The organism is Acidilobus sp. 7A, from assembly GCF_003431325.1.
Taxonomy (GTDB): Archaea; Thermoproteota; Thermoprotei_A; order Sulfolobales; family Acidilobaceae; genus Acidilobus.
On sequence record NZ_CP010515.1, the window covers coordinates 1,151,019 to 1,208,689 of the forward strand.

Below are 57,671 nucleotides of genomic sequence, written 5' to 3' on the forward strand. Positions count from 1 at the left end.
GAGGGACTAAGGCCTGAAGTAATAAAGTGCGTTAATAACAGTACCAGGACGACGGCCGAGGACACTGTAAGGTGCGCAGAACTCATCTCTAGAGATGTTGACATCATTGTGTTTGTCGGGGGTGACGGCACGGCCAGGGACGTTGCGAGCTCTGTCGACCTTAGCCTGCCGATCCTCGGCGTTCCCTCCGGCGTTAAGATGTACAGCGGCGTCTTTGCTGAGACCCCCTCGGCTGCGGCTGCTGCCCTCCTCAGGTTCATTAACGGCGAGGCCCAGCTAGTTAAGGCCGAAGTCCTTGACATTGACGAGGAGGCCTTTAGGAGGGGCGAGCTCAGGGTGAGGCTCTACGGCTACGCCCTCGTGCCAGGGGCGCCGGAGGTTGTGACCAGCGGCAAGGAAGCTGGCGCCCACGACGAGGAGGAGCTGAAGTCTATAGCCAAGTACGTGAGGGAGAACATGGAGCCTGACACACTTTACCTTCTCGGCCCTGGGACTTCTGTCGCGGCAGTGGCCGAGGAGCTTGGCGTCCAGAAGACCATCCTTGGGGTGGACGCCGTGTATAACGGTAAGCTTATAGGCTCTGACCTTAATGAGCGGCAGATCCTTGAGCTACTTAGGGTTTACAGAAGAGCCAAAATAATAGTGTCCCCCCTTGGCGGCCAGGGCTTTCTATTTGGGAGGGGCAACCAGCAGCTGAGCCCTGACGTGCTAAGGGCTGTTGGACACAATAATGTTATCATAATCTCGACTAAGGACAAGCTCGTGAGGCTAAGGACGCTCAGGGTGGACACCGGAGACGAGGAGCTGAACTCCATGTTTAGGGGCTACAGAAGAGTGATAGTGGGCTATGGTGAGGAGGCAGTGGTCCTAGTGTCGTAAGCCATAGGAGGTGGCGAAGGGGGAGGGCCATCGAAGGCCCTGCGGCGCGTGCCGCGGGGTCTCCAGAGGGTCACGTCTGAGGTCCTGGGGGCTTGGGGCCCTCAGAGCCTTTTGCGTGACCCTTTAGTGGCCCTCTCCTTCGCCACCGGTTTGCCTACTACTGTCCCAAGGATATATAAGGGGTTAAGCTAGTTACACAAACTTACCCATGCTTTAAAACGCCCTACGTAGCTGTTTCAGCTTTCATGTAGGTTTATAAGTTGTCACCACAATCAGCATATACAGGAGGTACGTGTCTGCGCACTCAAGATGTGGGGCCCCTGGGGTGGCCCTGAACGCCCCCAAGCCCGATGAAACCCCGAGCGGGGTGCGGGGGAACAGGGATGAGGCGGTGACCGTAAGGCAACACGAACCTATATGAGAGTTGAACCCCTCCCGCTGCTGAGGGCTTTAGTCCGCGCCGCACACTCAATTTAAAACTATGCCTAGCGTCAAGTTTAGCCTAAAAGCATCATCCCTGCTTTCCAGCTGTTCAGATAGCGCAGCTTAAAAGAAAGAGGCCTATCACGACAGTTACGTCTTAGGGTTAATCAGGAGGCAGGAGGCGTAGTGACCCTCAGAGACCCTCCTCATGGGCGGCTCCATGTAGTTTGCTAGCTTAACTAAGACGCCGCCGCCCTCCTCCTTCAGAGAATCTATTGACTTCAGGGCCCTTGCGGTGTCAGACTCGGCGTCCACCATTGACTTTAGCTCTGAGGAGGTCACGCCTGTAACCACGAGCGTCGCCTCGTCAAGGACCTTGATTGATAGCCTGTCGCTCAGCTCAACATACCTAGCCTCAGCCAGCCTGCGAAGGGCCTCGGCAACCTCGTCGGCCGTCCAGCCGCACTGGGCCACCGACACGGGGCACCTAGGGTGGAACCTGCAGCCCCTGGGCGGGTTCACAAGGCTAGGGACGTCACCCTTGAGCACGACCCTCCTCATCAGCTTGCCTACCTGCGGCACAGACGATATGAGGGCCTGGGTGTATGGGTGCGCTGGAGACCTTATCACAGCGGCCTTGGGCCCCCTCTCCATCAGCTTCCCTGCGTACATAACGTATATCCTGTCAGCCATGTATGAGACCACAGATATGTTGTGAGTTATGAGGAGCATAGCCATATTATACTTCTCCCTGAGCCCCTTCAGAAGCTCGAGTATCTCAGCCTGCACCGACACGTCAAGTGCGCTTGTGGGCTCGTCGAGGACTACGAACCTGGGGTTTGTGGCTATGCCCCTGGCTATGGCTACCCTCTGCCTCTGGCCGCCGCTGAGCTCGTGCGGGTACCTCTCAGCAAACTCCCTTGGCAGCTGGACCTCCTCTAGCAGGTCGTAGACCCTTGAGAGCGCCTTATCCTTGTCAGCAAAGCCCGTCTCTATCATGGGCTCTGCTATTATGTCGGCTATCGTAAGCCTGGGGTCGAGCGAGGAGTAGGGGTCCTGGAAGACTATGCCTACCTCTCTCCTGAACCCCTTAAGCGCTCTGCCCTTCAGCTTTAGGACCGAGTACTTGGAGGCTATCTTACTGGCCGCCTCTGGGTCGTTCCTTTCAAGCGCCGCGTCGTAGTTCTCAAGCTCCCCGTCAGGTATTTTGAAGAGCACCTCCCCAGCCGTCGGCTCGAGCAGCCTTATGAGCATCCTCCCCAGCGTCGTCTTGCCACTGCCGCTCTCACCAACAAGGCCTACTATCTCGCCCTCGGCGACCTCTATGTTAACGTCGTCCACAGCCCTTACATATGCCCTCCTGACCCCTTTGACCGGGAAGTACATCTTAAGGTGTCTGCCGGCGATTATCATTGTCTTCACCTCGCCCCCTCTGCGTAGAGCCAACATGCTACCTTGTGGCCGCCCCCTAGGTCAACCGTGGGCGGCTCCTTGGTCCTACATACAGGCATGGCGAATGGGCACCTGGGGTGAAACATGCAGCCGCTCGGCGGGTTCCTTAGGTCTGGCACCTCGCCCTTTATGCCCTTGAGTTCGTGGGGCTCTATCGTAGGCACTGCCTCCAGCAGCATCTGGGTGTAGGGGTGCTTTGGCTCCTTGAAGACGGCATCCTTTGGCCCCACCTCAACTACCTTCCCAGCGTACATTATCGCTACCCTGTCTGAGACCTGGTAGAGGATGCTCAGGTCGTGGGAGATGAACATGTACGCCGCCCCTATGTCCTCCTTCAGCTCATTCAGGAGCTCAAGTATCTGGGCCTGCACCGTCACATCAAGTGCGCTTGTGGGCTCGTCGAGAATCACGAGCTCAGGGTTGTTTACCATTGCGGCAGCTATTGCAACCCTTTGCCTCATGCCGCCGCTGAGCTCATGCGGGTACATTCTGACCACTTTCTCGGGCTCGGGCATGCCGAGGAGGCCGAGGAACTCCGCTGCCTTGACGTAGCCCTCCTTAAGCAGCTCCCTCCTTACCAGGCGCGACGCCAGCGGGTTCCTTGGAACTCTGTTAGCTTTAGCTACGGACTCCAGCGGCCCCTTCACGAGCGGGTTAAGCTTCTCGCAACAGAGGCTTAGTACCCTGAGCTCTTTTACAGCATCATGGACGTCCCTCCTCCTCCAAATCGATATTGCCTGGTCGTCAAGGCCTTCAAGCCCCTTGGCCTTCGCGTACTCCCTGAGGCCGCTATAGTCATTAGACTTCAAGTAGCCCAAGACGCTCTTTACGTCATCCTTGGTAGCCTTGGCTCTTGCGAGCCTGCGCTTGGCCAACAGGGCTGGGTTGTGCTGAAGCAGAACCTCCGCTATCTGGAAGCCCACGGGCAGGACTGGGTTCAAGGAAGTCATGGGCTCCTGGAACACCATGGACATTTTGACGCCCCTTACGTTCATCATCTTCTTGTGAAGCTTCTTCAATACGTCCTCGTTCTTGTCAGGCCTGAACTTCTTAGCCCTCTTGAAGTAGTTCCTGAGCGGCTCTACCACGTCAAAGCTGTCGACCAGCACCTGGCCATCAGTGACGGCGGCGTTCCTAGGTATGAGGCCCATTATGGTGAGCCCCAGCGTGCTCTTGCCGCAGCCGCTCTCGCCGGCAACCCCCAGGACCTCGCCCCTGTATATCTCTAGGTCAACGCCGTTAAGCGCCCTATAGACGCCCCTCCTCGTGTAGTAGGCGAGCCTGAGGCCCTTTACAACAACTATGGGTTCCTTGCCCTGGCTCATAGCGAGCTCCTCCTCCTCGGGTTAATCACGTCCATGAGGCCCATTCCCAACAGGTATACGCCGACCGCAAATATCACTATAAAGGAGCCGGGGATTATCACAGTCCATGGCGCTGTAGTCAGGTACTGGAGCCCGAGCGTCGTGAGGTAGCCCAGCTCTGGGAAGTTGGCGACCGGCAGGAAGCCTATAAAGGCCAACGTTGCAATCGCTAGCATTATTGTGCCCAGGTCCATCGACATCTGCACTAGCACGGGCGGGAGCGCGTTGGGCAGTATATGCCTGAACATTATCTTTGCGTTGCCCGCGCCAGCTGCCCTTGCAGCCTCTATGAAGGTCATCTCCTTCACCTGGAGCGTGACGCTCCTCGTGTACCTGGCGTAGAGAGGCCACCAGACCACTATGAGCGCTATGATGAGGCTTGTCAAGTCCCTGCCAAGAACGTAGCCCACGGCTATGGCAAGGACCAGGTACGGGACGCTGAAGAATATGTCAGTTATCCTCATGAGCACGTCATCAACCCACCCGCCAAGGTAAGTGGCTATGATACCTATTACAATGCCTATGCCAGCGCCAGGTAGCACTACTGCCACTGAGAGACCAAGGTCAACGCGTATGGCCTTTATTATGGCATTCAGTAGGTCTATGCCTGGGTATGTCGTGCCCAGTGGGTGCTCCCTTGAGGGCGGCAGGGGGATGGGGTTCGCGTAGTTGGGCACAAGAACGTACGGATGCCTCAGGCCTATCAGCCACGGCGCGAACTGGACTATGAGCGCGTCAGCGGCGTAAAGCAGCACTATTATTAGGCCCGCGACCGCAGGCTTATTGGACATGAACACGCTCAGCGAAAGCTTTCTCTCGGGCGTCAGAAGCTTGAGGGACCTCCTGCCCCTAAGTCCTGAAACCAGTATAGCGGGCACCGCTATTATTATGGCGGCGGCTACCGCCTCCTTTATCATCCCAGCCTCACCCTGGGGTCCTTAAGGGCAAAGACTATGTCAAGGACAAGGCTAACAGTTATGAAGATAAGCCCGAAGAGCAGCGTCCCCGCCATTATGCCGCCCATGTCGTTATCTATCATTGCCTGAGTCAGCCAGTACCCTATGCCTGGGTAGTTGAATATGTACTCTATAACTACGACTCCGCTCAGCATGCCGGCCACTGTATATGCAAAGTTGGTGTAAACTGGGAACATGGCCGTTGGCCTGGCGTGCCTCCTTATTACGATGCCCTCCGGGAGGCCCTTGGACCTGGCGAACCTAACGTAGTCCTGGTCCAGGACCTCAAGCATGGAGGCCCTCAATATGTTTATGACGCCGGCCATAACCCCAAGCGCCAGGGTGAACGAGGGAAGCAGTAGGTGTAGGAATGCGCTCAGGGCCACGCTCCAGTCCCCATGTATAAGCGCGTCTATGAGGAGCACGTGCGTTGGATACGTTATGCCGTTCCTGTACCAACTGAGACCAGCCAGAATGGTTGAGCTGACAGTACCTGATATGGGTAGCACTTTAAGGTAGACGGCGAATATTAGTATCAGCGCAAGTGCTAAGAGGTAGGGGGGCATTCCGTAGAGACCATATGATATAACCCTTATTGCCACGTCGTCAGGCTTGTCCCTCCTCACAGCTGACCACGTGCCCAACGGTATGCCAATTATCCACGTCAGTATGCCGGCGAAGACTGCCAGAAGTGCCGTGTTCGGGAAGAATATCTCTATGGCCTCTGTCACTGTGCCGCTGAACGCCGAGGTCGTGGTGTAGCCCAAGTTGCCCCTTAACACTGCCGCGAGCCAGTAGAAGTACTGAACATAAATGGGCTGGTTCAGGTGGAACTCCTCCTCAAGCTCCTTTATCTGCTGCAACTTCGCTGGGCCTGTTAGCCTGGGATTTATATACATTGCGAGAAGCTTCGTGGGTCCACCTACGTGGATAAGTGCAAACACCATGACCGTGAGCCCTATAAGTGTAGGTATATAGTAAATTAACCTCTTCACAATATACTGCCAAAGGTTTATCTTAGCTCCCCCCGGACGCTTAGGGACTCAGAATGGGGCCTTAAAAGTTTGACCCCACGAACTATTACGGAAAATATAAAAAACTTAACATCAGCTTTTATTTAATTGCTGCGTAAGGTTAACCTTTGACCCACCAGAAGTACCAGCTGTCGCCAGCACCGCCAACCATCGGGTTCTCCTCCCACGATATCATGCCCATGTAGCCGTGCATGTAGGGCTTGACGACCCAGTAGTAGTTCTGCTGTATCGTGTAGACGTACATGTACAGGTTGATCGCCGTGTCCTCTGCCTCCTTGTAGTAGGTAGTCGCTGCCGTCACGTTGTTGGCGAGCTCTGCGGCGTCGGCCTGTGCTATCATGTTGTTGAGCTGCTGGTACTCCATGGCCTCCTGCCACAGCCACTTGCCTATCTCGGGCTCCATGCTTGTGTTGAGCCCTGGCCAGCTCACCTTTGACGCGTTGAAGTAGGAGCTGAGGTCCTCGAGGTAGGTCACGTTCCAGCCGTCAGGTGCTGGGTAGGTGCCTCCCTGCTCATACATAGCGTTTATGAAGTCTGAGGCCAGCGGGTAGTCGGCTATCCAGCCCAAGTAGTATATGGCCATTGGGTTCTGACCTGGAAGCTCGTCGGATATTATTGTTGAGAACGGCAGGTATATCGGCACGGCAACTATGTTGGGGTCTATGTTATGCAGTGCGGAGGCCCACATCTCTGCTGCAGTGTAGTCGGTGGTGTCGCCGCTTGAGACTACTATTGGGAAGTACACCTTTATGTTGTAGAAGCCGCTCTCCTCGAGCAGCTGCTTTGCGTAGGTGAGGTTGAACGTCGGGCAGCCGGTGAGCTCAGACGGCGGGAAGTAGTAGTTAAGCCCTGGTATCAGGACGCCGCAGTACGGGCTGCCGAAGTTGAAGTGGTACTTTACGTTGCCAACTATGTCGTTTATGTACTCGGTGTAGTTGAAGGCGTAGGCGAACGCCTCCCTCACGAGCGGGTTGGCGAAGTACCAGCTGGGTATCGTGTACGACGGATTCATTGAGTGCAGGGCGCTCTGGCTGACGTTAATAGTGAATACAAAGAAGAACTCGCTCAGCGTTGGGAACTCGTAGAGGTTCGCCTGGCCCTGTGACTCGAGGCTCTCGAGGCTCGGTATGAAGCTGCTGGGCAGGCCCGTGACTATGTCAGCCTGGCCTGAGGCGAATATCTCGTAGGCCGTCGTCGGGTCCTTGACCCACTCTATTTCAACTGTGGTGTTCGGCCTCGGGAAGTACGTTATGTTGTTTGGCCAGTAGGGGTTGGGCTTGAGGACCACGCTCTGGCCAGGCGTGTAGACGGCCACATAGTAGGGACCGGTGAAGCCAGCTGACTGACCAGAGGGCCACTGGACCTGGGTGTTATAGTTGCCCTCGTTGCACGTCTGCTCGTAGCTGTAGAAGGCCTCGGCCAGCTGGGTCATGTTGTGGTCATACAGTCCGGTGAAGTTTATGCCGTCGCCAACCTGCTCAAGCCACTTGGCGTCAAGCACGCCGCCGCCCAGCGGGTCAGCTACTGCTGTGAAGAACGCCTCTGGCGACGTTGGTGCCGCCAGGTGGAACGTGACTGTGTTAGTGGCGTTGTTGTAGCTTACTGCGTTGATTATCTCCTCCGCGCCCTGGGTGTCGTTAGGGGCAGTGACAACGAAGGTGAAGGGCACGTAGTTGGGTATCAGGTACTGTGTCAGTATCCACCCTGGGGTGCCTGGCGTGCCTCCTGCGCACAGTATGTCCCTTATGACGCTGTACCAGACGTCATAAGCTGTTATCGGGTCGCCGTTTGACGCCCTGAGACCAGGCCTCAGCTGGAACGTGTACTCAGTGTAGTTGGAGTTTATGCCATGGCCTACGGTTGGTACGTACTCAGCCAGCTCCGGTATGAACTTGGTGGTGTTGGCGCCGTAGTACTGTATGAGAGTGCCGTAAATGTTAGATATGACCTCAAAGCCCACGCTCTCATAGTCTATGTCAGGGTCGAAGCTATATGGACCTCCTGGCACGTTCTCGGCCACCACTATCGTGCCTGGGTTAGGCACTGAGATGAGGGGCCTGAAGAGCGAGAAGGGCATCGTTGGCGAGCTGACGGCTATTGTGTAATATGCTGTGTAGCTGTACGTTGCCCCCGTTGTTATGTTCTCTGTCACTACAGTCAGCGACACGGCGTATAGCCCTGGGGAGCTGTATGAAACGCTCACGAACCTCTCCTTCGGCTCCAGGTAGGTCGTGTTGCCAGAGCCCGTGAGCCAGACCTGGACAGCGTAGCCCGTGCCATTGACAGACGGTATTGTCAGTGTAGTGCCGTTGCCGAAGTCCCAGACGTACTCCTCAATTGTCATGTTGACCCCAGAGGGGGGCTGCAGGAAGCCAGCGCTGAGGTTTATGGCCTGGCCCACGGACACCACGGGCGTCGTAGGGCTCACCAGGGTTATCACTGGAACTGTCACCAGCTGGGCGTAGCTCTCGTTGAACTGCGGAGGCGTCACGAGCACCTCAATCAGGTTGCCCTGCGAGCTGCCGACGAGCTGGCCGTTGCTGTAGACCGCATAGTACACCAGGTAGTGGCCAGGGTACTTATAGTAGAGGTTTGCATAGCCTTGGGTGGTGTTAATTATTGACCCGTTGCCTGTGTAGATTAACAGGTAGCTGCCTGGGGATGGCTTAAAAGCTGACACTGTCAGTGATATAGGTGCCCCTGCCGTCGTCGTGTAAGAGCTCACGGCCGCGGGCGACATGCTTGGCGTAGAAGTTGTGGTCGTTGTGGTTGTAGTGGTTGTCGTGGTTGTAGTTGGAGTGATTGTTGGTGTAGAAGTTGTGGTCGTTGTGGTTGTAGTGGTTGTCGTCACGACGTGGTGCCTGCTGCTCACGTATGCGAGGTAGCCCCCTACCGCCGCCACGACAACTATCACGACGATTATTGCCGCGAGGGCCGTCGTTGAGATAGAACTCCTGGAGCTTGTACCCCTTATATGCCTACCGCTCATAAAACCACCCGCGAAGCTCAGGGCTACCCTTTTATTCGAGAGTATTTAAAGTTTAACCGCATAAAAAGGCTCCCACTTACAGTACTCCAGCCTTCAGCAAAGTAAACTGAAAAACTTTTCGATAAGCTGTGCGATCAAGGCATGCCAAGCACCAGCGACCTGCCCCTGTCAGCCACGCCCCATGGCATTGCGTTTGTATTGGCGCTCCCCCACGCGTTTCCCTGGTAGTCAATGCCTATGAGGCCGGCCGTCCCAGCGCCAAACGCCTCTGTGATAAGTCTTACCTGGGACTCCACAGCGCTCACTATGTCCCTCGTCATCGAGTAAACTATGGAGGCCCTGAGGCTTAGGCCAAGGGAGATTATGTACTCCCCGACGCCCGTGGCCACGAAGGCTGAGAGCTTGTCAGCGTAGAGGCCGGCCCCGACTACCGGCGAGTCCCCCACTCTGCCCGGGAACTTCATTATGACGCCGCCAGTGCTGACGGCGGCCGCCAGCGTGCCCTGCGAGTCAAGGGCCGCGGCGCCCACCGTGTCAAGGCCCAGCTGCCTCGCGAGCTCGATCCACCTCTTAGCTAACTCGTCGCCATCGCCTCCGCTCTCCTTGAGCTGCCTCCACCTCTCGACCGACCTGCTGCTTGGGCCTGGGAAAGGCTCAAGCCCGACCTTCCTGGCAAGCTCGTCAGCCCAGCCCCCAACTATCATGACGTGAGGAGTCCTCTCAAGCACGACCTTTGCAAGCCTGACGGGGTTCTTAGCGTAGGTCACTGCTGCCACCGCTCCAGCCCTCAGGTCGCTGCCCCTCATGACAGCTGCGTCCATGGTGACGCGGCCGCTGAGGTCAAGCACGGAGCCCACTCCCGCGTCGAAGACTCCTGAGTCCTCCATTGACGCGACGGCCTCGACAACCATCTCAACGCTGCTGCCCGTCCTGGAGGCCTCAAGGCCCCTGCTGAGGGCCTCCTCTATAGCCCTCTTCACGGCATTTACGTCGGCGTTCCTCCAGGCGCCAGCGCCCCCGTGAATTATTATGGCAGGGCTTGTCAGCCTTACTGGCATCTCCATTGAATTCACCTACGTTGTCGTTGATAGCTTACACGAAGCCGCTTTTAAGTTTTGGCGGACGGTGGATACAGAAGGTCCTTCATTAACAATTTAAGGTTGCCCAGGCACTCCCTTGAGCATAAAAGCGGACGCTGTACATTGATTATCAAAAAAGTTTATGGCTACTCCTTCCTCTGAAGCAGTTCCCACCTAAGCGATAAGATAACGACTACAAAAGGCGCATTAGATGCAACGTCCAACGATGTGCGGGTTGGCGAGAACCCAATACAAGCGCAGGTCTTCGTTGGCCAGTAGCGTCGTTACTGTTAGCCTGCTTTACTTGCCCACTTATGCTGACCCTACGGCTGCGTCCTATACTATCTTTTTCCTTATTATATTTATTTTTATACAGCGTTAAGTAGTGCCCTGGCCACGTCGATTAGCTCCAAGTCCTGCCCAGGCTTCCCAATAACCTGTAGACCGACGGGCAGGCCGCCGACTCTCATAAGTGGCAGCGAGATCGCTGGCGCCCCCACCAGTGGGGCAAGCCACGAGTTGCCTGTGAGCAGGTCCCTTATAGGCCCATCCTCACGCCCAAGCACCTCGTCTATGCGCGGCGCCGGCACCGCAGTTGACGGCAGCAGGAGGGCTTCCAGGTCCCTCATCACCTTCATGAACTCCTCCCTGGCCCTCCTCATAACCTCTAGGGCGCCCACGTAGTCAACAGCTCTATAGGTTAGCCCCCTCTCAATGAGCCTCCTGACGTCAGGGAAGTACTCCCCCCACACGTCCTTAAATGGTAGGTGCACCGCCGAGGCCTCAGACAGCCTTATCACGGTGAAGGCCTCCCTTCCCCTGCCCTCTGTGAGGGGCATCTTAACAGAGCTCGCGTTAAGCCTTGTGACTATATCATAAAAGGCCCTCTCAACGTCCCTCTCAGCCATTATGAGCCCTTCAGGGACCCCCAGCCTCAGCTGGCGGCGCGCCTCAGCCCTCCTCCCCTTCCTGCCAGCTATCACTTTGAAAACCTCCTCGACGGCATCAATGCTCGACGCAAGTATGCCAACCTCGTCGAAGGTGGGCGAGAGCGGGAACACGCCCCTCTTCGGCGTTGAGCCGCTGGACGGCCTGAATCCGATGACCCCGCAGAGGGACGCGGGTATCCTTACAGAGCCGGCGGTGTCGGTGCCTATGGCCACGTCAACTATGCCGGCAGCCACAGCCGCCGCGCTTCCCCCGCTGCTGCCGCCTGCTATCCTTTCTTTGTCAAGTGGGTTCCTAGTGGGTCCAAAGACAGAAGAAGTCGTAGTCGCACCTGAGGCGAACTCATGCGTATTGGTCTTGCCTATTATAATGAGGCCTGCCCTCTTCAGCCTAGCTACCACGCTGGCGTCGTAGGTCGGCACGTAGTCCTTGAAGAGCCTGGAGCCCATGGTGGTCCTGAGGCCCTTGGTGTATATGATGTCCTTCACGGCTATGGGGACAGGCCTTAGCCCCCTCCTCTCGGCGGCCCTAGCCTCGACCTCCGCCTTGTCGTTTAGCGTCACGACAGCGTTCAGGTCGGCAAGCCTCCTCGCCCTTTCTAAGGCGTCCCCTACCTCCAAGCTCGCACCGGGCGCCTCGTTGCAAGCATAGCATTTATCCCTCCAAGCGGCCGCTAATTCAAGGGGACATGATGGCCTCAGACATACGCTACCTGCTGGGCACGTCAAGGCTGTTGCTAGTCTCCAATAGGCTGCCCTTCACTGTCAGGGTGGACTCCAAGGGGCAGGTAGCCCTAAGCCCCAGCACCGGCGGCCTGGCCACTGGGATGAGGTCGCTCCTGGAGGAGGGGGTAGCTACATGGGCCGGGTGGCCAGGCCTTAGCGAGGAGGCCGCGGGCGATCTGAAGGGCTCAATAACCAAGGCGCTACAGCAAAGAAACGTAATACCCGTGTGGCTGACATCTAAAGAGATCGAGGGCTACTATGAGGGCTTCTGCAACAGCACCATATGGCCACTCTTTCATTACTTCATAGAAAGGGCCTCATTTGACAAGGATTACTGGACCTGGTACAGGGAGGTCAATGAGAAGTTCGCAGACGTGGTGGCCCGCTCCTACAGGAGAGGCGACATAGTATGGGTGCACGACTACCACCTCATGCTGCTCCCCTCAATGCTGAGGGAGAGACTCGGGGACGACGTTCCTATGGGCTTCTTCCTTCACATACCCTTCCCCTCATTCGAGGTCTTCCGTCAGCTGCCGTGGAGGGAGGAAGTGCTGCGGGGCCTCCTGGGCGCTGACCTGATAGGGTTCCACACCTACGACTACATGAACTACTTCCTCGAAAGCGTCAGGAGGATACTTGGGATTGAGCACTACCTGGGTGAGCTAAAGTACGGCGAGAGGAGCATCAAGGTGGACGTCTTTCCAATGGGGGTTGACTTCAACAGGCTCAGGGCGGCCTCCATGAGCGAGGCCGTGACGAAGAAGTTCAACGAGCTGACGCAGAGGCTCGGAAGCGTCAAGGTGATATTCTCCATAGATAGACTTGACTACACCAAGGGCCTGCCGGAGAGGCTGAGGGCCTTCAAGAGGTTCCTCGAGAAGTACCCAGAGTACAGGGGCAAGGTTTCCTACATCTTCGTCGTCTCACCGTCTCGCGAGCGCGTCGAGGAGTACGCCAGGCTCAAGAGGGAGATAAACGAGCTCGTCAGTGAAATAAACGGGCAGTTCTCGACGCTCGAGTGGACTCCAGTAATATATATGCGCAGGTTCGTCCCCGACGACGAGCTGTTGGCCCTCTACAGGCTGGCCGACGTGGCCCTGATAACGCCCCTCAGGGACGGCATGAATCTGGTCGCAAAGGAGTACGTGGCTGCTAACGTGAACCGCAACGGAGTTCTAATAGTAAGCGAGGGGGCCGGCGCCGCAAGCGAGCTCGTGGAGGCTATAGTTGTCAACCCCAACGACTATGAAGGTGTTGCAGATGCCATAAAGAGGGCCCTTGAGATGAGCGACTACGAGCGCACCAACAGGATGGCGTCGCTCGAGGGCAGGGTCTCGAGCTATGACGTTAGCGCGTGGTCCTACGACTTCCTCGCGTCACTGCTTAACTTCAAGAAGGTCCAGGCCGCTGAGATGGAGGAGGCCATCACAAGGAGGCTCACGGGGGTCCAGCTCTCCATGGTCATAAGCTCCTTCATCGCGTCAAGGGGCAGGATACTGTTCCTAGACTATGACGGTACCCTTGTGCCGATGGCACCTTTCTTCTGGATGGCGAGGCCTGACGACGAGCTGCTCTCACTGCTCTCGGCGCTTGCGAGCAAGCCCAACACTAAGGTGGTGGTTGTAACCAGCAGGTCAAGGACCTCCATAGAGTCCATGCTTGGGGGCGTTAAAAACATTGACATGGCGGCAGAGAACGGCGGCTGGATCTACATGGACGGCAGGTGGGTTCAGGGCGTCTCAAACGTCGACACGAGCTGGAAGCAGGAGGTCATTAAGGTGCTGACGGCGTTTACCAAGAGGACGCCGGGCTCCTATGTTGAGGAGAAGGACTTCTCGGTGACGTGGCACTACCGCAACGTGCCTGGGGAGCTTGGAAGCGCGAGGGCCAACGAGCTGATGGACCTCCTGTCTAGGTTTATAGCGGTGCACCCTAACCTGGCCGTCGTGAAGGCGCCTATGGCAATAGAGGTGAGGCTCGCCGGCCTCTCCAAGTCAAGGGCCGCCATGAACTGGCTGTCGCGCGGCAACTATGACTTCATATTTGCCGCTGGCGACTCAGGCGACGACGAGGACCTCTTTGCCTCGCTGCCCCAGGGCTCTGTTACAGTCAAGGTTGGCTATGGCCCGAGCAAGGCCAAGTACTACGTGCCCAGCCCTAACGAGCTCAGGCAGGTCCTGGAGAAGCTGGCTGAGGCCTGATGTCGCCCAGGTTAGCGGCTCTGGCGCTTGATTGGCTTATATCGCTCGCTGCCATCGCAATCTACGTCTATGGCACAATTAAGGCGAGGAAGAGCGTCAGAGCTCTCAGACCCCTTGATAAGCTCGAGCTCCAAAGGCCTGTCACCGTCATAGTGCCCGCCAGGAACGAGGAGAGCAGGATCAGGTGGCTCGCGGAGTCGCTCTCAAGGGTTCCTGTCAGTGATGTCATATTAGTTGACGATCAGAGCAACGACAGGACAGTTGAAGTCGCCATGAGCTACCTCAGGGGCACGCGCCTAAGGGTGATAAGGGTTGATGGGACTCCTTGGGGATGGCTGCCGAAGCCCTACGCCGTGGAGCTGGGCGCCAGCAGGGCGGGCATCAGCTCATCCCTGCTGTTCCTTGACGCCGACGTGAGCGGTGACCTGGGCCCCGTGCTTGCGGCTGCCTCCTCTGTGCGCCCTGGGGAGCTGGTGGCCTTTGAGCCGAGGTTTACCTGCACTTCCGGCCTCTGCAGGCTGACGCAGCCGTTCCTCACCTCAATAGTTCACGGCTTCTTTGGCTTCGACAGGGCGCTCAACCCAAGGGACAGGCACTCAATGATGTTCGGCTGCTGCTGGTCCATAGACCCCTACTCGTTCTGGGAGTCAGGCGGCATGGCGCAGGTCAGGCAGTCCGTCGTTGAGGACAGGACCCTTGCGGTTAAGCTGAAGGAGAGGGGCTTCAGGCTCACGGCCTACGATGCCAGGGAGCACCTCAGAGTTATGTCATGGGATGACGCGGGCCAGTTCGTGAACCTCGTGAGGAGGGTCTCGTACTCAGCCGCGGCAGGCATGAGCATGCCATCATACCTGGCCTTCTCAGCGGGGGTCGCCCTTCTAATGTTATGGCCCTTCGCCGCCATTCCCATGGCACTCCTAGGCCCCTTTGCAGCGCTGGGACCCCTCTTAACCTACGCCGCCCAGGCGGCCTTTGCAGCCGTGGGGCAGAGGGTGGAAGGCATAAGCGGGGCCTGGTTCCTGGCCTCCCCGCTGGCTGGCGCACTCGTGACGTGGGGCTTCATAAGTTCAAGGCTGAGGCCTATATCATGGAAGGGGAGGCTGCTAGGTCAAGTGCAGGGAAACTCACAGGCACTTGAACGTAACCCCGTCACTGTCAATCAGTATTGAGCCGGCCCTGCCGCCGTGGTACCTACTTGAGAACACAGTTATGACGCTCCCCTCAACCTCGCGGAGGCTTGTCCAGGAGTCGCACTTGATGCCCTCTACCAGCCTTCCATCGCCCTTTGATATTCTAAGCCCATCGACGACCTCGTGACCTCTCACTATTAGGTTGAGACCGTTGGCCCTAAGGAAGGAGCTCCACGCAGGCCTTCCATAATAGTATATCCCAGGCCCCCTGATGTTAGGCTCAAAGTGGTATGGCTCCAAGCTCGGGTCATTCCAAACCATCTGGAATATTATGCCGTCCGAGAGCTCCAGGTAGCGCCTAGTGCCCTTCACCTGGGCGTAGTAGCGCTCTATGTCACTGAGAAGGGCCGGCCTGTCAGGCCTCTCACAGCTGACACATGGGATGCCTCCGTGAACCATGAGGGACCCCAGGCCCACCGCCGCTAACGGCATGTTCATATAGGCTTCGACTACATGGGAGTAGAGGTCCGTTGCGCCCGCGTAGAGCACCTCCTCATAGAAGCCGTAGCCCTCGTTCATCCTTGGGTCCTCGTGGTCGCCTCTCAGCGGTATGAACTTCCTCGGCTCCGCTGAGACCAGCTCTAGCACCTTTAAAATTGTTTGAATGCTGTTGGGGCCCCTGTCAACATAGTCCCCAAGCATTATGGCCTTGTCTGCCGAGAACTCATCAACAAGCTGTTCAAACCTGTCCACCACGTCGGCATAGCCATGTACGTCCCCTAGGACTGCTATTCTGCCGACGTTATCTACTCTGACTATAAGGGGGAGCTGTCTAAGCGCATTAACGGCGCTATCTATGGCCTCTATCTCCCTCTCCCACAAAAGTCTGCACTCCCTTATGCTCGCTGTTTCCAGTCGCTTTAAGGCGATGAGACGCTTCGCTCTAGCTCAGCCAAGTAGCGCTCCAGGTACTTAATGCCGTGGTCTGGCACTACCACTATGTAATCCCCCTCTTCGACGCCACTAATCTTAAGGAGGCCGGCCAGCGCCGCCCCTCCGCTCACGCCGAAGAGCAGCCCGTTGGACCTGGCGACGCTTATAGCGGTCTCCATGGCCTCCTCCTCGGTGACATCAACTATGACGTCAGGCCTCTCCGGGAACGGCCACCACTTTGAAATGTCCTGCCTCCTTATGCCCGGTATATGACTCCCCTCGGCCGGCTGTACCCCAATTACCCTGACATCAGGCCTCCTGTTCTTGAAGTAGAACGATATGCCGGCTGCGTGCCCCCCTGTGCCCATTGAGGCCGCTACCCCTCTCAGCTTGAGCCCAAGGAAGTTGGCCTGCGCCTCTATCTCCTTAGCAGTCGCGGCCACGTGCACCAGCGGGTTAGCGATGTTGGTGAACTGGTTGGGCATTATTGCGCCATCCACCTCAGCCTCCTTCATAGCCGACGGGAGGGCCTCGACGGTCGAGGAGCCCCTCGTTACCACTTCGGCGCCGAGAATTTTCAGCATGGCCGGCCCAAAGCCCTCGGCTGTGGTCGGCACGTAAATCCTGGCCCTCAGCCCCATGGCTGCTGACAGCGCCGCCAGGGCCACGCCCGTGTTGGAGGAGGAGACCTCATAGACAGCCTTGGCCCCCTGGCCCCCGGCAAGGGCCTCGCTCAGTATGCTGAAGGCTGTCCTGTCCTTTATGCTCAGGCTGAGGGGGTTGTACCACTCGAGCTTCGCCCAGACCCTCACGCCCTTGCCCCAGTCCCCCTTGATCATGACTAGGGGCGTCGGCCTGTCAGCAGTGAGCAGCTCAACTACGTCCCTGTAGACCCTGAGCTCCGGCGCCTTCACGTTGTCATAGAAGCCCAGCGCATCAAGGGGCACAGGCCCTTCCTCCCTAGCGCCCTCGCTCACTGGCGCCAGGCTGCAGCCGAGCCTCCTGAGGGCCCAGTAGTCATCATGGCCTTCAACAACCCTGGACCCGGCCACGGCTATTGACTTCTCCATTGAGCCCTGTCTAAGCAGCCTCCTCATGGAGTTCAGCAGAGCCTCCAAGCTTACGCCTTCAGCTGACAGCTCCGTGATCCGCCTGAGCCTCACCCGAAGCCTCCCCTAGGGCAGGCACAGGCCCCCGCCTTTAATGGCGTTTCCATTCTCTTAATAGACAAACGCTTATATTCTCTATTAGAGAAAGTTAACGCGAAGAGCCATGGTAAGGGACGACGTTAGGGAGAAGCTACGCATGGTCAAACGGATGGCCGCGTACTACAGGTCCCTTGGGGCAGACCCTATGTCGCTCGCTGCTGGCTGCTCGGTCAAGGTAGATCTCATCAGGGTCGTCTACCCAGCCATGAAGGCCCTCAGGCCAAGGCTAGGCTCGTCGCTTGAAATAGCTGAGAGGGAGGACTCTGACGTGTTCATGGGTGATCACAGGGACGTCGAAGTCGAAAGGCTTGTGATGCCGCTCGGCGTCGAGGCTGAGCACAACTTAAAGCTCTCGCGCGAGGCCAGAGCAGCTGTGCTCATACAGGTCTACCAGCTTGACGCCGAGGACCCGGAGAAGTTCGCCTTGAAAGTTGAGCCTGCGTACAGGTCGCTTTCACGGTGCGCCCCTCGCATAAGGATTGGCAAGGGCCACTCCATAGTGACCCCGTTCAAGGAGGACGAGTTCATGCTGGCAGACCTGGTGACCTCGACCGGAGGCGATGATGCGATAGCTATTAATAATGACACTATGCACATAATAGATCCAACGCTTGACCCCCTTGACCTGAGGCAGGTCTCGGGAGCCCTGTCAAACGCCCTTAACGACCTCTTCGTGCTAGGAATTCGCAGGGGCCTCAAGATAGCCCCTGTCCTGAACGCGCCTACCGAGGAGCTGAGGGAGAGGCTGGCAAAGAACGCCGAGGCCTTCGCGAGGTCCATTAACGCTGAGCTCGTGAACGTGCCGGGGCCCGGCAGGGGAAGGCTCCTGATGGGGGCTACCGTGATAGGCTACAGCGACAGACAGCCGCCCCAGTTCCACCACATGGTGAGGCCTGGCATGAAAGTCATAGCCACTAGGTCCTTCGGCGAACTAGCCCCGATAACCACTTACCTGACAGCTGCCATAGATGAGAGCGTAGTTGATGAACTTGAGAGCGAGGGCATAAGCTTTGAGGAGCTGGAGAGGCTGAAGGAGCAGGCCGTCAACATAATATCAACGCCTAACGCAGGGGCCGCTGAGGTTATAGAGAAGTACCTGCCCCGCATTGGCGAGAGCTATGACCCTGACGAGCATATAGCCGCGACCACAGACGTGACGGGACCCGGCATCTACGTCATAAAGGAGCTGGCGCAGCTCTCAGGTGTAACTATAAAGGTAGACAGCGTCCCCCTGCTGTTCCCGCAAGTCTCAAAGTTCGCGACAGAGCACTTCATAATGCCCAACGCCACGGCGGGCACCAACGGCGGCTTCATAATAATAGCGCCTGAGCAGGTCGCAGACGACATAGTGAGGGACCTGAGCTCAAGGGGGTACTCGCCCTCAATAATAGGCGAAGTCGTCAGTAAAGGCTCGCCAGCCGTGATCGCGCCGAAGAGCGTGTCCAACTATATATACGATGAGGCCGTCCTCGCTGAGCTGGGGGTGCAGGGTGCCTGAGGTCTGCAAGAGGATAAGGGTGACCGGCATCGTGCAGGGCGTTGGCTTCAGGGCCTACGTGAGGAGGCACGCGCTCATGCTGGGTCTCAGGGGCTACGCCAAGAATATGCCTGACGGGAGCGTCGAGGTGGTCGCCCAGGGCCAGGAGAGGTCCATCGAGGAGCTGATAAGGCAGCTGAGGGAGAGCCACTTTGATATAGATAACATAGAGGTCGAGGATCTGACGGGCTGCAACTACGCGCACTTCACAATTATTTGAGGTGGTATGCTATAAAGGACAAGGCGTCCAAAATTCTTGACCTCAGGGGGTTGGACTGCCCTGAGCCCGCCATACTCCTCTACAGGGAGTTCGGCAAGCTGAGCGCCGGGGAGTGGGTTGAGGCTGAGATGGACATAAAGGAGTGCGCTATGACAGCGGCGGAGCTCATTAACAGAAGCGGCTTCGGCGTTGCGACGCTTGAGGAGGTCGGGGACAGGAAGTATATAGTGAGGGCCCTGAGGCTCAGGTGACCGTCCAGCTCGCCAGACGTAAATTTTGGCCTGAAAACCCACTCTCAGGGGACCGCCTTGAGGGAGCTCAGGTACAACCCGCTCACGGGCCAATGGATAATGGTCTCAAGTGTCAGGGCCCAGAGGAGGTGGAGGCCGCAGGGCTACTGCCCCTTCTGCCCCGGAGCCGAGGAGACAGGCTACGGGTGGGACGTCCTGGTTCTCCCTAACAGGTACGCCGTCCTCTCCAAGGACTCCGAGAATGTCATGGGAGGGGAGCCCCCGCTGAGGAGAGCCCAGGCGTATGGAGAATGCGGGGTTATCATAGAGACCCCTGAACACAACATAAAGGACCTTGATGAGCTCAGCACAGAGCAGGTCTCCAACGTAATCAGGCTCTGGAGGGATGTAACGGAGAGGGAGATGGCCGACAGGAGGATAATCTACATTATGATCTTCAGGAACAAGGGCGAGGAGATGGGCGTCTCGCTCACTCACCCCCACGGCCAGTACTATGCTATGCCCTTCCTCCCGCTGAGGCCAAGGCTCATAGCTGATAACGCCAGGAAGTACTACAGGAGGTTTAATAGGTGCGTCTTCTGCGACATATTAGAGGACGAACTTAAAATCAAGGAGAGGGTGGTCTACTCAAACAGGGGATTCGTGGCCTTCCTGCCATACTACGCCTCCTGGCCCTTCGAGCTGCACATCTACCCCAGAAGGCATGTCCAGTACATAACGGAGCTTAACGATGATGAGATTGTGCTCTTCGCTGATGCGGTTAGGGCCTCGACGGGCTCCCTTAACGCCCTCTTCTCAAGGCAGATGCCCTACACGTTCAACCTGTTCCAGGCGCCCCTGAGGGGCTCGTGGCCGTTCCTTCACATGCACCTGGAGATCTACCCCATACTGAGGGACAGGGACAAGCTGAAGTACGCGGCAGGCATAGAGATGTCGACGTGGGACTTCACCTACGACAGCGTGCCGGAGGAAAACGCCTCCCTCCTGCGTGAGGCGTGTAATAAGGTGGCCTCGAAGCTGGGCCTGGCCGGGACCTGCGGGCCGTAGCAGATTAAGGCGGTCCGGCCCAGTTAGGGCCTGGCTGCAGGGTTATGATAACCGTCAGGTCGCCTGGGAGGGTTAATGTAATAGGGGAGCACACGGACTACGCGCTCGGCTACGTGATGCCAATAGCCATACAGCTTGGTACTACGTTTACAGCGGAGCCCTCGCTTGATGGAAAGACCTGCATATTCTCTGAGGTCATGAACGAGGAGCTGTGCTTTGGAGACGAGCTAGTGAAGGAAGGGAAGTGGATTGACTACGTCAAGGGCGTCTACCGCGCAATCAGGCTGAGGGGGCTCAGGTACATACACCTTACGGGCAGGCTCAGCGGTGACCTACCGATAAACTCAGGCCTCAGCTCCTCAGCCAGCCTCGAGATGGCCATAGCTGTGGCTCAGAACGAGGTCGCTAGGCTCGGCCTTGACAGGCTGGGGATGGCCAAGCTTGGCATGGATGCCGAGAACAACTTCCTAGGCATCCCCAGCGGCATACTGGACCAGTTTGCGATAGTTATGGGGAGGGAGGGCAAGGCGGTATTCACGGACACGGAAACCCTCAGCTATGAGTACGTCCCAGTCCCTGGTGACGTTGAGTTCTTAGTTTTTCACACTGGCATCAGGAGAGCCGTGGCCGGCACAGAGTACTCAGAGAGGGTAAGCGTGGTCAGGTCAGCCCTTAAGGCGCTGGGGATCAGCTCCTCAAAGTACGCCCGCGAGGACCAGCTGTCTAAGCTGACTGAGCTCCAGAGGAAGAGGCTCGGCTACGTCATAAGGGAGAACTCAAGGGTGGTAGCCGTCAGGGACGCGCTCAAGGCCGGTGAGGTGAGCGCCGCGGGAAGGCTGCTGACGGAGGCCCATTGGGACCTAGCTAAAAACTACGAGGTCAGCGTACCTGAGCTTGACTTCTTCGTGGAGTTTGCCACCTCACATGGGGCCTACGGCGCGAGGCTCACGGGAGCGGGCTTTGGAGGGGCCGCCATAGCCCTAGTTGACAAGGGCAAGGGGGAGCAGCTAGGCAGGGCCGCTGAGCAGGAGTACGTTAAGAGGTTCCCCCACAGACCTCAGCACTGGGTCGTGGTGCCGTCAGAGGGGGCAAGGGTTGTCAGCGTTCAACATTAATTTAAACTATTGAAGTCCCCTTAAAATCTACCCTGGCAGCACTGGCCTGGGTGCTCGCGCTTGGACAGGGCCGCCGTTGTGGAGGGCGTGGCCCTTGTAGTTGTAGGCGTTATAGCGTTGGGCCTCTACCTTGGGCTCGCCCTGACCCAGCTGACCATCTACTACCCCCTCCCTGGGTCCTTCCTTGAGGAGAACCCGACCTACGAGGCCCTCTTTTATAATGTGACCTCGCACCTCTACCAGAGCAACTCATCGGGCTGGGCTCTCATAATGGTCAGGTTCAACGAGACCTCCCCTCCACTGATTGTCATGGGTGTATTCGTCCTACGCACGGGCGGGTCCCCTGACGTGGCTTCAATCCTTCAGGGCCTCTCAGTGTCACCAGCGCCGTTTGAGGAGTCGTCCCAGCCGTTCGTGGTTAACAGCACAGACCTCTGGCAGCTGCCCCACAAGGTCATTTACCTTAACGGGAAGCTGTACGCGGCTGCGGTGCTCAACATAACCAACATAACAGCCTGCCCCTCGCCCGGTGTTGCCTGTCTTACGCCTCTCAGGGGCTCCCTGACGTCCTACTATGACCTGAGCAGCGGCAACCTCCTCCTCGCTAACCTGAGCTTCAGTTATGTCAACGGGACCCCCTACTCAGTGACCGTCTATAAGCTTTACAACGTCACTGTGCTGTATTACCACAGGGAGGCGCTCTCAATAGAGAGCCTGCCACTCCTCTACTTCAGCTACGGCGTCCTTGCCGTTGTCGCTGGCATAGGCATAGCCGTGGGCGCCGCCAGGATTATGAGCGCTGTTTAATTGCGGCCTCCGACTTCGCCTCGTTGAATATCTCCAGGGCTTTCTTAACCTCCTCATCGTTTAGAGGCCTGAGGGGCTCCCTCACGTACCTCTTCACTGGAGCTCCTATGGCCTCGAGCACAGCCTTAATTGTGGCAGGCGACTCGACGCCCTGGCCAGTCAGCCAGTAGAGCCTGCTGAGCTGGAGGACGGCTCTGTTCAGTCTGACGACGCCGTCCCAGTCCCTCGAGTTAAAAGCCCTGTAGAGGCCCACGTAGAGCTCCGGCGCTATGTTGCCAAGGCCTGGCACAACGCCGTCCCCGCCCACAAGGAGGGTTGGGAGGAACATGTAGTCAAGCCCTGTGAGTACTGTGAAGTCCTTCCTCACGGCCTTCACATCCCTTATGAGCTCCACTAAGTAGGAGAAGTCTGCATATGTGACCTTTGCAGCCATGACGTTGCTGAACTCCGAGGCAAGTCTAACGTAGGTGCTGACGGGCACCACTACGCCCGTGTTCAACGGGTTGTTATAAATTATCACTGGGACGTCAACGCTCTTAGCTACAGCTGAGAAGTGCCTGTAGGCTATCTCCTCAGAGGACCTGAAGAAGAACGGGGGCAACACCACAACCCCGTCAGCTCCGACGTTCACGAACTCCCTTGCCATCCTGACGGAGTCCTCAGTCCTAAGGGAGCTGACGCCCGGGAGGACCATAATGCTCGACGGCGTCGCGGCCACAGCGGCCTTCACTAGCCTAAGGGCCTCGTCGAACGTCACGTGCACGAACTCCCCTGTTGTCGAGTTCGGGAAGAGGCCGCTGACACCACCATCAACGAGCCTCTTCACGTGCCACTCAAACGCGTCATAGTCCACCTTTCCATCTGACGTGAATGGAGTTATCAGCGGTACTACGACGCCCTCAACCCTAGGCAAGCTCGCACCACATGCATAGACGTAGCCTGTCATTTTAAGGCTAAATAGGCACACGAGAGCTCAAGAACGCGCTTCTCAGGTGCCCAGGACGTAGCTCCTGTGGGGAGCGGCACGAGTGATCCATGTAACAAGAAAAGGCTCCTCAACCACCCAGGACCTTTCGTTCATCAGATGGCAGCATTTAAAACATAGCGGTTACACGAAGCGCGAAATGGCGCCTCCATGTTACCATGTCAGCTCTAAGGACCGCCTTAAAGGTCTTAAAGCTTCTAACCTCTTTTAACTGAGCACCGGTCAAGGCTCATGCAGCGAAGTGACTTGAAAGCACAATCCAATAACGACTTCAAGAGCCGCGGAGTGAGAAGGATATCGCTATACAACTTGATAAATGGAATGGCAAGCAGCGCCTACTCGCCTTATATATCGTTCATAGGGGCCCTGCTGGGACTTTCAGGTTACACGCTTGGCATAGTCTCAACCGCGGGCACCTTCTTTACAAACATGGCGCAGTACTTCTCGTCAGCCACTAAGAGCGACGCCAGGCGCCTCGTGCTTGAGGGCAACATCATTAAGGGCCTCGGCCTGGTGCTCATGGCCTTCTTCATGAACTACCACCTGTTATACACGGCACTCGTTGCCACGGTGATGGCAGGCTCAGGCATAAGCTCCATGGGGCTCTCGCTCCTCAGCGAGTACTACAGCAGGGGAAGCAGGAGCTTCCTGCTCTCACGCATGGCCTTCTACTCGTCCCTGGGGTCCCTCCCAGTTATAGTGGCCGGCGGGCTCTACATGGCAACTAACGTGGAGCTGGCCAAGTACATCTTTGTGGTGTCCGCCGTGGCCTCAACGCTCTCCACAGCCATAGTCTTTGACCTTCCCTATGATGAGCGGCCCAGGGAGAGGTCCCTTAGGCTCTCGGTCAAGGGCCTTGAGAAGTTCCTGGCGTTCAACTTCATTTATATGATAGCGTGGTCTTTCGCCTGGCCGCTGTTTCCCCTCGCGCAGGTGCACGTGTTCGGCATGACAACGGAGCAGGTGGCCATAATAAACGTCATAGCCACGACGTCAACGGTAGTGGTGCAGCGATTCATAGGGGGATTCATAGCGAGAAGGATGAAGACTTCCATGTTCATAGGGAGGCTCACTAACACCTTCTTTGCCCTGGCGTACGCCATCTCCCCCAACGTCTACGGCATCTACGCCTCCCAGCTTCTGGCGGGCCTCGCCAACTCAATAAATAACGTGGCCTACTTCTCCTACCTCGTTGACAAGGCTGAGGACAAGAGGGCGGCTATAGGGACCTACAGCGTTGTCATGGGCCTAGGGGCCATAATCGGAGGGGAGCTTGGCGGGTGGACTTTTGAGGCCCTCTACGCTAGTGATGGCTACAGCTGCCTGAGGAGCCTGATGCTCTACGTTGCCATTGCAAGAGCCGCTGCGGCCTCGCTCTTCCTGCTCCTCTAAAGGGCCGACCTGGCTTCCCTCAGGGCCCTGAGCTGCGACTCAAGGTCCCTCGGCGACGATATGATTACGCCGTCCACGCGCTCCCTCAGTGCAGAGACCGCCTCCTTCACCTCGTCAGGCATCACCAGCTCCTCCCTTGGAATAGAGCTCAGCAGCTCCGCGTTTGCCTTACTAAGCACCACCAGGTAGACGTACACTTTAGCGTTCCGCTGGTGCGCGGCCCTGGAGACGTCGCCAATTAGGGGGGAACGCCACGGCCTTGTCACAACATAGAAGTCCGCCCCCGAGGAGACCCTCTGGAGGACCTGCTGAACGGGCTTCGCGAGGCTGAGCAGGTGTCCAACCTTCACCTTCAACCCAAGGCCCCTTATAGTGGCTGCCACATCCTCCGGCGTCGCGGAGCATGGTGAACCTATCGAAGGCCTGTCGCCCCTGAGGAGAAGGAGCCTTGAGATGCCCAGGGACTCCATAGCCATGGCGACGTTCACGGCACCTAGGTGGGCCGTGTCAAGCAGCCTAAGGTGCGCAATTATATCAACATCATTCCTCATACTTGCCTTAAGCGCAGCCGAGACTACTGGCGATGAGGGCGACGGATACCCAAGCGGGGCATCTGGCACGTCAAGCGAGTCAGCCAGCTCAATGAGCCTTGAGGCTATTGATACGATCTTGTTAAATGACCTCTTCGGCGGCAGCTCTGCTATTAACTCGAAGTAGCCCAAAGCACCCTGCCTTGAACTAGCTTTCGCCAAGTGCTTTAAAGCCACCATAATTCAGCGTGTGAAGAGCCTGATGTTGCCGCTAAATGACCCTCTCACCGCCCTGGAGGGCGAGGCTTTCAGCTGTAAAAGGTCTAGCTTTAATGTCGTGTGATGCTACCGCAATACAATCACCTAGCAGCGCTAAAGGGCGCCTAGGGCAAAGCCTAGCAGCGCCAGCGGCACGGCATAAAGTATAGCGTCCTTGACTCCTAGGGCTATCTTCTTGCTGGGTGACGCGACGAGCCTTAGGGACTCATACATGAATATGAGGTCCACGAGAGCTATTGGGACGCTGTAGTAAAGCCTGTTAGCTATGCCTATAAGCGGTGGAACGAAGCTTACAGCTATAGCGGCTAAGATAAAGGCCACAGAGGCGAACGAAGCCCTCCTAACTCCCCAGCTCACCGCGAGGGTGCGCACGCCATGAAGCCTGTCGCCCTCAACGTCGGCCACGCCCTTCGCTATTTCCCTCCCTACCATGAAGAGGAATATCATGAGCGACTCCAGGGCCACCGCAGAGTTTATGCCGTCACTCATAACGGCCCCGTAAAGCATGGGGGACACGCCGGTAAACGCTACCATGGCGTTCCCGAGAAGGCCTAACTTTTTAGTGACAGTGTCGTATAAAACAGCGTCCACATACGATATAGCCGCCACTGCCAGCTCGGGTAGCCCCATGACAGCGGAGATCGCTAGGCCCAGGGCCGATATAATGGCGAACAAGGCCTTAGCCTCCCCAACGGTTACTCTGCCTGACGGTATGGGCCTCTGCGGCGCGTTCACCGCATCTATTCCTAAGTCCACTATGTCATTAAGCACCATCGCTGATGACGTGAGAAGGAACGCCACCAGGACCCCTCCAACTAAGTCGAGGGCTGGCGGCAGCCAGCCCCTTCCAGCAACGATGGCTCCGACTATCACTATAAGTCCCATCATGAGCCCGTTCAGAGGTCTCATCAGCTCTACTGCAGCTGTTATCTTAGCCAACAGGGGCCCTAGCTTGCATGGGACTCTCTGCTTATAAACTGTGAAGTGCTCATATCCTTAGGGGCAGCGTTGAGCGAGCTTGAATCCCAGATTGGCAGCCCTGCTGCAAGGATAAGGTACCCTGACGCCAAGCTCTTCAAGTCGATAGTTGACTCGCTTGCCGAGATAGTTGAGGAGGCCTCATTCACAATAACCAAGGACGGAGTCAAGGTAGTAGGCCTTGACCCTGCTAAGGTGGCTTATATAGAGGCCACGATACCTTATTCAAGCTTTCTCGAGTATGAATTATCCCAGGACTCTGTTGTCATGGGGGCTAACCTCTCACTGCTCTCAAGGGCCCTGGTAGAGACTAAGAAGGGCAACAGCGTTGAGTTCAGGGTGACACAGTCCCAAGTGCTCATAAAGGTCGAAGGCCAGGCCAAGAGGACCTACTTGTTACCTAACATAGAGGTCTCCCTTGAGATGCCCGAGATGAAGCTTGACCATGATGTAGACGTGAGAATAATGGCCGACCCGTTCAGGAGGGCTATTGAGGACGCCGGCGAGTTCAGCAACACTGTTGAGTTCGAGGCCACCGATACGTACTTTGCGGTCAGGGCTAGCGGGGGCAGGAGGGCTGAAGCCAAGTTCCTGAGCGGCTCCGGCTCGCTCATATCGCTGGAGGTCAAGAGCCCAGCGAGGGCGACCTACGACTACAGCTACCTTGACAAGGTACTCTCCCTGGCCAAGGTGGCCGAGCAGGTGGAGGTCATGTTTAAGACTGACAGCCCCGTGGAGCTGAGGTTCGACTCGGCGACCTTCTCGGTAAGGTACATATTGGCGCCATATGCTGCTGGCGCCGAGACTCCTGGGGAGGGCGGCGGGGGAAGGAGAGGGAGGGCGACGAGGAGAAAGGAGGCAGAGGAAAGCGAAGGGACAGAGTCTGAGGAGGGCGACGAGGAATCTGAGGAGTCGCCAGAGGGCTGAGCTTTTTTACATCAATAGAGATCCTTTACAGTATTATGCCCGCAACATGCTGGGTGGATAACCCTCGCCTGATGGGGCAATGCCCCCAAGGGCTAGGGGGATGGGGAGCCGTAGATGGAAGCCCAGCGGCGCGGGGCTTGACAGCCGCCCATGAGCCTACGCTGATCGCCTATGAGGCGCGGGCGAGGTGGGGTCCCTACGCCCGATCATGAATAAGCTTAAGATGGTTGAGGTGAGGGCGTGGGGCAAATGGTCAGAAGACGAGTAGGGCCCTCCTTGAGGCAGGCAGCTCAGGGCCCTCGCTGAAGTACCTCGCAGGGTCGCCCACAACGTGACACATTGCCTTAAGCAGCTCAAATGAGTCGTCCCTCCCCCATACCACGGCTCCAGTCCTTGACTTTGCCACAGAGTATGCCGTGCTGAGGCCGCCGTATACTATTACTGAGGTCGCGCTGTTCAGCATTGACACTGTCTGCACGACCTCGGAGCAGTCGTCGTACAGCGACACAGAGATTATAGGTGCCTCCACGTCGCCCCAGAGGATCTCAGCGCCCCGCGGCACTTCGCTCAGCACCACGGGGGACATGTAATTGCCCTCAGCTCTGGCCTCGCCCAGCGCCCTCGCACCCCTTGACGTTGCATCGCTCACAAGCTTAGCCGCCCTGTCCACAAGCCCCCTCGTCCTAAGGGGTCCAACGTCCTTACCCTCAAGAGGGTCACCCACGCTGAGCTGGGAGATGTAGTCCTGCATGGAGTCCACCAGGTCCTCCCCAAGGCCCCTTAGGGCCAGGACCCACCTGACCGACCCACAGGCCTGACCAGCGTTAGAGACCGCCGACTCTACTACCTTCTTTGCAAGGCCTTCCACGTCCTTAGGCTCAGCGCAGAGAAGCAGCGCCGCCCTGCCGGAGCAGTTAGCTATAACGTTGCTGAAGCTCCTCCTGAGGGACCTGTACGTGAACTCCCTGCCGAAGAGCACCACCGAGGCCACCTCCTCAGCCGGCAGGGTCCCATAGGAGCTCGTGTTTATCATTGAGAGGAAGTCGCCGAGGTCCGTCTCCCTCAGCGCCGAGAGGGCGGCTGCCACTGAGGCTGAGGCCTGCCACGGGGGTTTGACCACGGCCGGCATGCCGTTGGCCAGGAGCGTCGAGGCCCCAGCTATTGAGCCAAAGAAGGGGGATGTGAAGGGGGGCAGGACGAGCCCTACGCCCTCCCTGACTATAACTTGAGCTGAGGTCCACTCGCCACTTAGATCAAAGTGAGGCCTGCCAGTGGTAGTGGTGCCCCTGGAGCTCAGGAGCTCCTGCGCCTGAGAGATAAACGACTGAGAGGCCTCCACCTCCTCCCTGGCGTCTGGCAGCCTCTTCCCAGTCTCGGCCGATATTATCTTAGCTATGACGTCCTTGTAATCATCTATAGTGTCTGAAGCCTCGGCCAGCACCTCAAGCCTGTCAGAGGGCGACATCAGGGAGAGGGCGTCGTACCTTAGGTCAAAGGCCGCCTCAAGGTCCTGCGTAATTACAACGTAGTACCTGTGGCCCAGCGGCGTCTCAACCCAGACCTTCCTGCCCTGGTCCCTTGACATGCCAGCTATCACGTTCTTTATGCCGCGCCCGTCCTCCGTAACTAAGGCGTCATCAATGGACCTCAGGAGGTCAACTACAAGGCTCAAGCTTAACACCTCAGACAGGCTCCTCCGGGTACCCCATAGCTTTGGCCACGTATACAGCCATAGCAAATAGTGCGCTGCTGAGCCTATTAACTACCTTAAGCGCCTGCGGGTCAACTTTGTACTCCCTTGAGGCCCTCACCATTATCCTCTCGGCCCTCCTCATAACAGTCCTTGCCACGTGCAGGGCCGCGGCTGGCACAGGCCCTGAAGGCAGGACGAAGTTCTTCAGTGGATGCCTGCCGTAGTAGCTGTCAGCCATGTCCTCCAGCTTTCTTAGATCGTCGTCAGTGATGGACCTGATGCCAGAGACTGTGTAGCCTACCCTGAAGATGAGCCTCTGAAGGTACTCCAGGTCTGAGAGGACGTCACCCATGTAGCTTGGCACTAGCGAGCGCGCCAGCCCAACGAAGCTGTTGGCCTCATCAAGGGCCCCCAGGAGCTCTATCAGCACGTGATCCTTTGGAACCCTCTCCTTTAGCAGGCTGCAGTAAGTGGTTCCGTCGTCACCAGTCCTTGTGAATACGTGAGACAACCCATTGCACCGGCTGCAAAGGAAGGCCAGGACTAATATAAGTGCGCAGCTAACCAGAGCCTAGGGCTGCTAGTTAAAAGATATTCATTTCAATTCCCTTGACGATAAAAGGATCGTTGCACTACAACGCGGGAACCTTAGGCCCTGGCGCTCACGCCGAGATATCATAGTGCATCGTGAGCGGGGTGGTGGTCGCCGCAAAGACATAGCCCTCCCTGAAGACATAGCTTACCACGGCCATGTACCTGTCCTGAAGCCTCGGCAGGTAGTGCCTCACCTCCTGCGGCAGCGAGAGCGCCTCGACCTGGGACTCCTCGCTCCTCAGGAGTATCTTTGTGTTGGCCAGCTGGATCACTATGCTGTTCAGGTCCTTCGGGCTGTGTGTACTGAAGACGAGCCCTATGCCCCTTGACCTGCCCAGCCTGGCGACCTTTGATATCATCGCTGAGATGGCGCTAACCTCCTCCACCTCCTCCTTCGACCTGCCCTCGCTTGGGAAGAACTGGTGGGCCTCGTCTATGAATATCACTACCTCAGGCGAGTCCCTCTCCCTCCTCCTCCAGGCCTCGTGCTTCCAGGCTATGAGCCTGTCAAGCATCCTGTAGGCTAGCACCCTGAGCGCCTCAGGGCCGCCCTGGGAGCCCTCAAGGCCCTTCCTAAGGTCAAGGACCACCGGCACCCTAGCGCCGTTGGCCTCCTTCACTATGGCCTCCCAGCTGGGCTCCTCCAGGACCTCAAGGCCCCTGTCTGTCTCAACAAGTATGTCAACAAACCCCGTGTCCAGGAGCGATGAGACCCTCCTGAACAGGGCCTCGAGGGTGCTCCTGTGGGGCATCATTTGAACAATCGTGCCTGAGGTGAACTCTATTGCATCGGCGAGGCCGACCTCTAGGGTTCCCCCTGAGTCGCTGCGACCTATGAGCCTCTTGCTCGTCAGGTACTTCGTGTCAGCGACTGTCTTGCCAAACAGCTTTCTCCTCAGCTCCCCCTTGTAAATGGCCACGTAGCTGCCAACAAGCTCCAGGGCCATATTAATTGCCTGCTCGTCCCCGTTGGCTGCGCCCTTCCTGAGCTTTGTAAGGGCGTTGAGCAGCGCCGCCTGCACAACTTCAAGCGGAGGGTTGAAGCCGAACTCGGCCCTGAACCTCCTCCTTATTGAGCTGAGCGCGCCCCTGGCTAACTCGCTGAGGCCAGGCATAAGGCTTGAGAGCGAGTCAGCGCCGCTCCTGGTGGTGTCTATAAAGTATGGCACGAGGTCCAGCCTGAAGGGCAGGTCTTGTGCCTCAAAGTAGCTCAGGCCTGTCTCAGGTGAGACTATGTGTTTAAACGCGCCGCCTGCGTCCCCGCCCAGGAGGGGCGCTATCACGTCAGCCACGTAATCCCTGCCTATCTCCTTCATGGCGTCATTGAATGCCTGCCCCTCCCTGGAGGCCCTGGTCTCCATTGTGGCCTGGGCCGTGACTGGGAGCACCACCATAACCCCGGCTGGAGGCGAGACGCCGGAGTAGACGCCGGAGTATATCTCCCTCGGCTCCGGCTCCCTCTGGGGGCCCATGGGGAGCTGAACAAAGTCGTCGTTAAGGTCTGCCACTATCGCAGTGAAGCCAGGCCCCTGTTGGCTGTAGGCCGAGGCTATCATGTTCTTGAGAAGGGTTGTCTTGCCAGCGCCGGTTGTGCCTATTATAAGCACGTGGTGAAGGAACGCCTGAAGCGGGAGCTTAACTGGGATCCTGCCGCCCTCTATCAGGCCTCCGGGCGTCGCCAGGCTGCCCAGAGTTACCCCCTCAGCCGGGAGCGCCAGGAGCTCCCTCAGCGTCTGGGGGGACGGCACTACGACGGGGGCCTGGGGCTCTATGCTCTTTATTGCGGGCCTCGGGGCGCCGTCGCTGTCCCCCTTCTCAAGGATGAGTTCGCCCTCTATCACGGTGTCCGTCATAAGGCCCCTGGGCTCAACAGCGTTGACTATGGGGCTCACGGGGGGCTGGAGGCCCATTATGGCAAGCTCGTCCCTCCTGTTGATGGCTGTAACCCTCACCAGGACGAGCCTGAGGTCCTTGGGGTCAACTATGATGAGGTAGTCACCTACCCTCTGGAACGGCGCCTCCGTCTCGCCGTAGTACGTGGACGGGTCCACGATGAACTCTATTCTTGAGCCCTCCCCCACCTTCACCTCGCCGAACCTGGAGACCCTCCCAACGACCTTGCCCACGGCCTTCGCCTTATCGTAGGCGGCCGTCAGCATGCGGTCAAGCTTGTCCACCTCGCTCTCTATCGACTTCAGCCTCTCGCCAAGCTGAAGCTGGCCCCCGTCGGTCACTCACTCCTCCCCCTCCTCAAGGAGCCCCCTGAGCTCCACCTCGCTCTCATAGCCTATCCTGCCGCCCAGCCCCATTACTTCTTTGGCAAGCAGGGCTCTTAAGGAGGACGTGAGGGCCTTAGCCCTCCTGTCGCTCATGGAGACGCTCACAGGCTCAAGGCTCTCCCTGGCTATGGAGTCTGCGAGGAAGGCCTGGAGCGGGTCAACCCCCACGTCCTCGAGCATGCGCAGCGTCTCCTCAGTGTACTCAAGCCTGTAGACCCTTGACCTGACCCCGGGCCTCTGCCAGGCGCTTGGAGTCATCACCACGTACTCCACGACCTTATTGATGCCGTCGCCGCCCCTCGCCATTATCTTAGGCGTCACGTAGACTCTGCCCGGCTCCTCAGCTATGCACGAGGACGCGAGCCTCTGCAGTATCATTGAGTCCGTCTCGCTGGAGCCGTCGACGCCGCAGCCATCAAGGAGCCTCAGGTAGCCGGGCGAGGAGGAGAGCAGGGAGCTCCTCTCGACCCTCTTCACCACGCCTATGACCGGGAAGCCCAAGGACTCAAGGCCCCTCAGGGCCTCGTACCTCTGCACCATAAGGCTCCCAACCCCCTTGCCCTGGCTTATGAATATGGGACCGTCAAGCATGACCACGGGCCTCCTGCCCAGCTCGGCGAAGGCCTTTGCTATCTCCTGCGCCGGGGCCTCCATGGCCCACCTCTCAAGCGAGAGCCTGGCGTAGTTAGCGAGCTGCGATATGAGGGCCTGTGAGATGTCCTGGGGGGCCGCTGGTACCAGGGCGACGCCCTCCTCCTCGGGGAGCTCGAGGGGGCCGTGGGGTATGACGTAGATGAACGGGGGAGGCGAGGCGCCGCACTCAAGGGGGCTGTAGAGCGAGGGGTAGTCGCAGAGCTCCACGGGCCCCGGGCCTGATATTGAGAGCGCCGAGATGACGACGTCAGCGTATGGGGTAGCAAGGAGCCTTGTGCTGGTGTCGATGCCTATGTGAACAAGCTGCCTCAGCGACCTGGGCAGGCCGCGGGGGAAGCCCGGGACAAGCCTTGGAAGGAGGGGCCTTGAGGCCCCCTCGAACAGCTCCACGGGCCCCCTGTCCTCGTCCCCTGACGCCTCCAGTATGTCTGAGAGCCTGAGCGACCTGCCCCTGGCTCCCTGCCTTGACGCCTTCCCTGGGTTCATGAGCCCCCTCGCGAGTTTGCCAACAACCTCAGCCGCGGCTGTCGTGGTGCTCATCGACGAAGCCCTTTTCTACAGTATTAGCGTTACGGTAATACCTTATAAAGGGACCCGTGGCCGGATCCGGCAAACCCCAGGCGGAGCTTGGAATAAAGTAATACCATGCCCAGCCCGCACTCAAGGTATGCTCTGCCGCGGCCGCACTGGCAACTGTATAATTGTTGCAGGCGGCGCCTCAGCGTCAATGGCAGCTCTCAGAGGTAATCAAAGAGCTAGAATACCATAAAATGTTAAACAACGCCTGTAAAGCGCCTGGCGCGGGGGAGGATGATCTCAGTAGTCACGGCCTCCTACAACGAGGCTGAGAACGTCCCGAGGCTTGCTGAGAGGCTCAGGGCCGCCCTGGGAGGGCTTGAGCACGAGCTAATCCTAGTTGACGACAGCTCCCCCGATGGGACTGCGGATGTGGCATCCAGGTACTTCGACAGGGTTATAGTGATGGATCATGCTGGGCAGACCGCCTGCCTGCTTGAGGGCATAAGGAGCTCGAGGGGCGACCTCGTCGTCACCATAGACGCTGACCTAGAGAACCCTCCAGAGCTTGTCCCCCTCATGTTGCAGACGGCCAAAGCGATGGGGTGTGACGTCCTCGTCGCCTCAAGGACCGTGCTTCCGAGGCCTCTCGAAATCGTGGCGTCGTCAACCCTTGGAAGGCTGCTGGGGGTGTCTGACCTCTTCTCCAACTTCAGGGTCTACAGGAAGTCCCTCCTGGCTGACTACGCTCTTAAGCTTGGGGAGACCTTCGGGTGCGAGCTCCTGGCAGCCTCAAGGCTTAGGGGGGCCAGGGTCTGTGATGTACTGTACAGGCCTCCTCCGAGGAGGCGAAACCCCAGGATTGGAGGGGCTCTCAGGGCTAACGCCAGGGCCGCAATGGCATGGCTTAAGTGCATGTACTTTTACCTTGGCCTCTCAGCGGCAAAGGGCCTGGTCTATACATAATATAATAAAGTCGCGTTATATTAAGTAATACCCTTTCGGTGGGATAAAAGCTCTTGTAAAGAACTGCCTCATAAACCATTACAATCCATATCATAACGTTTTTTAAGGACTGTTTAGTAGAACCCATATTAGTGGTTTAGTGTAATGAGTAGCGAGGAGAGAATTCAGAGGGCCGAGAGCACAGACAGACAGCTCAGGAGGTCCCTCTCGCTGATAGACGTAACTGCCCTCGTCTTCGGCGCCCTGGTAGGAAGCGGCTGGCTCTTCGCCTCCTACTACACGGCAATGGCAGTAGGCCCCGCGGCCTTCATTTCATGGATTATTGCGGGGGTGCTCATGCTCTTCGTGGCACTCGCGTTCGCCGAGCTCTCCGCGGCAATACCTAAGTCAGGGTCTATAGTTAGGTACCCCCAGTACACTCACGGCAGCTTCGCGTCATTAGTCCTCTCATGGTCTTACCTCGTGGCCTCCCTGAGCGTGGCCCCCGCCGAGGCGATAGCGGTGGTGACCTACCTGGCCATATTCTTCCCATGGCTCTACGCCACCAAGACGACGCCCCTGGGAAGCGTCACGGTGCTCACGGCGCCCGGAGTCATCATAGCGTTCGCGCTGCTGACAGCGTTCTTCCTAATAAACTACTATGGAGTTAAAATTATGGGCTCCACAAACACGTCCCTGACCTACATAAAGTTCGTGATTCCCATAGTTACAATACTGCTCCTCCTGGGCCTCGCGCTGCACCCAAGGAACTTCAGCACCCCGTCATTTATGCCCTACGGCACGGCCCCGATCATTATGTCGATATCAACCACAGGCATAGTGTTCTCATACCTAGGATTCAGGCAGGGCCTTGACTTTGCTGGTGAGACCAGGAACCCGCAGAGGGACGTGCCGCTGGGCACGATACTGGGCTTCGTGATGGGCATAATAGTCTATGTCCTCCTGCAGGTCTCGTTCATAGGCTCAATACCTTGGTCAGCCCTCGGCCTCAGGCCCGGCAACTGGACCGGCCTCTCAGCCACTCCCATCTCAGCTGCCCCATTCTTTGAGGTGGCCAGGCTCTCAAGCTCCTCGGCCCTGAGGTGGTGGAGCTGGGGCGTCATGCTGGGCGCCATATTGGCCCCCATAGGGACGGGCCTAATTTACATAGGCACTGTGTCAAGGGTGCTCTATGGCATGTCAACAAACGGCAGCATGCCGGAGACCTTCATGAAGCTCAACAGGCACCGGGTGCCATGGATAGGGCTGCTTATATCGTGGCTTATAGGCGCCCTCTACCTCCTTCCGTTCCCCTCCTGGGCCTACATAGCCAGCCTGACAGTGTTCGCCACGGTGTTCACGTATACAGTAGGCGGGGCAGCGGTTCCTGCCCTCAGGAAGCACGCGCCTGAGATAAGGAGGCCGTTCAAGCTCTGGGCGCCCACGGTAATGGGCGGAATAGCCTTCATAGCGGCCTACATGATAGTCTACTGGGCGGGCTTCAGCACCATGTGGATAGCCGTGCCGCTGGTGCTGGCCGGCCTGCCGATCTTCTACATTTACGTGGCGCCTCGCTGGTACGAGGTCAGCAGGTCCCTAGGCGCTGCCCTCGGCGTGGCGTACTGGGTGGTGCTCGCCGTCACCACGTACTTCCTGCTGTACAGGGATATAGTGCTGCCCTGGGCCTCGATAAGCTATGGGCCGCTCCCGCTTAAGCTATCATACCAGGTTGACTTCTGGGCCTTCGTGTTGATCAACCTGCTCACGACGGTAGCCTTCACCTTAGTGGTGTACTCTATGGGCAATGAGGAGCTGAGGAAGGAGATAAACTCCGGCTGGTGGGTCATAGCTGCCCTCTTCATTGGCATAATTCTCGTGTTCTACGGCACCCTGGGACCCTTCGGATCCAACGCGCCAATAGGCTACCCCCTCGACGACGTAAGCACAGCAGTGGCGGCAGCAGTGCTTTACGTGTTTGCGCTCATCAGCGCGCGCAGGACTAAGGACCTCGAGGCCCTGATACAGAGCCTTAAAGGCCCCTGACCTTAACCTGCACGAAACTGTAGAACCCTTTTATTTCTTTTTTAACCAGCGCTTTTGCGGGGCTTGGCTTGCCCACGTTCAAATTTGACGAGAGCATGTTCAGGGCAGTTAGCTTCCTTCCGTCGTCCAACAGGGCCTTCGTGGACGGCTGCACAGCGAGCGACGCCGGAAGAATGTGCTTCTCGCAGGTCAGCGAGAGGGCCATAAGGGTGGCGGAGCCAGGGGCCAGGGACTTCAAGGCCCAGCAACTGAAGTCCCCGGAGCTTGTCATAGGCGAGTACAGACTGCAGCTGCTGCCTCACATCAAGGTAACCCGCGGGAGCGTGACGGTTTTTGAAGAGTGGGAGCCTGACGACAGGCTCGTGCGCGGCGCCAACAGGACGTGGGTGGACCCGCTCTTCGCTGACGTGAGGCCCGCCGAGAGCTGGCTCAACTACCGTACCATAGTTACGGGCAAGGTCACGTGCTCCGACGGCAGGGTCTGCAGCTCATTCGCCATCTCCCTCAGACCTGGGGAGCCCATCTATGGCCTCGGGGAGCACTTCGGCCACATTAACAAGAGGGGAGGGGAGTTCATAACGTGGGCCGCCGACGCGCCTTCAACGCCCAGCTACGCCACCTACGTGCCTGTGCCCTTCGTATGGTCACCGAGGGGCTGGGGGCTGCTAGTTAACACCTACTCCCCGGTTTACTTCGACCTCGGCAAGTCCTCATACGACAGGCTGCTCATAGTGACCAGGGGGCCCCTTGACGTCTACCTGATGTTCGGCACGCCCAAGGAGATACTGGGGACCCTCTACGACCTGACGGGCCTCCCAAGGGCCCCGCCGCCCAAGTGGAGCTTCGGCTACTGGCAGAGCAAGTGCGCCTACAACAGCCAGGACGAGGTGCTGGGCGTCGCCAGGGAGCTCAGGGCCAGGGGCTACCCGGCTGACGTGATTCACGTAGACCCGCCGTGGGAGGGGAACTGGAGGAAGTACAGGTGCGACACCGTAGACTTTGAGTGGGACACGAGCGCATTCCCCGACCCCAAGGGGATGGTGGACGAGCTGCACAGGCTCGGCTTCAAGCTGTCCCTCTGGATAAACCCATACATAGAGCCCGGCACAAGGCTCTGGTCAAGGCTGGAGAGGTACATGGTCAAGTCGAGGCTTGGCGGCCTCGCGACCCCTGCAGCTGACTGCCAGAGGAGGGAGGGTGCGGGCATAGTTGACCTGACAGACCCTGAGGGCTTCAATGCCTTCAAGCAGGCCCTCAAGGACCTCGTGCTCCCTTACGCCGACGTCATAAAGGCTGACTACGGCGAGGCCGTGCCGCCCGAGGCCGACTTCAGGAACGGCATGAGCGGCGAGGAGGCCCACAACTACTACCCCGTGCTCTACATGAAGGCGGTGTACGAGGCAACCCTTGAGGCCAAGGGCTACAGCATGGTCTGGGGCAGGTCGGGCAGCACGGGCGTCTGGCAGTACCCGCTCAACTGGGGAGGCGACGTGCCGTCGAGCTGGGAGGGCCTGAGGCAGGCTATAAGGGGACTGCTCTCATACCACGCCAGCGGCGCCTTCTTCGCCTCCTTCGACGTGGGCGGCTTCATAGGAAGGCCTAGCGACGAGCTCTACCTGAGGTTCCTCCAGGCCGGCATTATGGTGAGCCACGTGAGGGCCCACGGGGTCACAGACAGGGAGCCGTGGAAGTACTCGCCGAGGGAGACCCTGGCGGCCCTTAGGCTGAGGTACAGGCTGCTGCCCTACATCTACTCCGAGTCCTGGAGGTCCGTAGAGGAGAGGGTGCCGCTGGTGAGGCCCCTGCCCCTCGAGCATCCCGACGACCCCAACGTGTATGACATAGACGACGAGTTCTACCTCGGCTCAAGCCTGCTCGTGGCGCCCATAGTTGAGGAGGGCCAGCCTGGCAGGAGGGTCTACCTGCCCGAGGGGAGGTGGGTGGACTACTTCACCGGCAATGAGTACGAGGGAGGCAGGTGGGTGACCATATCTTACGACTCCCTCGACAGGTTCCCGCTGCTGGTCAGGGAGAACTCTGTGATACCGATGCTCGGCGCTGACGTTGACCACGTGCCAGAGGGCCGCTTCAGCCCAGTGGAGTTCCACACCTTCAAGGTCGTCGACGCCGAGTACCCATACTACGACGACGGCCTCAGGGCCGCTGTGAGGTGCAGGGGAGGCAGGTGCTCAGTCGACGGGATGCCAGCCGACGTCAAGTACACCTTTGTCCACCAGAGCTGAGGCGTTTAACCCCCGCCGAGCGCCTAGGCGGCCGACGCTCATGGTAATGTCAAAGCGTCAAGAGTCCGCCAACCATGTGCAGGCTGCTGGCGCCAGGCGAAGAGCTCACTTTGATACTGGCGCTATCTCGACGCTGATATCTTCATATGCGGCGTCCCTAGTCACCGTACTGGTCCTGGGTCCAGTGAACCCAGTTAGGTTGATCCTTGTGGCTATCCTATTTGCACTTAACATTACTAGCCTGACCAGGGTTCACGTCAGGTTAGCGTCAAGGCCCAGGTTAACGGACTACGCGCTCTTCGCTGTTAATGTGGCGCCTTACGCATACCTACTTTACCCAAGGCCGCCGGCTTGGTTAGTCATACCAGCAATACCGCTGGCGTTGTTCATAATCGAGGCGGCCAGGGGGAGGGGCAGGGGCGCCTTAGCTAACGCTGCCGGCACGGCGCTCATAGCCTCAGCTTACCTGCCATTCTACGCCCTGATGGGTGGAGTTGTGTCGATAGCAGTGCTTTACATGGCCTTAACATGGGTAGCCTATCACGCCTTCTCCGCTGTTTACGTTGAGGGCAAGCTACCCTTTAGAAGCGTTAAACCTTGGTTATCCAGCGTGCTGTGGTTCACGGTTATGCCTCCCCTGGCCGCGTTAGCCATCATCCACCTTAGCTGGTACTTCACTATGCCCCTCATAGAGCCCAGCATAAGGGCAGTTCACGCACTGGGCGAGGGCAAGATCGACAGAGAGCTGAGGGCTAGGATTAGGAGGATCGGCTTCGGTTCCCTAGCAGAATCGCTGGTGCTGGCGGCGACGCTGCTCGCATTAATTGCACTCTATGGGCACTAGGGGGCAGACAGCTATGCTGACGTCGGACATGCTTATAGAGGCGTCGAGCCTGTTATGGGCGGCGTTCACACGGCTAAGAAGGTACAGGAGGACTATGAGGTCGTCTCATTCTAAGCCGCCTCTCCGCTTCTTTATTCCTAGGCCCTGAGGTACCCCAGGTGCAGGGCTTGGCTGTCCCGGGCCATGTGGCCAGGTCATACATTAAGGACTCGAGGGATGAGCAGGTGCAGCCGGCAGGCGTCGACATAAGGCTGGGGGAGGTGATGGAGTTCCTCAATGACGGCGAGCTGAGGGCGACCTCTAAGAGGCTCCCAGACGTCAGGTCCGTGAGGCCAGTTAACGGCCTCTACAGGCTCCAGCCGGGGGCCTACAAGGTAAGGTTCCTTGACGTCGTCTCAGTCCCCCCTGACGCCGTAGGCATCTGCTACCCCAGGAGCACGCTGCTCAGGATGGGCATCACCATATCGTGCGCAGTCTGGGACCCGGGGTACATGGGGAGGGGGGAGGCCCTCATGATAGTTGCCAACCCCCACGGGGCCGTGATAGAGCAGGGGGCGAGGGTGGCCCAGATGGTGTTCATTAGGCTTGAGTCAAGGCCGTCCTCGCTTTACAGCGGCTCATACCAGGGCGAGAACCTCTGACCTCCTCCCCGCCCCTTCAGGCTTGCCGTTCATTTTGTCGGGGCACGCGCCTAACGCGAGCACATTAAAGGGACTGAAGCCCCAAGGTCCTCTACTGCGGCATAGCGCACAAAAGTGTGTGCTATGGTTGACCCTTGGAGGGCCCTTCAAGCCCCGGCCTCTGCGCATTCAGCGTGCTCTCTACTTCTCTGCCAGTGTCAGTGACTATCTTGATGAGGTACTCAACCATGCCTTTTATCTCGTTGAGGTTACTTGAGAGCCGCGGGTACTGCTCAGGGCTCACCCTGTCAGCCTCGACCTTCTCCTTCAACGCCCTTAGGATGCCCTTCACGTACTCTAGTTCCCTCCCATCCTCAACAAGCCCCTTGAAGGTAAGGCCGGAGTCGGCGTGCAGGCGGGACACGTTGACGCAGTCGTTAGGGCCGAGGTAGCAGCGCTTTACCTTCCTGTGTACCGTGCCGTCAGGGGCCTTGCAATATGCTACGCCGTGCACGGCGTAGTAGTAGGTACGGCTGTCCTTCCTGCGCTTTTCAATGTAGAAGGTACGGCTGTCCGCAGTGAGGGCAGATGTTCCTACCCTTGTCCTGCCCGCCTGCGGCCTCCACCTGCCTCCTCACGTAACTGCAGGCAGCCCAAGTATTTTATGTCTAGCACACACTTTTATGTGCTGTTGGTGTTAAGGGGTAGAAGAAAGACAGCCAGGCCCTCGAGGGCCCATCAGCCTGGTGTTTCCATGTAAATTTGCGTGGAAAACGTTGCAGGGGACCACTATGTAAGGCCGCGGCAGGACGTGCCCAGCGACCGCGCCGCCGTCAGCACCAAGGCCTCAGCGCGAGCGCAGCGCCTCCTCCGCGACCTTCAGCTTGTAGGTAGCGAATGCATAGCGCGGGCTGCGGGAGTTAAACCCGAAGGCCCGCCTTCAGTATAACTTTACCGTTACACTGATCACCTTGGCCTCACTGAACTCCCTCGCCTCGACCAGCCCCCTGGCCGCCCTCTCAGCCCCCCACGAAGTTCGGTACCCTGTCGTGGACGGGCCTCGGAGGGACAGACCGCTCCTCTCGAGGGGGCCCCAGGCGGCCCTCCTTACCCCTGTCCTTCTCAGCCTGAGCCTCCCCTAAGTCCAACTTAACCTCCCTCCGAGAGGTACCTGACCCACTGGGCGGCTATAGAGGCGAGGAGCTGACCTGGGTCCTGCGTTGGGCTCTGAAGCCACGAGAAGACTGGCCCGTTGAACGACGGTATCAGGTAGGGGTAGGTCTGGGGCACAGTCGGCGGCGTCGCCGTGGCGTTCTCATTAGCTATGAGTATGGCCTTCAGCCACTCCCTCTCGTAAGCGGGAACTGAGGAGTTTGACATTATCTCAACGTAGGCCTGCCTCGATATGGGCAGGGAGCCCTGAAGGTAGAAGGCCTGCTCCTGGAACTGGGGCGACAGCACGAACCTAAGGAACTCCAAGGCCAGTCCCTTGTGCTGGCTGTACTTGCTTATCCCGAGGAAGGTGGAGCCTGGCTCGCCGTAGCCGCCAGGCAGGGGGGCCATCAGGAGTTGTGAGGCTACGCTGGAGTTTAGGCCCATTATGTCGTTGGCCCACGCTATGGCCCCGGCCACCGAGCCCTCACCGACAAGCTGGGCGAGGGTGTCATAGCCTATGGCTATATCTGACGGCGATGGCTCGTAACTTACCAGCTCCCTTAGAACCTCCAGGGCGTCAACCCCGGCTGTGCTGTTGAAGCTGGGCGGAGGGAACGGGTAGCGCCACCAGCTCGGCGCGCAGCCCATAAACATCGTGCCATAGCCAGGCAGCCCAGCTGGGCTACCGCAGTCCAAGGTTGAGTTGTGAGCGTAGTACCACTCGAAAATCGCCGGGTAGGTGTCTATGAGCTCGTGTGAGGGCTCATCCTCGACAAGGAAGCCGTACTTAACAAGCCCCTTGCCTACAAGGAACTTGTCGGCGTCAATTACGGCTGTCCAGTTCTGCCACGTCCACGGGTTAAGCTGCACGTGGTACTCGCTGTAGAACTCCTGCTGCAGAGTTACGTTGTTGAAGAGCGTAGCGTTGTACGCCAGAAGCTCAACCCACGTCTGGATGGCGACGCCTATGACCTCGGCGCTTCCGTTGCTCAGCTCATAGACTCCGCCAAACGCCTCCTGGTCCCATATTATGTCGCTCTGGTTGAAGTAGCTCATGTTAAGAGGAACCAGGTATGGGGCTAAGAGCTGAGAGGAGGTCGGTGTGAATGTGACTACATCGTACTGGGGGCTGTGGGCCTCGAGGACCGTCAGCTCGTTTTGAACGTAGGAGTTCCAAGGGAACGGAACAACCACTACCTTGACATCGGGATGCGAGGCCTCGAACTCCTCGGCAGCAAGCTGGACGACAGGCTCTATATCGCTGTAGGTGACTATCACAAGCCGCTGGTTCGCTGAGGGCGCCATGTGGAGGACCAGCCATCCGACCACCGCAATCACTATCACCAAAATTACAGCTATGGCCAGCAGGGCGCTCCTCCTCACATCAGCTCGCCCTCATAACATGCTTCCCCTGGCGCGCTTAACGGCTTATTGAATTTTCAATACACAGCTGCAATGCCTTGTAAAGTTATTGAGTGCCGTGCTTTACTTAGAGCCAAGATAATATGCTAATTATCCCACTGGCCATCTCTTGCTGTGCTTACTTTGCTTTAGGACTTTTCCTGCCCAGAGATATACGGGCGTCTAAAGTGAGGCAGGGCCTCATAGGTGCACCACGGCTGGCATCAGTATAGGTATGATAAGGGTTAGAACTACTCCTTGAACCATGCCCTCAAGGCCAACCTCGGGGCCACCATACCTAGTTATGACGCCCAGCGTGGTGTCCATTGACGTTGCCCCGCCCATAACCACAGAACCCTCGCCCACGTACCTCTTAAGGAGCGGGAAGAGCGCCAGGGTTATGTCCTCGCGCAGCTGGTTGCCCACGAAGCCTATCACCCCCATGGCTGGGCTGAAGAGCGAGAGGAAGGGGCCGGTGAACGAGTACCACCCGGAGCCAAGGGCCGCGGCCACCGCGAGCCTCACGGGCAGGTCGAGGGGTAGCGCTATTATGAGCCCTGCCACGACGTCGCCCACTACTGCAAATGCCGTGAAGGCGAGCCCCCTGCTCAGGATCCTCCTGCCCGCGGCCGCCAGCCTTCTCCACGAGAGGCCGACGTATATCCCGGCGGTGCCGACTACTATGTAGAGGAATACGTAGGCGTAGGGCAGCACGAGCTCAGGCCTCGGCCTCAGCAGGGCCCCAACAGCTATGCCTACCGCGAACGCTGTCACTGTCCTAACTGCTGCCCTTAGCTCCTCCCTCAGACCTCCTCACCTCCACCTCGGCCAGGTAGGAGCCCAACAGGCCGGGGAGCACAGCTATTGCAATAGAGGCGGCTATCACAGTGGACACCAGCCCGCCCAGTGAGAGCACCTCGGAGCCCACGACGAGCCCCATCGAGAGCACAAGCGCTATTATGGAAATCGTTGAAGTGACGTCAACGGCCTTTACATTATTAACGCGCCTGGTGGAGAGGACCACGCCAATGAGAACCCCTGCCGCCAGCGATATGTAAAGTGTCTCCTCCATTGAAAGCACGCTGGGCACCTGCGGCCTTAGGCTCCTTAAGGGGTAGTTAAGCCTTCCGCAACTGTTTCGGTTTTCACATAGTTTTTAAGGTTCAATATATCATCGTGTCTATCGGTGGGATCCCCTGTGAGGGGTGAAGGGCCTGACGGCTCCCCCGAGGCTACTCAGGGCGTGGGGCCCCAGGTAACCCTGAGCGCCCCTAAGCCCGATGAAACCCCGAGCGGGGCGCGGGAAATAAGGGTGAGACTCTGACCGTAAAACAGTGTGAACTCATGTAGGAGCTGAACCCCTATGAGGTCCTGGCAGGCTAGCGTGGGCCTCTAAATATGAAGGGACTAGGCCAGATCATGCGTAGCCGAGTCTCCTGTAGAGCTGCACAGCCTCGTGCAGGTGCTTCCTGCCTATCCTCATGTGCTCGCCCATCTCGACAAGTATTTCCATCCCAGCTATGAGGCTTTCCAGCGCTGCGTGCGACGTGTATATTCTCCTTATCTCGTCCTCCCCGGCCCTGTAAATCAACATCGCAGGGGGCTTTGAGGCGTCATAGACAGCTATCTCCGCCGGCCTGTTGGGCTCTATTAGGGCCTCGTCAAGCCCCGCCGTCCTCCTGAGCCGCTGGCTTATCGAGAGGACGTCGCCCAGGCCGTCCATGACATAGCCTCCTCCGCCCGTGAGCACCAAAAGCCCCCTGTCGCCGTCCTGCACCTGCCCCCCTGGACAGCCCTCGCCCCCTATTGTGACCAGGCCCCTCAGTATGGGCTGTAGTGAGAACTCCTCGCTGCAGCTGGGCCTGGCGACCCCGTAAAAGCCCCCTATCCTGCGGGCCAGGCTGAGCGACAGGGAGGGCGAGAGGCCCTCGACGAGGGCCGTCGTGACCCCCATCATGTGAAGCTCGTAGACCCCTGGCAGTGACGCAGTGAAGAGCTCCTCGTCCTTCAGCCTCCTGTAGAACTCCATCCTTGCAGTCAGCTTAGGGCGCATGTACCTGAGCGGGTAGGCCGCCACGTCGGCCACGGCCGTCAGGCCGGGCACGACGACCCTGCCCTCCCCACCTATGAGGAGGGTGGCGTCCTGTATCTCCTCCGGGGCCGGCTGAGGCCCCACGTCCCTTATTATGCCGTCCTCTATGTAGACGTAGGAGTCCTTTATCAGCTCCTTGCCCGTGTAGATAGCCGCCGCGTTTATCAACACAGACAGGGTCATGTTGCATCAATAACAGACTGTAGGCTTGGAGTAATTACGTCTGTCGCAGGGGCACTGCTGAGGAGGCGCTACACGTGAAGTTAAAATCGCCGGGCTGCAGGCTAAATGACGGGACGTAAGGGGCCAGAGGGAGGTTGAGCGCAGAGCAGCCGATGACGTACATAGTTGACCTGGACTCCATAATAGATGGCAGCCTCAGGAAGCTCGTGGAGGGCGGCAGGATAGCAGGCAAGGTCCTGGTGCCAGCCGGGGCCCTGGACTACTTCTACTCCGAGGCTAAGGCGGGCAGGAGCGTGGGCTTCACAGGCCTGCAGGAGCTCGGGAGACTCATGAGTGTTACCAGCCCGCAGGTCAGCTTTGAGGTACTTCAAGACATTAAGTTGGAGAACTACGACAAGCTGAAGTTGGCCATAAGGGACTTCGCCGCTAGGAGAGGGGTAGCCCTCGTAACAAGCGACCCCATCCAGGCCCAGGCCGCTGAGTTCGCCGGGGTCAAGGTGCTTTACACGGGCGCCCCGAGGGAGGGCAAGCTTAGGTTTGAGGAGTACTTTAATGAAAAAACCATGAGCGTCCACCTGAAGGAGGGGGCCCCGCCCCTGGCTAAAGTTGGAAAGCCCGGCAGCTGGCTCTTCGTCAAGCTCTCAGACAGGCCGCTCGAGAGGGCGGAGCTGGAGGAGATGTCGAGGGAGATAATTGAGAGGGCCCTGACGAGGAGCGACAGCTTCGTTGAGATAGACAGGGTTGGCTCCACAATAGTGCAGCTCAGCGACTACAGGATCATAATAACGAGGCCGCCGCTGAGCGACGGGTGGGAGATAACCGCTGTAAGGCCTATAGCCAGGCTGCGCCTTGAAGACTACAGCCTGCCAAGTAAGCTCATGGACAGGCTTCTCTCAAGGGCTGAGGGGATACTCATAGCTGGCTCCCCTGGCGCCGGCAAGACTACCTTTGCCCAGGCCCTTGCGGAGTTCTACGCGTTGAAGGGCAAGGTAGTTAAAACCATAGAGAGCCCCAGGGACATGAGGCTGCCCCCGACCATAACCCAGTACTCGAAGAACTACGCCGACCTCTCGGAGCTTCACGACATACTGCTGCTCTCAAGGCCTGACTACACGGTCTTTGACGAGATGAGGGATGATAATGACTTCAGGCTCTACACCGACCTGAGGCTTGCAGGCATAGGCATGATAGGCGTGGTGCACGCCACGGCGCCAATAGATGCAGTGCAGAGGCTGGCCACCAGGGTCGAGCTCGGCATGATACCGAGCATAGTTGACACAGTAATATTCATAGACAGCGGCCAGGTCAGCAAGGTCTATGAGATCAACATAACTGTGAAGCTGCCAACTGGCCTCAAGGAGGAGGAGCTGGCGAGGCCCGTGGTGGAGATCAGGGACTTCCTCAGCGGCGAGCTTGAGTATGAGCTCTACACCTTCGGCGAACAGGTCATGGTGATACCCGTGAGCCAGAGGAGGGCAGCGCTCACCGTTGAGGAGAAGGTGGCCAAGATAGTTCCCGGCGCTGAGGCCGAGGTTAAAGATGGGGCTCTTATAGTTAAGCTCCCGAGAAGGGCCAACATAACAGCCAAGAAGGTCAGGAGCCTCAAGAAGCTGGCCAAGGAGGAGAACCTGGACCTGAGGTTCGTGCCGCGCGAGGACTGACCCTTTACTAATACTCAAAAACCTCGCGGCGCTTGCACCCGCTGGGAAGCCTCTCATGACAGTTTCTGAGGCCGCGGAGCTCACGCGCAGGTTCTCAAGGGAGGCCCTGGTAAAGGGGATAGGGGAGGAGGGCGTCAGGAGGCTGAGGAGCTCAAGGGTTGCAGTGATAGGCTGCGGCGCCCTAGGCTCTACTGAGGCAGAGCTGCTGGCCAGGTCAGGCGTGGGGTTCATAAGGGTCGTTGACAGGGACGTGGTTGACTACACGAACCTGCACAGGACGCACATGGTTGGCGAGGCCGACGCCGAACAGGGGACCCCAAAGGCGACGGCCTGCAGGGACGGCGTCATTAACATAGACCGCTCAATCAAGGTTGAGGCCATTATAGATGACGTTGACTCCGACAACGTTGAGGACATTGTAAGGGACGTTGACATAATCCTTGATGGCACGGATAACATGGAGACCAGGTTCCTTATAAATGAGGCCGCTGTTAAGCACGACAAGCCGTGGGTCTACGCGGGCGTCAACTCGTGGTATGGGACAGTTATGTTCATAGAGCCTGGGAGGGGGGCTTGCCTGAGGTGTCTCATGCCTGAGGGCTTTGAGGGGCGGCAGGCCTCATGCGACGTCATACCTGCCATCGGTACAGTGACGACTATGGTAGGCTCTATCGCGGCTAACCTCGCCGTAAGGTACCTCGCGGGCGACAGGCCTGAGCCAGGGGTGCTTTACTCCATAGATGCCAGGGAGGGCTCTATTGAGAAGATCAGGGTTGAGAGAAACCCCCAGTGCCCGGTCTGCGTCATGGGACGCTACGACATGCTTGCCAGGAGGCCTGCGCTGGGGCTCCTGACCAGGGTCTGTGGGAGCGAGGCGTTTAAGCTGAGGCTCACAGCTGACGCCCCATCGCCTGAGGAGCTCTCATCGAGGCTCGCGAGCAGGTTTAGCTGGCTCATCTCAAGGCCTAACTACGTTAAGGTCATAACTAAGGAAGGCGTAACTGTTACGGTCCTGGGAAGGAGGGTGGTAGTTATAGAGGGCGCGGCAAACGAGGATGAAGCGAGGAAGGCCTACAACGAGGTCGCCGAGGCGGCTGGCATGCCGGTCCTCGTTGACGCAGCTCCCAGGCCATAGAAGCATTAGCCCCAAGCCCCAAACACACCTCTGTAAGAGATCATCACCTTGTATGATACAATTAAAAGGCGGCCAGGTCATAGCTGTTAATGGTGCGGGCGGACGACCTGGAGGTTAACGTGCCGTTTGTCCCCAGGTGCTCACTCTCATCAGTTTATGGTCGCTCGTCGCGCCTAGGGACCCCCACCTTGCCCACAGGGCCCTTGGGACTCCTGCGGGCTCATGGGCGGCTGTCGGGCCCAACGGCACGGGGCCCCCATCTACGGGGATCGTGGCCCTCATGCGGCTTGGGGCATGGCCCCCATTGCCGCCAAGGGCCCTTAAAAGGAGGTTATAACAGGCTACCGCATCCCTGTGCCAGGTCTCGCCTCCCTTTGAGCAGGTGCCGTGCCTGTCCCTGCCATAGACTATCTTAGCGCCGTGTATAGGGCACTTCCTTGAGGTGTTCTTAGGATTAACGTAAATCACTGGAACCCCGTACTCCCTCGCCTTCTCCTCAATGGCCCTCTGTACTCCTTTGAAGGCCACTTGGAATATCCTGTGCCTTAGCTGATGGTCCTTAAAGAGGAGCGGCGGGGCCTCGTCCTGATCTCAGATAAGGAGATAGCGGAGGCCACGAAGGACCTATGGTCGATGGGGCTCATCGCTGAGCCCACCTCAGCCTCAGCCTACGCTGCGCTTAGGCTCCTCAGGGAGGCCGGCGTCGACGTAAACGACTTCATAGCTGTGCTCACGGGGAGCGGCCTGAAGTTCTACGACATAGTGGCTAGGCTCCGCACTTAGCCTTCAGCTCCTCCACACATGCCCTGACGCAGCTTTCGAAGTCAGCCCCGCCCACTGACCTCTCTGCGCAAGAGTCCCTGCAGACCTCCACTATGTGACCCCTTGTAAAATCGTCGCAGGCGCCCTCCACCCGGCAGCGCCATCGTGTATTATTAGGCTAGTATGTTAATAAAAGTTTGTATACAGTATTACAAGGATATTTCCAGATAAACACCAGGAGAAACCTATTTTAAGCTTCTAGCAATCTATAAAATAAATGGCGAAAGGGTGAGAAAAATGGAGAGGGGGTACAGGCAGGCTAACAGGCAGAGCCAGAGGCTAGAGGCTCTAGCGGACGCCTACATAACTGTCCAGAGGGTTAGGGTCGGCGGGTGACTCGCTCTTTAACTTGCAATTATATTCACTAAGACTTCTGCACTACATTGTCTGTAGTAGGTCTTCTTTCTAACTTTCCTTAAACTGTTTAGTAGCTGAGCGCGCTCTAAAACGTTGACCCTAAGCGCCTTCAGGCGGCAACAAGTGCACGATGCGTGGCTGTAAGCAAATAAAGCGGAAGGCCTACGCAAAAGCTGAAGTGGCTTAGAGCGATTAGTCCGCTAGCTTCCCAAGCCTCTGAAGGGACTCCTCGACGTCCTTCATGCCAAGCCTCTCAAGCGTTGACCTCCTTATGAAGCCCGTCCTAGTGTCCCATCCAAAGGCCTCATAGGCCTCGTCGACAAGCCCTTCAGGGTTCTCAACCTTGAGCCCCTTGGCGGGCCCCGTGAGTATTGGAGTTATCATCCTCTTCGGCAGCCTGTCGTGCTCCTTCGTGAAGCCCTCCCTCAGGTTAAACGCCCTCTTCAGGTTCCACGTCCTCTCGCCCGCCAGCAGCACGTCCTGGGGCGTAGTCTCTATGCCTGTGAGCGCCGTGTATATCTTAGCTATTCTCCTCGGGCTCATGACCCCGCTCTCAGGCCCTGCTGAGTAGAATATGCAGAGGCCGACGTTGTTAAAGGCCTCGCCGTAGCTCGCGAGGACCTTGTAAGCTAGCCCCTTCTTGACGCCCGTCTCTGAAAGCGCGTCCGGCAGAGGCCACGGGAGGCCGAAGTCCTTGAGGCCAGCGTCCACCTGCATCATGTCATATGAAGGGTATATTGGGTGCACGTGGCAGGCACCCCTAGGGGTTATGGCGTACTGTATGCCCAGCAGCTTTGACTCAACCCTTGGGTCGTGGGCCGGGAATTCAAGGCCCTTGACGTGGTTGACTAGCTCCTCAGCGCCCTTACCTATAGCCTTAGCGGCCCTGTAGCTGCCCTCTGCCAGTACGTTGCCAAACCCTCTCCTGTAAGCTATCATCTCAACTAGCTTCACGTGAGTCTCAGGGTCGTTCCACTTCAGCTCAATGCCGCCTGTTTCGTCCTTCGTTATAAGCCCCTTCTGGTAGGCCTCCACAGCCCACGCTATCGTGTGGCCAAGTGATATCGAGTCAAGGCCATAGTTGTTGGCCAGGTAGTTGATCCTTATTATGGCCTCCATGTTATCTATCATGTTCATGGGCCCATTCATGTCGGTGGTCTCGTACTCTGGGCCCTCGTTAGGGGGCGTGGCAAACGGGCCCGCGGCCACGTAGCTGTACCTGCTGCAACCTATGACGCACGAGTGGCAGGCCCTCCTCTTTATCATGTAGTTCCTCTCGAGCGCCTCGTGAGAGACCTTGTCGGCAGACTCAAAGTAGCCCGTCTCGAAGTTAGCCGTGGGGAGGGCGCCGGCTGCGTTAAGGCCCAGGAGACCTCCAATGGTGCCGTGTTGCCCCATAGCCCTCTGGCCTGGGTCGGCCTTTATCCCGGCCTGGGCCTCTAGGGCGGCTGCCATAAATTCCTCTGGGTTATAGACGTCTATCCCCTCACCGCCGGCCGCCACTATCGCCTTAAGTTTCTTTGACCCCATTACTGCGCCTCCGCCCGTCCTCCCAGCGGCCCTGTCGTAGTCATTCATTATAGCGGCATACCTGACTATGTTCTCCCCAGCGGGGCCTATGGCTACCACCGAGGCGTCATGCGCGCCGGTGTCCTCCCTCAGGGCGTCCGTGACCTCGTGAACAGTCATGCCCCAGTACCTCTTGGCGCTCCTTATCTCAGCCCTGCCGCCCTCCATGTAGAGGTAGACCGGCTCAGGCGACCTGCCCCTGATCACTATGAGGTCGAAGCCGCTGTACTTCATCCAGGCCCCGAACTTGCCCCCTGACCTGGTCTCCCCCCAGCCGCCAGTCATGGGTGCCTTGAAGGCCCAGTATATGTTGCCGCTCCCCGGCGCCAGGGTCCCCGTGAAGGGACCGGCCGTAGCTATCAAAATGTTATCAGGTGACAGCGGGTCAACGCCGGGCTGCAGCTCGTCCCAGAGGATCCTCGCGGCATAGCCGAGGCCTCCCATGTACATCTTGACATAGTCAAGCCTCAGCTCCTCGACGCTGGTCTTCCCTGCGGTAAGGTCAACCCTGAGAACCCTGCCCTTGTAACCGTACCACTTCAAACCGAGGTCCCAGTTATGTGGGTACCCTGCAGGTATAAGTCGCTATGCCAATTTTTGTAAGGACTGCTTAACCCTGGCCCCTCCTCGCAGTGAAGGGCGAGGCCTTCGGTTGTAAGCGCATTAACTCCTCCCCTGCACCTACAGCTGGGAGAGGCCTTGGAAGTCTACTTCGTGAAGGGCATGTCTAACTCCTACATAACAAGCGACGGGGTTCTCATAGACGCTGGCGTCAAGTTAAACGACGTCGTTAAGGTCGCGGAGCAACACGGAATAAAGATAAGGTACCTCTTCATAACGCACTACCACGTTGATCACATCAGGTACGCCGCTGACATCGCCAAGGCCCTTGGCTGCGCAGTAGTGGCGCCGGAGCTGGACTCCGACGTGGTGGAGGGCAGATCAAGGCCTCCAGGGGGCCTGGCAGGCCTCCTCCACTCCCTAATGCGTGTGAAGCCTGTTAAGGCTGACGTGAAGGTTAAGGATGGTGATGAGGTGGAGGGATACAGGGCCTTGGCAGCCCCTGGCCACACGCCTGGCAGCACGGCCTATGTGAAGGAAGGAGCTATGTTCAGCGGCGACGCCGTGCTCAGCTCAAATGGGAGGCCTGTGTTGCCTCCAAAAAGGTATAACTTTGACCAACATAGGGCTGAGGAGAGCTTCAGAAAGCTCCTAGACCTAAAGCCTAAGGTTATATACCCCGGTCATGGGACGCCTATAAAGTTCATGCCCTAAAGCTTAAAGAATAGCCATAGGCCATTTGGCCTAGGTCGCCCCGAATAGTGAAGCGCCGTTATAATGGTTTAGAGGATGGAACCGCTTTGATTAAAACCTGCGGCTCCTTCTGCCCCCGAAGCCTCCCCTAGCTCCGAAGCCTCCCCTGGGCCGGGACTCCTCAACCACCTTGTCGGAGAGATTGTTGGAGGTGTTCACGTTCTCTATTTGAACGTCGGACTCCCTCATAGTGCCCTCCCTGCCAAGGTTCAGCCTCATGTGGCCCTTGAAGGTACCCACGAAGCCGTTCCTTACGCTTATCACAGCGCCAGGCCTTACGGCCTCTATGTTCTTGTCCCATAGCGTCATGACTATGCTCCCAGTCTCGTCGCCTACCAGGGCGTCCGCAACCCTGTGAGTCATGCCATCCCTTCCGCTCACGCTCCTTGGCTCCTCAACCTTGACAACCTTCACTGTGAGGCTGTCAACGTTGATGCCAGGAGCCAGGTCCTTAACCTGCACTCCTTATTACCGCATAGCTGGTTCTTCAGGGGGTTTTAAACTAAGATGAAGGATTAGCGCGAGTACCTGTTCTTTATAAAGAGATATTCGATAACCTGCAAGTGGTGTGTCTACATCAAAGCCCCTGTCTCTCTTTTTAGCAATGGGCGACCCTTCTGACACTGAGGACTTCATAAGGTAGCTATTGCATATCACCACGTCTTCAGTGACGGGGTAGGTTGCCAATTAATCACGGCATGGACAAAAGCTTAAGATCTTATGCTAGGGGGCAAACCTTTCTTTATTTTATCTATACAACGTATCCCGGCGCGCAAAACTTTAATTTGCCCCCTTTGACGCCTCACATTGAGGGCCCGTAGTCTAGATTGGTTAGGACGCCGCCCTCACACGGCGGAGGTCGCCGGTTCAAGTCCGGCCGGGCCCACTACCTTGCCTATCAACTCTTTGCTAGCGACAATCCATGTCGTAGTGCTTAAGAGCATGTCTAGGCTAATAACGTCAGCTCCTAGCCCTTGGCTAGCCTGCAGAAGTAAATAAATAAGCCGGGGGAGCCTTAAGATGCGGGGATGAAGAGGGTCTCATTCAGGCTAACTGATGGCCGAAGCGCTCTTCACCGACCCTCATGCCATGTTCTCAAGCTCCCTGAACATGTAGGCTGAGCCCCCCAGGAGGAGGCCAGCTATTACATATGTGTAGCCGAAGCCTATCCTGTTCGCCAGGAAGCCTGAGGCCAGGGAGCCGGCGAAGAAAGCTGAGCCTGTCAAGGTGCTGTAGAGCCCAAGGCCCCTTCCCTCGCTCGAGCCCTTGAGGACCTCAAACACCATGATGTTTGACGCGGTGTAAAACGTCGCAAAGGCTATGCCCGCGGCCAGAGGATAGAGCGTCAGCCCCGTGCCCAGCAGGTAGGCCTGGGAGCCCGCCAGCCTCGTGGCTACCCCTATGCCTATGTAGGAGGCCCCCCTGGTCAGGAGCGCCCTGAAGCTGGCCCTCGCGTTGTTCCCTGAGCTCGAGATCAACCTGGGCGCCAGCTGGTAGCCCAGTGCCTGCGCCGCCATCCCAGCAGATATGACCACAAAGACCTCGGTGCTGCTGAGCCCTAGCGCTCTCAGCCCATATGGGTAAAGGGTGTTAAATATGCCGGACGACACGTAGAAGACTGTTATGGCAAGGAAGAGCGTGGGGATGTAAGCCGCTGGGCTCCTTCCCAGCTTTAGGAGCCTCAGGGGCTTGAAGGTGCTCCTGGTCGGTAGCCTAAGGAAAAACATCGGCACGACCCTGAGCCTCACCAGGAACCCCTCAATGACGTGGAGCAACGACTCCCTCTCAAACCGCACTGCTGACCTGGGTACTGCCCGGAGGGACCAAGCCACGGAGGCCGCCGTCACGGCTGCCATTATCTCATCCAGAGTTCTCGCGCGCAGGAACCCTGAGAGCGCGGCGGCACCTACGTCGCCTGCAAGGTAACCTACTGATGAGAGCATGTTGTACCTCGAGTACGCTGAGCTCCACCTCGGCTTCTCTATGGTGTCCATTATAAGGACGCTGACAGCCATACCAACGGCTGAAGAGAAGAGGGAGGCTGAGGCGTAGTACGCGGCCACCTGGGCCGTTGAGCTGGCGAAGGAGAGGGCCAGCAACGATAAGAAGGTGCCCAGGAGGCCAGCCAACAGAACTCGCTTCCTGTCATACCTGTCGAGCGCAAAGCCCCACAGTATTGAGGCCAGCATCGAGGCCGCAGTGCCAGCGGACATTGCATAGCTGACGCCAACAGCCCCTCCCCTGAGGTCATAGATCTCAAGCGTCACCAGGGTCGAGAGGGGACCCATTGCTATGTTGAACGGTATCAGCGACGCCATCCAGTCCTTGGAGTTCAAGTCCCTTCCCGTCACATATATGCTGGCCCTCTTTAAAGCGCTGGCGAGGTGTGACCTCAGGGGAGCTCTGTGGGCAGCGTAATTGATGACCTTAGGGACTACGTATCGGACCTAACAGCCCAAGTGGAGAGCGCCCTCGTCAACGCAAAGCTTGACGTTGAGACACTCAGGAGGTTCACGCTGAACGAGCTCTACATAGCACCCTACGACTACAGGGCGCTCTCGCTCTTCGTACCCAAGGCGTCAGCCGATGATGAGGTGGACTTCGTCAGCGGCCTCCTAGAAGGAGGGCCTAGGTGGACGCGCAACCTAAGGCACCTTGCGGAGGAGCTAAAGGTAACCTACAGGCCTGAGCTGGTGAGCCCCGAGGCCGTGGGCTACACTCACTTCCTCACCTGGCTTGGCATTAACGGCAACCTTGGCGACCTGGCGGTCTTTGTCGGAGTCAACTTCAGGTCGTTCTGCGTCAACACATCTAGGCTCGCGAACCTGGCGGAGGACCTCGGAGTCAGGTCGGCGAGCTTCCTAAGGTGCAAGGGCGTCAACGATGAGAGGGAGAGGCTGATCGATGCCATAGCTGAGAGATATGCGAACGATCTAAGCATGTATAGGCACGTCGCGAGACAGGCTCAGTACTACGAGCTAGCCTTCTGGAGGCATGTCGCAGGGCTGCGCTGACAACAGATCCAACCATCAGTATAGTTAATACCAGGCTATTAAAAGCATTTATTAAAAAGAGCATCTTATTTAGTCTAACATCTTTTAAACTCAGGGAGCTAGAGCACGCAGAGGGATCAAAAATGCCCTGCAAGACCAAGAGTGCTAAGAAGCAGAAGGAGCAGGGCCAGAGCTGAGGCACGTTTGCCCTTTATCAATCATAGCATTGCATTATTTTCATATGCTCTAGGATGGGGGATAAGACCATATAATATCGTCGTCATTTTATTAGACGTGAACCTTAAGACGCGCGGAGCTGTGCTATACGTAAAAACTGCCTTGGGCATCTCTCTGTAGGACCACCATGGATCTCAGCGAAATAATGACAAGGTTGGCTGAGGTGGCCAAGTCCGTCCCCGTGCACTACAGGGACGGCCTCCTGGGCTCTATGACCACGCAGCCGCACCCTATAGCTAAGGTTGCCTTTGACATGTTTCAGAACCTTAATGCTAATGATCTGGACCTCTACGAGCCTATCAGGGAGCTCGAGCAGGAGGCCATAGAGGAGCTGGGCAGCTACGTGGGCTGCAGTGGCTGCAGGGGCTACATAACCAGCGGCGGCAGCGAGTCAAACTTAGCGGCCCTCTACCTCGCAAGGGAGCACGGCCTTGAGAGCGTCTACTACACGGCCGCCGCACACCACTCCGTAGCGAAGGCCGCCAGGCTACTGAGGATGAAGGCGATAAGCGTCGGCATGAAATCATACAAAATGGACGTCGACTCCCTTCGCTCCCTTTGTAGGGTGAACGGCCCAGGGGTCGTAGTGGTAACTGTCGGCACTACGTCGATGGGCCTCATAGACCCGGTTGAGGAGGTCTCTGAGGCCGCGGAGGAGTGCGGCTCCATCGTACACGTAGATGCCGCCCTTGGAGGTCTCGTGGCCCCGTTCATATACCCGGGGAGAAGGTTTGGCTTTGAGAACAGCTCGGTAATGAGTGTCACCCTTGACCCCCACAAGCTGGGCCTGGCACCTCTCCCTGCCGGAGGGCTCATAGTCAGGGATGAGGGCTGGCTGAGGCCCCTTTACTTTGAGGCCAACTACTACCCTGCTGGGGTCCAGCTGGGCCTCCTTGGCACCAGGAGCGCGGGACCCATAGCTGCCACGTGGGCCATAACCAAGTACATGGGCAGGGAGGGCTACGCGGCGCAGGCGAGGGAGCTCATGAACAGGACCCAGCGCCTAGTTAAGGGCGTTAAGGGGCTCGGCCTTAAGATGCCCGCTGAGCCCGAGGTACCCGTAGTCTGCATCGAGAGGGATGACGATGTGAGCCTCCTCAGGGCCCTCAAGTCAAGGGGGCTCTACGCCTACAGGTGCGGCCTCGTCAGCGGGCTAAGGGTTGTAGTCATGCCGCACGTAACCGATAAGCTGATAGATAAGTTCATAAGGGCCCTCGGAGAGCTTACGCGCTCTAGCTAGGCCCTTGCACCTTCCGTGGCTGTTTCAATTTTTCATATAGGTATAGAGTGTCATTGCAACCAACGCCTACAGGAGGTATGTGACCGAGTACTCAAGGTGTGAGGTCCCCGGGGTAACCCTGAGCGCCCCCAGGCCCGATGAGACCCCGAGCGGGGCGCGGGGGAACAGGGGTGAGGTGATGACTGTAAAACAGTGAACCCGTGTAGGAGCTGAACCCCTCTCCAGGCCTGGCAGTCACATGGGCATTGATATTAGGCCCCTGTCTATCAGCGCGTCTATCTTCTGCCTGACGGTGCCGATTATCTCCCTGGCCCTCTCCAGCTCCTCCCTGTAAGGTGTCGTCCTCCTGGCGACCCCCTCCTCAACAGCTTTAACTGCTATGGCAGCTGCAACCCTCGGGTAGACCTCCCACTCCTCCATGGTCGGAAGTATCCTGCTTTCGCTTATGCCCCCGTTCTCCTCGGCAAATCTCGCGAGCTCATAGGCTGCCGCCACGGCCATCGTGTCAGTTATGGTCTTCGCCCTCACGTCAAGGACCCCCCTGAAGACGGCTGGGAACACGAGGCTGTTGTTGACCTGGTTTGGGAAGTCGCTCCTGCCGGTAGCTACTATCCTCGCCCCCGCCTTCTTCGCCTCCGAAGGCCATATCTCGGGCACTGGGTTGGCGAGGGCGAACACTATGGCGTCCTTGTTCATCCTTGACACCCACTCGGGCCTTATGGTGCCGGGCCCTGGGGCCGAGGCGGCAACGACGACGTCGGCCCCCTCGAAGGCCTTTGAGACGGGGGCATCTGATGGGAGGCCCCCTCCACCGGTCTCAATGGCCATCCGGTACTGATAGGGGTCTGTGAACATCAGCTTGTCTATGTCCTTCATCTCAGGGTGAAGAATGCCGTATTTATCAACCACGACTATATGTGAGGTCTTCACGCCCACCGCCTTTAGCAGCCTGTAGAAGGCCGTGTTGGCAGCCCCAGCGCCAAATATTACTATCCTCACGTCCTGAAGCCTCTTGCCTACGACCTTGAGGGCGTTCGTGAGGCCCGCCAGCTCTACGGTGGCGGTCCCCTGCTGGTCGTCGTGCCACACGGGTATGCTGAGCTTTGACCTGGCCTCGTCAAGTATGGTGAAGCACTTGGGCTTCTCTATGTCCTCGAGGTTTATGCCGCCGAAGGAGGGCTCTATGAGCTGGAGAAGCTCAACGAACTTAGCGACATCGCTGGCCCTGTGCACAATTGGCACGGCGTCAACGCCTCCCAGGTACTTGAAGAGAAGCGCCTTCCCCTCCATCACAGGGTAGGCGGCCTCGGGGCCCACCTTGCCGAGACCGAGGACTCTGGTGCCGTCGCTGACCACGGCGATGGTGTTCCACCTTGACGTGAGCTCGAAGGAGAGGTCAGGGTCCTTGCTTATGAGCTTGCTGACTGCGGCAACCCCGGGCGAGTACCAAACGGCGAAGTCCTTCATGCCCCTGACCGGCACCTTGGGCAGCACCTCTATCTTGCCGCTGTAGAACCTGTGCATGTTAACGCTGATGGTATACCATTGGTCTGAGGCCGGCTCTCCCTCTGACACTTCAGCCACTCTCCTCACGAAAAACGTGTACTGGCAAGTTTTTCTGCTTTTCCATTACATGTTATTTTATAACTTAAAAACAAATAAAAATGTTATTAGAGCTCCTGCTTAAGCCAT

General features: G+C 57.9%; 49 protein-coding genes and 1 tRNA gene (2 of these 50 cut by a window edge). 23 read left to right on the top strand and 27 right to left on the bottom strand.

What is annotated here, in order from left to right:
* Window positions 1-879 carry the 3' portion of an ATP-NAD kinase family protein gene (locus SE86_RS05820; protein WP_117354674.1) on the top strand. It extends 216 nt beyond the left edge of the window, so the window shows 879 of its 1,095 coding nt (coding positions 217-1,095); its start codon lies beyond the left edge, outside the window; it ends in the stop codon at window positions 877-879.
* A gap of 573 nt (window positions 880-1,452) precedes the next feature.
* On the opposite strand, the gene SE86_RS05825 is transcribed toward SE86_RS05820, so the two are convergent.
* The 7 genes from SE86_RS05825 to SE86_RS05855 all read right to left on the bottom strand — a co-directional run bounded on the left by SE86_RS05825 (window position 1,453) and on the right by SE86_RS05855 (window position 11,744).
* On the bottom strand, window positions 1,453-2,748 hold the full coding sequence (locus SE86_RS05825) for an ABC transporter ATP-binding protein (protein WP_211096519.1): 1,296 nt from the start codon (window positions 2,746-2,748) through the stop codon (window positions 1,453-1,455).
* Window positions 2,721-4,079 carry an ABC transporter ATP-binding protein gene (locus SE86_RS05830; protein WP_117354675.1) on the bottom strand — a complete coding sequence of 453 codons (1,359 nt, stop codon included), beginning with the start codon at window positions 4,077-4,079 and terminating at the stop codon, window positions 2,721-2,723. Before SE86_RS05830 ends, SE86_RS05825 begins: the two co-directional genes overlap by 28 nt.
* Window positions 4,076-5,035, bottom strand: coding sequence for an ABC transporter permease (locus SE86_RS05835; RefSeq protein ID WP_117354676.1), 960 nt, complete (start codon window positions 5,033-5,035; stop codon window positions 4,076-4,078). The genes SE86_RS05830 and SE86_RS05835 overlap by 4 nt, the downstream gene beginning before the upstream one ends.
* A complete protein-coding gene (locus tag SE86_RS05840; protein WP_211096520.1) occupies window positions 5,032-6,069 on the bottom strand; it encodes an ABC transporter permease in 1,038 nt (345 codons plus the stop codon). The genes SE86_RS05835 and SE86_RS05840 overlap by 4 nt, the downstream gene beginning before the upstream one ends.
* Before the next feature lie 139 nt (window positions 6,070-6,208).
* Window positions 6,209-9,097 carry an ABC transporter substrate-binding protein gene (locus tag SE86_RS05845; protein WP_117354678.1) on the bottom strand — a complete coding sequence of 963 codons (2,889 nt, stop codon included), beginning with the start codon at window positions 9,095-9,097 and terminating at the stop codon, window positions 6,209-6,211.
* Between the two features lie 134 nt (window positions 9,098-9,231).
* Window positions 9,232-10,161 carry an isoaspartyl peptidase/L-asparaginase gene (locus SE86_RS05850; RefSeq protein WP_117354679.1) on the bottom strand — a complete coding sequence of 310 codons (930 nt, stop codon included), beginning with the start codon at window positions 10,159-10,161 and terminating at the stop codon, window positions 9,232-9,234.
* 383 nt (window positions 10,162-10,544) lie between these two features.
* Window positions 10,545-11,744 (bottom strand): amidase, encoded by a 1,200-nt coding sequence (locus tag SE86_RS05855; RefSeq protein WP_117354680.1) that lies wholly within the window; start codon window positions 11,742-11,744, stop codon window positions 10,545-10,547.
* A 71-nt stretch (window positions 11,745-11,815) separates the two neighbouring features.
* Here SE86_RS05855 and SE86_RS05860 point away from each other — a divergent pair, with 71 nt between their 5' ends.
* Together SE86_RS05860 and SE86_RS05865 are read left to right on the top strand one after the other, a co-directional pair.
* Entirely contained in the window at window positions 11,816-14,050 is a 2,235-nt protein-coding gene (locus SE86_RS05860) for a bifunctional alpha,alpha-trehalose-phosphate synthase (UDP-forming)/trehalose-phosphatase (protein ID WP_211096521.1), read from the top strand.
* Window positions 14,050-15,219, top strand: a complete 1,170-nt coding sequence (locus SE86_RS05865) for a glycosyltransferase family 2 protein (protein WP_117354682.1) — start codon at window positions 14,050-14,052, stop codon at window positions 15,217-15,219. The genes SE86_RS05860 and SE86_RS05865 overlap by 1 nt, the downstream gene beginning before the upstream one ends.
* On the opposite strand, the gene SE86_RS05870 is transcribed toward SE86_RS05865, so the two are convergent.
* Both SE86_RS05870 and SE86_RS05875 read right to left on the bottom strand, forming a co-directional pair.
* The gene (locus SE86_RS05870; protein WP_158543143.1) at window positions 15,175-16,062 is read right to left on the bottom strand and encodes a metallophosphoesterase; all 888 of its coding nucleotides are present in this window, start codon (window positions 16,060-16,062) and stop codon (window positions 15,175-15,177) included. The genes SE86_RS05865 and SE86_RS05870 overlap by 45 nt on opposite strands.
* Before the next feature lie 38 nt (window positions 16,063-16,100).
* Window positions 16,101-17,231, bottom strand: a complete 1,131-nt coding sequence (locus SE86_RS05875; RefSeq protein WP_148666788.1) for a pyridoxal-phosphate dependent enzyme — start codon at window positions 17,229-17,231, stop codon at window positions 16,101-16,103.
* A gap of 154 nt (window positions 17,232-17,385) precedes the next feature.
* Here SE86_RS05875 and SE86_RS05880 point away from each other — a divergent pair, with 154 nt between their 5' ends.
* The 6 genes from SE86_RS05880 to SE86_RS05905 are packed head-to-tail and all read left to right on the top strand — an operon-like array spanning window position 17,386 to window position 22,298.
* The gene (locus SE86_RS05880; RefSeq protein ID WP_117354685.1) at window positions 17,386-18,819 is read left to right on the top strand and encodes a SelD-related putative sulfur metabolism protein; all 1,434 of its coding nucleotides are present in this window, start codon (window positions 17,386-17,388) and stop codon (window positions 18,817-18,819) included.
* On the top strand, window positions 18,812-19,078 hold the full coding sequence (locus SE86_RS05885) for an acylphosphatase (protein ID WP_211096522.1): 267 nt from the start codon (window positions 18,812-18,814) through the stop codon (window positions 19,076-19,078). The genes SE86_RS05880 and SE86_RS05885 overlap by 8 nt, the downstream gene beginning before the upstream one ends.
* Window positions 19,075-19,329, top strand: coding sequence for a sulfurtransferase TusA family protein (locus tag SE86_RS05890; RefSeq protein ID WP_211096523.1), 255 nt, complete (start codon window positions 19,075-19,077; stop codon window positions 19,327-19,329). Before SE86_RS05885 ends, SE86_RS05890 begins: the two co-directional genes overlap by 4 nt.
* A 57-nt stretch (window positions 19,330-19,386) precedes the next feature.
* Window positions 19,387-20,376, top strand: coding sequence for a galactose-1-phosphate uridylyltransferase (gene galT / locus SE86_RS05895; RefSeq protein WP_117354688.1), 990 nt, complete (start codon window positions 19,387-19,389; stop codon window positions 20,374-20,376).
* 44 nt (window positions 20,377-20,420) lie between these two features.
* Window positions 20,421-21,491, top strand: a complete 1,071-nt coding sequence (locus SE86_RS05900) for a galactokinase (protein WP_117354689.1) — start codon at window positions 20,421-20,423, stop codon at window positions 21,489-21,491.
* 60 nt (window positions 21,492-21,551) lie between these two features.
* On the top strand, window positions 21,552-22,298 hold the full coding sequence (locus SE86_RS05905) for a hypothetical protein (RefSeq protein WP_117354690.1): 747 nt from the start codon (window positions 21,552-21,554) through the stop codon (window positions 22,296-22,298).
* Here the strand turns inward: SE86_RS05905 and SE86_RS05910 are convergent.
* The gene (locus SE86_RS05910) at window positions 22,282-23,211 is read right to left on the bottom strand and encodes a dihydrodipicolinate synthase family protein (protein ID WP_158543145.1); all 930 of its coding nucleotides are present in this window, start codon (window positions 23,209-23,211) and stop codon (window positions 22,282-22,284) included. The genes SE86_RS05905 and SE86_RS05910 overlap by 17 nt on opposite strands.
* A gap of 357 nt (window positions 23,212-23,568) precedes the next feature.
* Between SE86_RS05910 and SE86_RS05915 the strand changes: the two genes are divergently transcribed.
* Window positions 23,569-24,675, top strand: coding sequence for an MFS transporter (locus tag SE86_RS05915; RefSeq protein ID WP_211096524.1), 1,107 nt, complete (start codon window positions 23,569-23,571; stop codon window positions 24,673-24,675).
* Here SE86_RS05915 and SE86_RS05920 read toward each other — a convergent pair.
* Both SE86_RS05920 and SE86_RS05925 read right to left on the bottom strand, forming a co-directional pair.
* Window positions 24,672-25,397, bottom strand: a complete 726-nt coding sequence (locus SE86_RS05920; RefSeq protein ID WP_117354693.1) for a hypothetical protein — start codon at window positions 25,395-25,397, stop codon at window positions 24,672-24,674. The two genes, SE86_RS05915 and SE86_RS05920, sit on opposite strands and share 4 nt — an antisense overlap.
* A gap of 180 nt (window positions 25,398-25,577) precedes the next feature.
* Window positions 25,578-26,423 (bottom strand): geranylgeranylglycerol-phosphate geranylgeranyltransferase, encoded by an 846-nt coding sequence (locus SE86_RS05925; RefSeq protein WP_117354694.1) that lies wholly within the window; start codon window positions 26,421-26,423, stop codon window positions 25,578-25,580.
* Window positions 26,424-26,492: 69 nt separating this feature from the next.
* Between SE86_RS05925 and SE86_RS05930 the strand changes: the two genes are divergently transcribed.
* Entirely contained in the window at window positions 26,493-27,389 is an 897-nt protein-coding gene (locus tag SE86_RS05930; protein WP_148666789.1) for a hypothetical protein, read from the top strand.
* 253 nt (window positions 27,390-27,642) lie between these two features.
* On the opposite strand, the gene SE86_RS05935 is transcribed toward SE86_RS05930, so the two are convergent.
* From SE86_RS05935 to SE86_RS05950, 4 genes are all read right to left on the bottom strand, one after another.
* Window positions 27,643-29,061: an aldehyde dehydrogenase family protein gene (locus SE86_RS05935; protein WP_117354696.1), complete on the bottom strand. Its 1,419-nt coding sequence runs from the start codon at window positions 29,059-29,061 to the stop codon at window positions 27,643-27,645.
* Between the two features lie 10 nt (window positions 29,062-29,071).
* Window positions 29,072-29,593, bottom strand: a complete 522-nt coding sequence (locus SE86_RS05940; protein ID WP_117354697.1) for a cob(I)yrinic acid a,c-diamide adenosyltransferase — start codon at window positions 29,591-29,593, stop codon at window positions 29,072-29,074.
* Between the two features lie 151 nt (window positions 29,594-29,744).
* Window positions 29,745-31,910: a helicase HerA-like domain-containing protein gene (locus SE86_RS05945; protein WP_117354698.1), complete on the bottom strand. Its 2,166-nt coding sequence runs from the start codon at window positions 31,908-31,910 to the stop codon at window positions 29,745-29,747.
* Window positions 31,911-33,149 (bottom strand): DNA double-strand break repair nuclease NurA, encoded by a 1,239-nt coding sequence (locus SE86_RS05950; protein ID WP_117354699.1) that lies wholly within the window; start codon window positions 33,147-33,149, stop codon window positions 31,911-31,913. It lies immediately after the preceding gene.
* Window positions 33,150-33,419: 270 nt separating this feature from the next.
* Between SE86_RS05950 and SE86_RS05955 the strand changes: the two genes are divergently transcribed.
* The 5 genes from SE86_RS05955 (at window position 33,420) to SE86_RS05975 (ending at window position 39,841) form a co-directional block, all read left to right on the top strand.
* On the top strand, window positions 33,420-34,091 hold the full coding sequence (locus SE86_RS05955) for a glycosyltransferase (RefSeq protein ID WP_117354700.1): 672 nt from the start codon (window positions 33,420-33,422) through the stop codon (window positions 34,089-34,091).
* 144 nt (window positions 34,092-34,235) lie between these two features.
* Window positions 34,236-36,113, top strand: a complete 1,878-nt coding sequence (locus tag SE86_RS05960) for an APC family permease (RefSeq protein WP_117354701.1) — start codon at window positions 34,236-34,238, stop codon at window positions 36,111-36,113.
* 68 nt (window positions 36,114-36,181) lie between these two features.
* Window positions 36,182-38,356 (top strand): TIM-barrel domain-containing protein, encoded by a 2,175-nt coding sequence (locus SE86_RS05965; protein ID WP_117354702.1) that lies wholly within the window; start codon window positions 36,182-36,184, stop codon window positions 38,354-38,356.
* A 40-nt stretch (window positions 38,357-38,396) separates the two neighbouring features.
* On the top strand, window positions 38,397-39,200 hold the full coding sequence (locus tag SE86_RS05970; RefSeq protein WP_211096525.1) for a hypothetical protein: 804 nt from the start codon (window positions 38,397-38,399) through the stop codon (window positions 39,198-39,200).
* A 158-nt stretch (window positions 39,201-39,358) separates the two neighbouring features.
* Window positions 39,359-39,841, top strand: a complete 483-nt coding sequence (locus tag SE86_RS05975) for a deoxyuridine 5'-triphosphate nucleotidohydrolase (RefSeq protein ID WP_117354703.1) — start codon at window positions 39,359-39,361, stop codon at window positions 39,839-39,841.
* Window positions 39,842-39,962: 121 nt separating this feature from the next.
* Here the strand turns inward: SE86_RS05975 and SE86_RS05980 are convergent, their stop codons facing one another.
* From SE86_RS05980 to SE86_RS06000, 5 genes are all read right to left on the bottom strand, one after another.
* Entirely contained in the window at window positions 39,963-40,334 is a 372-nt protein-coding gene (locus tag SE86_RS05980) for a hypothetical protein (protein WP_117354704.1), read from the bottom strand.
* 635 nt (window positions 40,335-40,969) lie between these two features.
* Window positions 40,970-42,358, bottom strand: coding sequence for an extracellular solute-binding protein (locus SE86_RS05985; RefSeq protein WP_211096527.1), 1,389 nt, complete (start codon window positions 42,356-42,358; stop codon window positions 40,970-40,972).
* A gap of 219 nt (window positions 42,359-42,577) precedes the next feature.
* Window positions 42,578-43,150: a lysine exporter LysO family protein gene (locus tag SE86_RS05990; protein ID WP_158543146.1), complete on the bottom strand. Its 573-nt coding sequence runs from the start codon at window positions 43,148-43,150 to the stop codon at window positions 42,578-42,580.
* 4 nt (window positions 43,151-43,154) lie between these two features.
* A complete protein-coding gene (locus tag SE86_RS05995; RefSeq protein ID WP_148666790.1) occupies window positions 43,155-43,457 on the bottom strand; it encodes a sodium-dependent bicarbonate transport family permease in 303 nt (100 codons plus the stop codon).
* A 336-nt stretch (window positions 43,458-43,793) separates the two neighbouring features.
* Window positions 43,794-44,639, bottom strand: a complete 846-nt coding sequence (locus tag SE86_RS06000; protein WP_148666791.1) for a hypothetical protein — start codon at window positions 44,637-44,639, stop codon at window positions 43,794-43,796.
* A gap of 164 nt (window positions 44,640-44,803) precedes the next feature.
* Here SE86_RS06000 and SE86_RS06005 point away from each other — a divergent pair, with 164 nt between their 5' ends.
* Together SE86_RS06005 and SE86_RS06010 are read left to right on the top strand one after the other, a co-directional pair.
* On the top strand, window positions 44,804-46,312 hold the full coding sequence (locus SE86_RS06005; RefSeq protein ID WP_117355159.1) for a PINc/VapC family ATPase: 1,509 nt from the start codon (window positions 44,804-44,806) through the stop codon (window positions 46,310-46,312).
* Window positions 46,313-46,367: 55 nt separating this feature from the next.
* On the top strand, window positions 46,368-47,447 hold the full coding sequence (locus tag SE86_RS06010) for a HesA/MoeB/ThiF family protein (RefSeq protein WP_117354708.1): 1,080 nt from the start codon (window positions 46,368-46,370) through the stop codon (window positions 47,445-47,447).
* Window positions 47,448-47,561: 114 nt separating this feature from the next.
* Here the strand turns inward: SE86_RS06010 and SE86_RS06015 are convergent, their stop codons facing one another.
* Window positions 47,562-47,975, bottom strand: coding sequence for a zinc ribbon domain-containing protein (locus SE86_RS06015; protein WP_211096529.1), 414 nt, complete (start codon window positions 47,973-47,975; stop codon window positions 47,562-47,564).
* A 24-nt stretch (window positions 47,976-47,999) separates the two neighbouring features.
* On the opposite strand from SE86_RS06015, the gene SE86_RS06020 reads away from it, so the two are divergent.
* Window positions 48,000-48,230 (top strand): hypothetical protein, encoded by a 231-nt coding sequence (locus SE86_RS06020; RefSeq protein ID WP_179948717.1) that lies wholly within the window; start codon window positions 48,000-48,002, stop codon window positions 48,228-48,230.
* Between the two features lie 588 nt (window positions 48,231-48,818).
* Here the strand turns inward: SE86_RS06020 and SE86_RS06025 are convergent.
* Window positions 48,819-50,738, bottom strand: coding sequence for an aldehyde ferredoxin oxidoreductase family protein (locus SE86_RS06025; RefSeq protein ID WP_174221343.1), 1,920 nt, complete (start codon window positions 50,736-50,738; stop codon window positions 48,819-48,821).
* 156 nt (window positions 50,739-50,894) lie between these two features.
* Here SE86_RS06025 and SE86_RS06030 point away from each other — a divergent pair, with 156 nt between their 5' ends.
* Window positions 50,895-51,470: an MBL fold metallo-hydrolase gene (locus tag SE86_RS06030; RefSeq protein ID WP_117354710.1), complete on the top strand. Its 576-nt coding sequence runs from the start codon at window positions 50,895-50,897 to the stop codon at window positions 51,468-51,470.
* A 90-nt stretch (window positions 51,471-51,560) separates the two neighbouring features.
* Here SE86_RS06030 and SE86_RS06035 read toward each other — a convergent pair whose 3' ends face one another.
* Window positions 51,561-51,971: a single-stranded DNA-binding protein gene (locus SE86_RS06035; protein WP_117354711.1), complete on the bottom strand. Its 411-nt coding sequence runs from the start codon at window positions 51,969-51,971 to the stop codon at window positions 51,561-51,563.
* Between the two features lie 349 nt (window positions 51,972-52,320).
* Here SE86_RS06035 and SE86_RS06040 point away from each other — a divergent pair.
* Window positions 52,321-52,395, top strand: a tRNA-Val gene (locus tag SE86_RS06040).
* Window positions 52,396-52,591: 196 nt separating this feature from the next.
* On the opposite strand, the gene SE86_RS06045 is transcribed toward SE86_RS06040, so the two are convergent.
* Window positions 52,592-53,845 (bottom strand): MFS transporter, encoded by a 1,254-nt coding sequence (locus tag SE86_RS06045; RefSeq protein WP_211096530.1) that lies wholly within the window; start codon window positions 53,843-53,845, stop codon window positions 52,592-52,594.
* A 69-nt stretch (window positions 53,846-53,914) separates the two neighbouring features.
* Between SE86_RS06045 and SE86_RS06050 the strand changes: the two genes are divergently transcribed.
* Together SE86_RS06050 and SE86_RS06055 are read left to right on the top strand one after the other, a co-directional pair.
* The gene (locus tag SE86_RS06050; RefSeq protein WP_117354712.1) at window positions 53,915-54,523 is read left to right on the top strand and encodes a TenA family transcriptional regulator; all 609 of its coding nucleotides are present in this window, start codon (window positions 53,915-53,917) and stop codon (window positions 54,521-54,523) included.
* Window positions 54,524-54,866: 343 nt separating this feature from the next.
* Window positions 54,867-55,979, top strand: coding sequence for an aminotransferase class V-fold PLP-dependent enzyme (locus SE86_RS06055; RefSeq protein WP_117354713.1), 1,113 nt, complete (start codon window positions 54,867-54,869; stop codon window positions 55,977-55,979).
* Between the two features lie 234 nt (window positions 55,980-56,213).
* On the opposite strand, the gene SE86_RS06060 is transcribed toward SE86_RS06055, so the two are convergent.
* Window positions 56,214-57,554, bottom strand: coding sequence for an NADP-dependent malic enzyme (locus SE86_RS06060; RefSeq protein ID WP_117355161.1), 1,341 nt, complete (start codon window positions 57,552-57,554; stop codon window positions 56,214-56,216).
* A 108-nt stretch (window positions 57,555-57,662) separates the two neighbouring features.
* On the bottom strand, window positions 57,663-57,671 hold the end of the coding sequence (locus SE86_RS06065; protein ID WP_174221344.1) for a cytosine permease. Its footprint extends 1,632 nt past the window's final position; the window shows 9 of its 1,641 coding nt (coding positions 1,633-1,641); its start codon lies beyond the right edge, outside the window; it ends in the stop codon at window positions 57,663-57,665.

Coding starts and splice junctions, on each gene's coding strand:
- SE86_RS05830 (WP_117354675.1), bottom strand. CDS start 4,079: ATGAGCCAGGGCAAGGAACCCATAGTTGTTGTAAAGGGCCTCAGGCTC.
- SE86_RS05835 (WP_117354676.1), bottom strand. CDS start 5,035: ATGATAAAGGAGGCGGTAGCCGCCGCCATAATAATAGCGGTGCCCGCT.
- SE86_RS05845 (WP_117354678.1), bottom strand. CDS start 9,097: ATGAGCGGTAGGCATATAAGGGGTACAAGCTCCAGGAGTTCTATCTCA.
- SE86_RS05850 (WP_117354679.1), bottom strand. CDS start 10,161: ATGGAGATGCCAGTAAGGCTGACAAGCCCTGCCATAATAATTCACGGG.
- SE86_RS05860 (WP_211096521.1), top strand. CDS start 11,816: ATGGCCTCAGACATACGCTACCTGCTGGGCACGTCAAGGCTGTTGCTA.
- SE86_RS05865 (WP_117354682.1), top strand. CDS start 14,050: ATGTCGCCCAGGTTAGCGGCTCTGGCGCTTGATTGGCTTATATCGCTC.
- SE86_RS05880 (WP_117354685.1), top strand. CDS start 17,386: ATGGTAAGGGACGACGTTAGGGAGAAGCTACGCATGGTCAAACGGATG.
- SE86_RS05900 (WP_117354689.1), top strand. CDS start 20,421: ATGATAACCGTCAGGTCGCCTGGGAGGGTTAATGTAATAGGGGAGCAC.
- SE86_RS05950 (WP_117354699.1), bottom strand. CDS start 33,149: ATGAGCACCACGACAGCCGCGGCTGAGGTTGTTGGCAAACTCGCGAGG.
- SE86_RS05955 (WP_117354700.1), top strand. CDS start 33,420: ATGATCTCAGTAGTCACGGCCTCCTACAACGAGGCTGAGAACGTCCCG.
- SE86_RS05960 (WP_117354701.1), top strand. CDS start 34,236: ATGAGTAGCGAGGAGAGAATTCAGAGGGCCGAGAGCACAGACAGACAG.
- SE86_RS05970 (WP_211096525.1), top strand. CDS start 38,397: ATGGTAATGTCAAAGCGTCAAGAGTCCGCCAACCATGTGCAGGCTGCT.
- SE86_RS06005 (WP_117355159.1), top strand. CDS start 44,804: ATGACGTACATAGTTGACCTGGACTCCATAATAGATGGCAGCCTCAGG.
- SE86_RS06010 (WP_117354708.1), top strand. CDS start 46,368: ATGACAGTTTCTGAGGCCGCGGAGCTCACGCGCAGGTTCTCAAGGGAG.
- SE86_RS06020 (WP_179948717.1), top strand. CDS start 48,000: ATGGTCCTTAAAGAGGAGCGGCGGGGCCTCGTCCTGATCTCAGATAAG.
- SE86_RS06055 (WP_117354713.1), top strand. CDS start 54,867: ATGGATCTCAGCGAAATAATGACAAGGTTGGCTGAGGTGGCCAAGTCC.